Consider the following 57,671-nt stretch of genomic DNA (forward strand, 5'->3'; position numbering starts at 1 on the left):
CGCCGGCATGGATAAACCAGGCCGGCGTTCGCATATCTAATTTAATCTCTATTTAAATTATCGCGTTCTCAATATCATCATGCGCCATGGCATATGGGTCTGTTTGAGTTTTAAATTGGGTTACTACCCTATCGGTAAATGCAAGTAAGTTATCTAACTGAACAACGGCTGTATCAACTAGTGTTTCGCTAAGGCTTTGTAGAGACGATGTTAGCTTTTCGCGATTCTCTTTTCCTCTGGCAGGTGCAAATAATAGTCCTAAGGTAACTCCGGCAGCTAATCCTGTTAATAGTAAAACTGCTCCTTTTGAAGTATTGCTCATTTTGTTATAAATATAAAACGTAGAATAATTGATTAGTAAGGCCCGATAGTGTGGGCACACCGCAAATTAAAAAATATAATATAAATTATAAAATGCGACGTGTTATTTAACACTCATTTAACGCAAAACTGACACAATGGTTTGCCTATGTGTTGCTAAAAAGTAACTTTCAGCAATGCAATTACTCTTCGAGCTTTGTGGCTGCTACACCAAAGCGGTTTAAAAATTCAACACCTTCGTCAAACGGCAGGCCTTTATAAGCGGCGTATGATTTTTGGAAGAATACCTGCTTGATACCTGCCGAATAGATTAAACGGGCACATGCCAGGCATGGGGATAATGTTGTATATAAAGTTGCCCCTTCTAACCTGGCTCCATTTTTTACGGCGAACAGAATGGCGTTTTCTTCGGCATGGAGGGCCAAAGAGCAACTACCTTTAGCATCGCGGGCGCAGCCGGTTTCGGGCCACTCTTCGTCGCAATTATGGGTGCCTGACGGCGGGCCGTTATAGCCTATAGAAATGATGCGGGTATCTTTAGTTAAAACAGCCCCAACCTGGGCCTTAACGCAGTGTGAGCGTTGGGCCAGATCGAGGGCTAAATTCATAAAGATACTATTGAAGCTTGGTTTCATCTTTATACTGAGTGGTGAGCGGTTGTTTGAGTGAGCGGTTAAATTTTATAGGGAATTCTATACCTGATCAACTACTAACATAATTAACCTGTTCACCGTTAAAATTAATGTCCGCCTGAAACTTCTATATTGTCAAGATCAATACCTTGTGCTCTTAATTCGCTACTGGCTTTCCATGCAAAATAGGCCAAATAAGCAAAGCCAATAACCGGTACTATATATGAGAAATGAATACCGCTCATCCCTTTAATAATTTCGTTGCTACCATCGGCAACTTTACCCTGCAAAGGCGGGATAATAGCTCCACCCAATATCATCATAATTAAAAACGCCGAACCCTGGCTCGTGTATTTCCCCAACCCGGTTATAGCTAATGAAAATATAGAAGGCCACATAATTGAACAGCACAAGCCCCCACTAATAAACGAGAATGTAGCTACTCTACCTGTTGTAAGTAAACCTACCAGCATAAAAGTAACTCCCAATAAACTTAATACCGTTAAGGTACGGGTTGGCTTTTGTTTACCTATAAAAAATGCCACAATCAATACAGCCACACAAACTGCGTAAACATACAGGTTACTAACATTTACGCCGGTAGCCGCGTTAACTAACAGTACTACACCAAAGGCTATAAATGGTACAATGATGTATAAAATGTATTTGGTTGATTTAGACAAATCAAACGCGCCTATTGAGCCTGCAAAACGCCCTATCATTAAGCTCCCCCAATACAATGATATGTATGGCGCTATAGCAGAATCTGCAATAGAACCGAAAGCTGGTGTTTTTAATAGTGATCCCATGTTACTTTGAATGGTCACTTCGGTACCTACGTATGTGAATATGGCTATCATACCCAATATCAGCTGTGGATATTGCATAGCTCCCCATCCTTCTTTACTCTTTTTAGCAGCAAATATGGTACTGATCAATGTCCCCAAAATGATAACTAAGGAGGCATATACGAAGTACTGACTAGGAACGCCTGTTGATTTGCTGATCGGATCGGCGGCAAGTATCATAAGGAAAGCGATAAAGATAATGAACAAAGGCATATTAGCTTTTGTGCTCGACTCTATTTTTTCATCACTGGTTACTTTAGGCAAATTTGATATTTTAAAAAAGATAGCTACCGCGATAAATAAACCGGCTAATATGTAATATAAATTATTGATAGACGATATTTCTACAGTCACCTTAGCCGTTGAATTTGCTGTCCCAAACAATACTAAACCTACAACAACCGGGCCCAGCAATCCGCCAATATTATTAACACTACCAGCAAAGCTTAAACGGTTTGAGCCTGTTTCTGGCGGACCTAAGGCTATAACAAAGGGGTTTGCAGCTGTTTGCTGCAGCGAAAAGCCAATAGCTATAACAAAAAACGAGGTAAGAATAAGTGCGAAAGAACCAGAGTTTACCGCCGGTATCATACCCAACGCTCCAACTGCCGAGATAACGAGGCCACTGATGATACCATTTTTATACCCCAGTTTGTTCAGGATATCTACTTTAGTAGCTTGCGATGCAAAATATAAGATTAATGAACCAATAAAATATCCTCCATAAAACGTAAAATCTATCAATTGCGATTCAAACTGCGTAAGGTTAAAGTGCCCTTTACAGAACGGAATAAATACACCATTTGATGCTGCCAAAAATCCCCAGAAGAAAAATACTGTAATAAGGGTATACAGCGCCGAGCCGTAGTTTTTAGTGTTTTTTTGTTCCATGAAAGTGAATAAGTATTGGTTAGTGTACTTTTTACGCTATAAACATAAATTTAATTTTCAATATTAACTAAATTTAAATTTTAAATCCTTTACCTCAAATTTTCGTTGTATTTGATATAAAGTTGCATATTCGCATTCCGTGATTTACGAAAAGGCTATAAATTAATGATAGAAGCCATTATTGCAGGCATTGGGGCGGGTTTAGTGTTAGCACTATTAACCGGACCCGTATTTTTTGCATTGATTAAAACCAGTATTGAAAAGGGTTTCCATGCGGGGGTTGCTATGGCCCTGGGGGTGGTAGCCAGCGATGTGGTTTTTGTAGGTGCTATACTATTCGGTTCAGAATTTTTTGATTTTACTGTAGATACCCGAATACTGGGTATGGTTGGCAGCGGTATACTACTTGTTATTGGCCTGTATTACATGTTTAAAAAGGCCGATATCACTTATAAAAACAACACTCAAAAAATTAACCGCTCAGGTTTCTTTTTAAAAGGGTTTTTGATGTGCATTTTCAACCCATCGCTCCTTTTTCATTGGATCACGGTGATTGGCGCGGCAAGTACTTTATTCCACCGCGGCGTACCGGGCAGCACGACAAAGACGGCTATTATGTTTTTAACCATACTAATAGTGCAGTTTGGACTGGATACCACCAAGGCCTATTATGCCAATAAACTCCGCGATAAGATCTCCGAAAAAATGGTTCACCGGTTGAACCAGGTGGCTGGTTTGGCGCTCATTATAGCAGCCTTTGTAATTTTTGACAGGCTGATCACGCATTTTATATTTCCGCCGCAGTAAAGAAGGTGAATTGCGAGTAGTTGATACATCAGCTACTTCAGTATCCGTAATAATAATTGAACTCTCCTCTTAACAAATGAAAAAATTAACCGTCGTAGCTTTATTTATTACCCTCACTTTGCAATCTTGCTATGATTATAGCTTTAAAGAAACACACGTTGTAAAAAACATCTATTTAACTCATAGCGAAGGCCAATCAAAAGATGATTACTATTCTTTAGATAGAAAAGAAAGCGAGACTGGATATTCTGGTATCATTTCCGACAATGTCGTTGATATCTATTGCGATTCGCTGAACATCTTCGCTAAGGCAATTAACTTTAAAAATGATACGGATTTTTATACGTTGAACGTTGAAAAACTACATAACCTATCAACTTCGAATGTTGCGAGTACTTCAAAAGAGAAATTCTACAAAAAATTAAAAGCCTGCACTGCATGCAAAAAAATCAAGATAGAATATTGATATCTCAATAAACCACTCACTGCTATCCATTCAACCACTCACCAAAAGAATCTTACATATAAGCTCTCTGGTTCTTGCCTTCCATCCAGTTTACGTAAGCTCTGTTTACTACTTTGTTACCACCTGGGGTTGGGTAATCGCCGCTAAAGTACCAATCGCCTAAGTGATCGGGGCAGGCTATGTGCAGGTTATCCAGGGTTTGGTATATAACGTGTATTTCGGCTTTGATATCTTTCGGGGTAATTATTTTAGCTATCCTGTCGGATATTTCCTGATCTGTAAATGGCGCGTAGATGGCTTTTACGTAATTTTCTACTTCCTCTTTAGGTAGCTTTGAGCTTTCCTTACATTTTTGATAAACGTCGGCTATTACCTGGTACTGGCCACTGTCTTTCAATAAGCTAACTGCAGCTTCGAATGCCACAAATTCACCCATGCGGCTCATATCTATACCATAACAATCCGGATAACGGATTTGCGGCGCAGATGATACAACGATGATCTTTTTAGGTTTAAGCCTGTCGAGGATTTTCAGGATACTTTGCTTTAGCGTTGTACCACGAACTATCGAATCATCCAAAGCTACTAAAGTATCTACCCCATTTTTTACGATGCCATAAGTGGTATCATAAACATGAGCCACCATTTCGGAGCGATCGGCATCCTGGGTGATAAAAGTGCGGAGTTTTACGTCCTTTATGGCTATCTTCTCAACGCGCGGGGCCATGGCTAAAACTTCGGTTAGCTCTTCGTCACTTATTTTATCTTCGCGGTTAAGCAATATTTCGCGCTGGCATTGTTTAACGTGTTTGTGGGCGCCTTCAACCAATCCGTAAAAAGCAACTTCGGCCGTGTTGGGGATATATGAGAATACAGTATTCTTCATATCGTTATCAATGGCCTCTAATATTTGAGGGCATAATAAGCGACCCAATTGCTTACGCTCACGGTAAATAGAAGCATCACTTCCGCGTGAGAAATAGATCCGCTCGAAAGAACATGCTTTCTTTTCCTGCGGTTCGCTAAACATTTCTTCGCTTATCGTGCCATCTTTTTTAATGATCAAAGCGTGGCCGGGTTTTACTTCTCGCACTTCGCCGATCGGAATATTGAAGGCCGTTTGAATAGCAGGGCGCTCCGAAGCGGCTACTACAACCTCATCATTATAGTAATAAAATGCCGGACGAATACCAGCCGGATCGCGCATAACAAACGCATCACCATGGCCAAATATGCCTGATATGGTATAACCACCATCCCAGTTTTTGGCCGATTTTCTTAATATTTTAGCTACGTCCAGGTCTTTAGCTATCAGTTTGGTGATCTCTACGTTATCATCCAAACCTTCGCGTTTGTACTGATCGAATAAGCCTTGTACTTCGCTATCTAAAAAATGACCTATTTTTTCTAATACAGTTACCGTATCGGCTTTCTCTTTAGGGTGCTGGCCAAGCTCGTACAATTGTTGTAAAAGCTCGTCAACATTAGTCATGTTAAAGTTACCTGCAATAACCAGATTACGCGTCATCCAGTTATTTTGGCGTAAAAACGGGTGGCAGTTTTCTACGCTGTTTTTACCGTGTGTGCCATAACGCAAATGGCCCAAAAGAACTTCGCCGGTAAAGCTTACGTTACTTTTGAGCCATTCGGTATCAGCCATTTTTTCGGGCTGTTCCTTTTGTATGTCTGCAAATTTTTTCTGGATGTATTCAAATATATCCGCAACAGCGTTGGTTGCTAAAGACCGGTGGCGGCTAATGTAGCGCTGCCCGGGAGCTATATCCAACTTAATGGTGGCTACCCCTGCCCCGTCTTGCCCGCGGTTGTGCTGCTTCTCCATCAGGAGGTAGAGCTTATTTAAACCATATAGTGCTGTGCCGTACTTTTTGTGGTAAAATGATAACGGCTTTAAAAGACGAATAAATGCTATTCCGCATTCATGTTTTATCGATTCGCTCATGGTATCTAATAAGCGCGCAAAGATACAGTTTTATGTGATAAACGAAAAGGTTTTAGCGGATTTTGAGGGAATTGTGGAGAGATGACAGTGTGGTGGAAAAGTTGGGGTTACTTTGATATAATGCTATATTTTGTATTATCAGAATAATAATCTGTAGTATTTGATATAGGGCAAACTTCTTTGATCACATCATGAAATAAATTAGATATCAAAATGTTCCAGATTCTTATGTCCGCAAGTCGATATTAACAAATTACAACAACAAAAGTCAACTGTTCACTATTGTTTGGGGCGTTGCCTTCGGCCCAGGCTATACGCTCATACTACACAGGCCTTAGCCACGGGCCGGTATCCGCTCCTATCCTTAACGCGGAATTGGGAATTGGGGATGCATTAGAATTGCCAACTTTTAAAAGTTGGCAATTCTAATGCATATTAAAGCTTTTCGCCGTGCTGACTGATATCTAAACCAATCGCTTCATCTTCAGGTGATACACGTAATGGGGTTATCATATCGGTTATTTTGAGTAGCAGTAGCGAGCCAAAAAAGGCGAAGATAGACACACCTACCAAAGCTTCAAGCTGAATTAAAAACAGATGGGTTTCGCCAAAGAATAAGCCGTTGCCTGTAGTGTTACCCGGGTTGATATTTTTATGCGCAAATACACCGGTTAAAACCATACCTACCATACCACCTACACCATGGCAAGGGAAAACATCAAGAGTATCGTCAATTTTGGTACGGGTGCGCCATTCAACAACTACGTTACTTATAATGGATGAGATAATACCGATAGCCAGCGAGTGCGGAATAGATACATAACCTGCCGCGGGGGTTATAGCTACCAAACCTACCACAGCGCCAATACAGGCCCCCATTGCGCTTGGTTTTTTACCACGTAACAGATCAACGTTGATCCAGCAAACGGCTGCGGCGGCTGATGCGGTGGTACTTGTGGCCAGGGCCGTAACCGCCAATGAATTTGCACCCATAGCCGAGCCAGCGTTGAAACCAAACCAACCGAACCACAATAAGCCGGTACCTATCATTACATAAGTAATACGGGCAGGTGCATGGTTAGGTTCGTTACGACGTTTTAAATATAAGGCTGATGCCAGCGCTGCCCAACCTGCCGACATGTGTACAACGGTACCACCGGCAAAATCAAGCACACCAAGTTTAAACAATACACCATCCGGGTGCCAGGTGCAATGTGCAAGCGGGGCATAGATGAACACAAAGAACAGGCAAATGAATGCTACGTATGAGTTAAAACGGATCCGTTCGGCAAAGGCGCCTGTAATTAGCGCCGGTGTTATAATGGCGAATTTTAACTGGTACATGGCAAATAACAATAAAGGTATTGTAGGTGCAAGTTTCCAGGTTTGGTTGCCCAGCATTCCGCGCATCATAAAGAATGTACGGGGATCGCCGATGAGGCCGTGTATTGAATCGCCAAAGGCTAAACTGAAGCCAAAAACTATCCAGATAACCGTGATAACCGCCATACAAATAAAGCTCTGAAACATTGTAGATATCACATTTTTTTTATTCACCATTCCGCCGTAAAAAAAGGCGAGTCCGGGTGTCATGATGAGTACCAGTCCGGTGGCGCTCAGCATCCAGGCGGTATCGGCAGCGCTGATGGTGGTGCTATTATTTACAACATCAATAGATGGAAAGATAAAAGAGAACAATAAAATAACGAAGAGGAAACCGAAAGGGATGAATCTTTTCACTTATTTGGAATTTTAGAATATTTCGAGCCCCGAAAATATAAAATTCTGTTTGAAAATCCCTGTCTTAATTAAATTTTGTTAATAAAGTCTATCTAATTAATAGGAATATTAAAAAATTGTGGAAATATTCCGGCAATCAGAACAAATAAACTGATCAAACAAATAGAGATCAATAAATACTGATGTGTTAATAATTGGTCTTCAGCATGGTGTTCGTTCCTTTTGAGGAAGAGATAGAGCGGTATTTTAATGTAATAAAATAACGAAATAACGGTTGTTGCAGCACCGGTTATCATCAAAGCCAAAAGCCAGATATTATGATTTATATCATATATTTGATACACAGACGAAAACACCATCACTTTGGCGTTAAAGCCCGCGCTAATCGGTAATCCCGCCAAGGAAATTAAGATGATGACAAAGCAAACCGATGGTAAAGGATAACGCAGGCCAACGCCTTTGTAGCTATCCAGATCATGAGCGCCTATCTTATTTACAAAGTATGATGTTAGCATAAGCGCACCAACATTAGCAACGGCATAAACCAATAAGTAGAACAGTATTGCAGACACGCCTTGCTGTGAAAATGTAGCCAAAGCCATTAACGCGAAACCCGTATGCCCTATGCTTGAATAAGCAAGTAAGCGTTTGATATTGGTTTGCCAGATGGCAGCCAGGTTACCTACGATCATGGTGATGATACCGATCACCGAAAGGAACAAGCGGAAATCAAAAGCAGACCAGGTTCCGTAGGATATAAACGGGGTTAAAAAATTAATAAACAAACCAAAGGCGGCAATTTTAGGCAAAGTAGAGAGGTAGGCGGTTATTGGTGTAGCAGCTCCCTGGTAAACATCGGGCACCCAAAAATGCATGGGTACAAAGGATAGTTTAAAGCCTATACCTACCATTACCAGCACAATAGCCAACGAAACACTTACCGGGTTAGCTATGCTTAAGTTATGAATAAAAGTAGCGTCATTAATATCTAACGAACCGCTAAAGCCATAAAGCAGCGATATACCATAAAGCATTATGGCTGATGATACCGCGCCGAAGAGTACATACTTCATACCAGCTTCGGTAGTTACCGGGGTATCTGAGCGGTAGGCTACCATGAGGTAGGACGCGATAGACACCATTTCGATAGAAACATAGATACTGAGCAGGTTTACCGCCATAACCATGATATGCAAGCCAAGTACGGATGCGATGATGATGGAATAAAGATCGGCTAAGCCTTTGAAATGCGCACGCAGCGCTTTATCCCAGGGAACGTAAAGCAGGATGATGATGGCTAAAACATCGATGATGAGTTTAAAAAAAACTTCGGTGCGGCGCAGCTGGAGCATTTCGCCAAAAAGATAAGCGGCGCCGCCTTTTGAATTGCTGAGCAACACCAATTGCCATAGCACTTTGTATATTACAACCAACAACCCTCCGATACTGATGCTACGGCAGATCCGCCCGGATGTTTTGCCGAAGATGAGGTCGGTTACAAAGACGAGAATAAATAACACACTCAGGATCAACTCGGGCATAAAGTAGCCTAAGCTATCCATGATACTTTTTAACTGAGCGGGTATTGATGGTAATAATTCGTGCATTTATTTGACCTGAATAAATTGAATTAATGCCAGTACAGAATCGTTTATCTTATCAAAAACTAATGATGGCATTATACCTAAAGCAAGAGTTAGCAAGGCTAAAGGCACAAGGGCCAATATTTCGCGTTTACCCAGATCGGTCAGGGCAAGTTTCCAGGCATCCCCACCTTTTAAGCGGGTATCGCCGAAGAACATGCGCTGTAGTGTCCATAAAAAATAGGTGGCACTGAGCAGGATACCTACCGAACCACAAACAGCCATCCATACAGGAATAGTTTTGGAGTTGAACGCGCCTATCAAGCTAAAAGCCTCGGCTATGAATGCTGAAAAACCAGGTAAGCCTAATGATGCGAAAAAGGCGATCATGATGAAGACCGTGTATTTAGGGAGCATTGTACCCAATCCGCGGAAGCTATAGATATCCCTATCATGAACCCGAATGTAGATCACGCCCACCAAATAAAATAACATGGACGACAGGAAGCCGTGACTTACCATCTGCATCATGGCGCCGCTCATCCCTTCGGCAGTGTTTGAGGCTATACCTAATAACACAAAACCCATGTGTGATACGGATGAGAAGGCGATAAGGCGTTTCAGATCGCGTTGAGCGAGGGCGTTTAGGGCGCCATATAAAATAGATACTACACCCAACAAGCCTATCCAAAAGGCTCCGTTTAAAGCTACTTCGGGGAAGATGCCGAGGCAGATGCGGATGATACCATACCCTCCTACTTTCAATAATACACCAGCTAATATGATAGATACAGGGGTTGGCGCTTCAACGTGGGCATCTGGCAGCCAGGTATGGAAAGGCACTACGGGTACTTTAATGGCAAAGGCGATGAATAGCACAATAAAACCAACTGTACGTGCCGGAATTCCAAATAACAGGCGATGACTTAGAATACCAAATATGGAACCACTATCGTAATTGGCAGGGTTCATCATTTGAACCATATTAAATGTATGATTCCCCGTTGCCGGATCTTTAACCGAAAAGTATAAACCAACCATCACCAGCAGCATAAATACTGAGCCAAATAAGGTATACAAGAAGAATTTAATAGCCGCGTATTCGCGGCGGACACCGCCCCATATCCCGATAAGGAAGTATAGTGGCAGGAGCATTAATTCGTAAAAGATATAGAACAGGAAGAAGTCTAATGAACAAAATACGCCCGTTATGGCAACATCCAGCAATAGGAATAAGGCAAAATAACCTTTGTGATTCTTATTGATCTCCCATGATGATAAGGCGGCTATCACCATTACTACAGATGACATAAGTAAAAGTATGATAGATATACCATCAACACCTACAAAATAATCTATCTGCATGCGACCCATCCCGCCAAGGTTAAGGCCTATCCAATGGAGTTTTTCTACAAACTGATATTGCCCCTCGTTGGCAACTCCCGCGTAAGCGGCGCCTGTTTTAAAGTTTAGATATAGCCATATGCTGATACCCAACTGCAGCAAAGTAGCAAACAGCGTGAGGTATCTGAATATGTTGCGATACCCTGCAGGCAGCATCAAAATGATGAGCCCAAACAGTATCGGCGAAAAAATGAGCAGCGTTAATATATTCATTATTTAAATAAACGTCTTTAAAACATATACAACCAAAATGATGAACAGCATGGTGAACAGATAATTTTGCACCTTTCCGGTTTGAAACCCACGGATAAAGTTACCCGCTTGTTTAACTATATCGGTAATTAAATGCAACAGCCCATCTATAATGTATCGATCAAACCATGCCGATATTTTACTTAGCGCTATGCCAACTTTACCTAATGTATTTACAAAGCCATCTAATATATGTTGATCAAACCAATACAATGCCTTGCCAATAATTAATACCAGCTTAACTATTACGCCGTTGTAAAAATTATCGATATACCATTGGTTGAACGAGATATTGAACAACAAGCCTTTTTGTTTAAACCAATGTACACTTTGTTTGGCGTAAACGGCGTATGCCAGGTAAATTACCAATAAGCCCACGCCATTAATAATAACAGGAACCCAAAGGTGAAAGGAGAATGGTGAATGGTGAATGGTATCAATTAAACTTGTTGTTGTGAAACCCTTTACAAGCCACACATTATTAAACTCGAACGGATTGAATGAGAATAGCGGGAACAAACTGCAAAGGGCTAATAATACCATTGGCAGGGATAAGCGCCAATCGCCCTCGTGGGCCTCAGGTTCTATACTGGCATCAATGTGCTTTAAGCGCGATTGGCCGAGGAATACTTTGAATATTAAACGGGCTATATAAAAGGTAGTTAGTAAACTAGTAAGCATTGCTCCTATCGGGATGATGCTGTAGGCCCAGCCCTTGCCGTGTGCCCAGTCGAAGGATTGTATCAGGATGCCATCTTTAGATAAATAACCGGATGTTAATGGGAAACCGATCAGGGCTAAAGCAGCCACACAGCAGGTAATAAAAGTTACCGGCATCAGCTTACGCAAACCGCCCATATACAAAATGCTTTGCGGATCGATATTAAGATGGTGTTTATGTTTGAGATGGCTCATCTGGTGAATGATAACACCAGCAGACAGGAACAATAAGCATTTAAAAAACGCGTGCGTAGCCAAATGAAACAACGATGATGAATAAGCGCCAACTCCCATACCCATTACCATAAAACCTAATTGCGATATGGTAGAATAGGCTAAAATACGCTTCAGGTCGTTTTGCGTGAGCGCAATGGTGGCGGCCATAAATGCCGTAAAGCAGCCAGTGATGGCAATGATGGTTAACACTTCGGTATTAAAGAGCGGATAAACCCGACCCAGTAAAAATATACCCGCGGCAACCATTGTAGCGGCATGTATCAATGCCGAAACCGATGTTGGCCCTTGCATAGCATCGGGCAGCCAGGTGTGGAGAGGAAATTGTGCTGATTTAGCGATGGCCCCACATAAAAAACAGATCCCTGTAATAGTGAGGAGTATTGTATTTGGTGCTATACCTCTGCTACCGCCAAATAATTTTTCAATATCGAAAGAATGGAATTGCGAATAAACCAACAGAATACCAATAAGCAAACCTACATCACCAATACGGTTCATTATAAAGGCTTTTTTGTTTGCTTGTACAGCTCGCTCACGTGTAAACCAAAAACCGATGAGGAGATAAGAAGCAAATCCAACAAGTTCCCAAAAGGCATAAAGCAAAAGCAAGTTATCTATTATAACCAAACCCAACATAGCGAAACAAAAGAAACTGAGATAAGCAAAATACCGGGTATAACGTTCATCACCCTTCATGTAGGCCATAGAGTAGATGTGTACTGGTAAAGCAATAGCTGATACCAATAATAACATCAATACCGAGAGGTTATTTAGCAATATACCTATTGGGATATTGAGATAGCCAATTGTAAACCAAATGGTTTGGATATGTGTTGATAATTGATTCCATTGCTGACTAAATATCCAGCCCGACAGGACAAAAGATACCAATATAGTAATAGTAGAAACCCAAGCTGATAGTTTACTTTGTTTTGGAAGGAATAACGCATTAACGATGCCCGCAAATAAAGGCGATGCAACCGCTATAATGGCGAGCAGTGCAAGAGTGTCTTTATGTTGCAGAGTTAGTTCCAATTATTTTTTAGTTGTGATAAATATCTTATAGTGTTTTGTAGGGGCATATGAACCCTCAAAGTCTGAATCCATAATAAGACTGGCTATGCTTTCTTTCTTTAAACTATATAAAATTGTAGCTATGTTTTTTTGACTGCCTTTTAGTTCTTTTCCATCAATATAATAAATTGATGAAACTGAGAAGGGGTTATCTTTCTCTTTATCCCGTTCAAGGTATAGCTTATATAGATTGGAAATCTCACTCAGCTTTTTTTGATAAGATTCAATTGCATACTTTTTTGTAATAATTATAACCACACCGTAACGCGCATCATTTCCATATTTTTTGTAAGCGGCATCTCCCGTTTTATAAGTAGATAATTCTACCATATCACTTGTATCAGGAATTTGCTTTACCCCTCTTTGTTTAACGCCATCTATCACGTATAAAAGGCTATCCTCATAACTATGGTGCTCAATATTAATTTGAGCCGAAACCCGACCTACAAGTAACAATAAAAAAAACAATAGCAGCAATCTCGTCATCATCCTTTCAGTTTTTCTACTTTAGTTGGGTCAATAGTTTTGTATTGGCGGTATACGTTCAATATAATAGCCAATGCCACGGCAACTGCTGCCGCTGCCAGTACGATACCGAATAGGGCGAATGCCTGGCCCGCGTTGTTTACTTTATCGTATTTACCAAAAGCTACTAAATTCAATATTGCCGAGTTGATGATGAGTTCGATCCCGATCAATACCTGGATGGCATTACGTTTGGATAATATGATGTAGATGCCAATGCAGAATAAGCCTGCACCTATGAGCAAAAAATTTGATAGGGTTATCATAGCTTATGCTCCTCCCTCCGGGCTAAATGGGCGGCTCCTATTAAAGTCATCATTAAGAGTACGGATATGATCTCGAACGGCAGCAGGTAACGCGTCATCAGGTTGATGCCGATGTTGTTGATGGTGTTATCGGTCGGTTTAATTACGTTGTTGCTTTGCGCGGATGCTTTGACCCATTGCAACGCATCGGGCTCGGCTTTGAGGATGGCATTTACCAATACTATCGCGAAAAGCACAGCTACCAATATGGCAGGTAGTTTACCTACCGAAATAAATTTGCTATTGCTTTGCTGAAGGTTATTTAAAACTTCTTTATTAGAGAGCATAAAAGCGAACAGCATCAGCACCAATACCCCCCCTACATAAATTACAACCTGGGTTACGGCTACAAAATCCGCTAGGGCGAAAACATATAATCCCGCCAAGGCAAATAGGGTGACAAAGAACATAAAGAGTGAGCGCACCAGGTTGTTACTGATAGCCACCAGCAATGCCGATGCTAAAGCAACAAACCCCATTACGCAAAATAAAACCTGATCTATGTTCATTCGCCCTCTTCCTTCTTTTTCATGGCAGCTAATTTGGCCGCTTCTTTTTCTGCCTGTTGGGCCGCGAGGGCCTTTCGTTTTTCTTCGGCAAACTCGGCACTCATGTCCGAGAATTGGTAGTTTAGCAGATCAATACTTGGTACGCTCACGTCGTACTCATTGGTCATTACGATGCATTCGGTTGGGCATACTATGGTGCACAGCCCGCAGTACATGCACTTAGCCATATCAATATCAAATGTAGCGGCGTGAATGCGCTTCGGGCTCCCATCGGATGTTAAACCGATTAGTTCGGTAGCCTTGATCGAATCGATAGTTATACAATCAACCGGACAAATTTTGGCGCAAAGATCACATACGATGCAATCGTCAATTTCTACATCTAATTGATAGCGCCCAACTTCGGGTACGGGTAATTGCTGGCTTGGGTATTGGATGGTATTGGTACCGTGACCGTTTTGTTGCTCAAAGTAGTTATCGGATTTAACAGACTCCACCACCCTTTGCTTATTTGAAGCAAAAAAATGTTTGATGGTAAGGGCTAATCCCTTAGCCGCCGTTGTAAGTCCGTTTAATACTCCGCCTAACATTATAATACTACATTAACAATAAGCGCCATACGCCCGATATCAGCATACAAGCAAAAGCCAAAGGTGTTAAAACCTTCCAGCATAAATTCATTAGTTGATCGATGCGGAAACGTGGTAATGTCCACCTGATCCACATTTGGGCAAAAACCAGTAACAATGTTTTTGAGGTTACCCATACAATTCCCCAGGCTAAACCGGTTGTATAGTTAGCTAACGCAAAGGAACCAAAGTTAGGGAATGGTGTATTCCATGCGCCTAAAAATAGCATTACGGCTACCATTGATACCAAAAACATCATGGCATACTCTGCCAAAAACACAAAGGCGAAACCCATGCCTGTATACTCGGTATGGAAACCTGCTACCAGTTCTGATTCCGCTTCCGGGATATCAAATGGAGCACGGTTGGCTTCGGCTAATGACGCGATAAAATAGATAACAAAAGCGATGATCAAATGCGGGGCACGGAAGATATTCCATGATAGTATGCCGCCGATGTGGCTTACATCCCAATAGCCTAAAAATTTGGTTGTAACCGTTGACAGGATGCCTTGCTGAGCGGCTATTTGCTGTAAATCTAAAGTCTGCGTTATCATTACTACGGCTATGATAGCGAAGCCGGCAGGTATTTCGTAAGATATGATCTGTGATACGGAACGCATCGCGCCAAGCAAAGAGTATTTATTGTTTGAACCCCAACCGGCCATTAAAATGCCCAGGGTTTCGATAGAGATTATAGCGAATACATAGAACAAACCAATGTTTAAACTTACCGGAACTAAACCTGGCCCCCATGGCATAGCAGCAAAGCCCAAATAAACGGCTACAAATATGATGCAGGGCGCCATAATAAATAAAACTTTATCGGCAGCGGCAGGGGTAATAAATTCTTTTTGGATAAGCTTGAGCATATCGGCCAAAGTTTGCAGGGAGCCAAATTTACCCACCTCGGTAGGGCCAAGCCTATCCTGCATAAAGGCAGATACCTTACGCTCGGCATACACCCCAAATAAGGTAAATGCTCCTGCGAAAGCGAAAAGCACTAAAGCGATGATGATATATGTGATAATGAAGCTCAATTGCAATTTGCCTTTGGGCTGCAAACTTACTTAATTACAAATAAAATATAGCTTTTTAGTATACATTATTGAATTGCGATAAGGCTTATTTCATTTGCACATAAGTTGACTTTACAGGCTCCGAATAAAAGATGGATGCATGATGGTCAAAATCAGCAGTATCATCAGTAGTAGTAAAGAATTGCTGGTTGCCGTTTTTGGTTAAACGTTGCTCCATTTCTGGATGGCGTTGCAGGTAATTAACCAAGCTTTGGGCTACAATATCTCCCTGGGATACCACTTGTATATTTTGCGGCAAATAGGCTTTGATCTTTTGCTGAAGTACCGGATAATGGGTGCAGGCTAACAATAGCGTATCGATATCGGGCGATTGCGCCAGTATCTGATCGAGGTATTGTTTTACAAAATAATCGGCTCCGGGTTTATCATATTCCCCGTTCTCTATCAATGGCACCCATAAAGGGCAGGCTTGCTGGTAAACTTTTACATCAGGAAAGAATTTTCCGATCTCGAGCAAATATGATCCGGATTGGATTGTTCCTTTTGTGCCCAGTACACCTATTTGTTTGGTTTGCGAATAATTACCAATTACTTCGGCCGTTGGGCGGATGACGCCTAATACACGTTTGGTTGGGTCTGCGGTTTTCAGGTCTTTTTGCTGAATGGTTCGTAACGCTTTGGCGGATGCCGTGTTGCAAGCCAATATAACTAAGGGGCAGCCCAGACCGAACATTTGCTGTACACATTCCCAGGTATACTCGTGAATGGTTTTGAATGAACGGTTACCGTAGGGTGCCCTTGAGTTATCGCCTAAATACACATAATCGTATTGTGGTAACAGTTTAGATATCGATTTAAAAACGGTTAAACCGCCGTAGCCGGAATCAAAAACACCAATAGGTTGGTTGAGTAACATAGATGCTAAAATAAGAAAATAAAAAAGCCCAAAAACAAAAAAGGGAAAACCTAAGCTTTCCCTTTTTTATTCTGATAACTTAATATCTTACTTGATACCTAATTTCAACTTTACAGCCGGAGTTAAATCGTCCGCAGCCGGAGAAACAACTAATATTTGTGAAGTTGCATCTAATACATATCCGTAACCTTTTTCTTTAGCTACTGCTGCAACAGCGGCTTTAACCTGGTCAAACAATGGTTTTGCTAAATCTTGTTGTTTCTGCTCCATTTTTTGTTGCGCATCGGTTGAGAATTTTTGGATGCGGTTTTGAATGTCTGATAATTCACCTTCTTTTACCTGGCGTACAGCATCTGTCATGGTAGCACGGCCTTTTTCGTATTCGGCACCTTTTGTTTGATACTCTGTTTGCATCAACTGGTATTGATCGGCAAAGGTTTTTTGATAATCCTGCAATGTTTTTGCAAGAACGGCTTTTTGAGGCATTACATCAACTATAGCGCTAAAATAAACGAAACCTTGTTTGCTTTGAGCTTTGGCAACAAAACTTGCTGTTAAGGTAATACATGCTGCAAACAGGGCAACTTTAATTAATTTTTTCATTCTGGTTTTTTTGATTTTTATTATGATACTTTGATATTACAATTTTAAGCGGTTTACCGCTATTTTACAACAAAAAGGAAAGATGTTAAGTCCTTCCCATCTGGTTTGTATGATTTGATGTTATTTTAAGCCCAATTTCAATTTTACGGCCGCCAACAGGTCATCAGTAGTTGGAGATACCAACAACTCATTTTGTGAAGAATCTATAACATATGCGTAACCTTTCTCTTTAGCTACTAAAGATATAGCGGCTCTAACTTTATCAAAAAGAGGTTTAACTAATTCTTCCTTTTTTTGGTCAACTTTTTGCGCGGCACTTGCCTGATAGTCTTGAGCGCGTTTTTGCAGATCCTGTAATTCACCTTCTTTCAACTGCCGAACAGCATCAGTCATGGTTGCTTTTTTAGAATCATAATCCGCAGCTTTTGCCTGCAAATCGTTTTGCATAATGGTCAACTGATCCATAAAAGTTTTTTGGTAAGCCTGAAGCGTTGCAGAAACTGTTTTAGTATCGGGCATAATATCAATAACCGCATTAAAATTGATATGACCGATCTTAGATTGTGCATTAGCTACAAAGCTCCCCGCAAACATCATACATCCCGCAACTAATACAACTCTTAATAATTTTTTCATTAACGTTTTCAATTTTCTATTATGGTGCTATTTTAAACAAATATTTTCATTCGGGCCCTTTATTTTTCAATTCGGGGCAAAGTTTAATGTGCCTTTAATTATTTAGCAAAAACACCGGGTTTAAGTCCTAAACGTGTGATTATATCGGCACTCCTGTCATAGCGTGGGTTTGCGTAAAGCATAATTACCTCGCTGTTTTTATCAAATACCATATCCAGGTTCTCGCTTTCGGCTAAGGCCTGTACGGCTTTGGCAATTCTATCCTGTATAGGTTTAACCAAAGCATTGCTACGCTGGGTTAGCTCACCATCCGGACCAAATTTTCCGCGTTGAAAATCCTTAGCTGCTTTTTCCTTTTCAACTATCTCGTTCTCGCGGCGCTTTTTCATATCAGCGGTCATCAGTACCTGATCTGCCTGGTAGGCTTTGTACATCCGGTCGATCTCTAAAAAGCGGGCATCAACTTCTTTTTGCCATTGGGTAGAAAGCGAGTTTAGCTCCTTTTGTGAAGATACATAATCGGGTATATGTTTCAATATATAATCAGAGTCGATATATGCCAGCCTTTGAGCAAATGCGCAAGCGCTCATCAATAAAGCAAAACTCAAGGTTAAAAACAGCTTTTTCATTTTTGGTTTTATATTAAATGTATTGACGTTAAAATACGCAATATATTGCTTTTCTTAAATATTTACTATTTAATTTCAACATACATTAATTAAACCCACCAGTTAAACTTTGTGATATAGAGAAGTGGAACTGGCCTTTGTTTGCATCGGGAGCACCCGGTATAGCATCAAACCCATAACCATAATCCAGACCCAATAAACCAAATATAGGTAAGAAGATACGTGCACCCACACCCACCGAACGCCTTACGTTAAACGGAGCATAGTCGCTAAACGAATTCCAAACGTTTCCACCTTCGGCGAAAGCCAGTAAGAAAATAGTAGCGCTTTGGCTGGCAATAACAGGGTGACGAAGCTCCAACATATATTTGTTAAACACAGGGCTACCCGGGTTATTATCGGCATTGTAGTTTGAACCAACCGGAACGATAGAGAAGTTTTTGTAACCCCTTAAACCGATGATCTCGCTACCTTGCAAAAACTGATAACTCTGCATACCATCACCACCTAATTTAAAGCGCTCAAATGGTGCCTGGCCTACATCTTTATTGTAGTATCCCATAAAGCCAAACTGTGCCTGACCTTTCAATACCAGTTTACCATATATTTTTTGGAACCACTGACCTTCAAATTTCCATTTGTGGTACTCAACAAATTGGTAACGCTCTTGCGGTGTAGCAATTTTATAGTTGGTGCTGTTAAATGCCGAGTATGGCGGCGTTACCTGTACAGTGAACTTTAAGTTTGAACCCGATGTTGGATAAATAGGCGCATCTAAAGAGTTACGGCTTAATTCCTGGGTTAATTTAATGTTCCATGAGGTACCATTTTTGAACAGGTAGCCCGGATAGTTTTGTAAAGAGTAATGATCTACATTGAATGAGTAATTCAATTGGAAGGCATCATCTGGCCATTTTAAACGCTGACCCAAAGTAATACCTGCACCATTAATTTTCAAGTGATAATAATTGGGATCGTCGCTTGCGTAAACAGACGCGTTTGAACTTAACTGTGTGTAAGCTGTTAATGCGAAGTAAATAGGTTTTTTACCCCCTAACCAAGGCTCAGAAAATGTGAATGAATAATTTTGATAGTTCTCGCCGTTAGACTGACCTCTTAAGCTCAGTTTCTGACCATCACCTTTAGGCAGCGGGCGGTATGCCTTACCATTAAACAGGTTACGTAGCGAGAAGTTGTTGAACGTTAAACCTAAGGTACCAACCAGTTGGCCACCACCAAAACCACCCGAAAGTTCGATCTGATCTGAAGGTTTTTCAACTACGTTATATACAATATCAACGGTACCATCTTGCGGGTTAATGTTGGTTGGGCGTGGATCTGTTTTTTGCTCATCAAAGTTACCCAGTTGTGTAATATCACGTGTACTGCGAACAATGGCTTCTTTTGAGAATTTCTGACCTGGCTTAGTGTGCAGATCACGTAGAATTACTTTATCGTTTGTTACATCGTTACCTTTTATCAATACACGGTTAATGGTGTATTGAGGGCCTTCGTACATACGAATATCCACATCAATAGTATCGTTGTAAATACGGGTTTGAACAGGGTCTGACTGATAGGTTAAATAACCGTCGTTAAGATATAGCGACGAAATATCATCACTATTGGCTGTTGGACCGCTTAAGCGTTTGGTTAGGTTTTCTTCGCTAAACACTTCGCCTTTTTTAATACGAAGCAAAGTATTTAAGTAGTTTGTAGGATATTTGGCATTGCCCGAGAAGGTGATATTACCAAAGTAATATTTAGGCCCTTCGTACATTTTGATCTTGATATCAACCGTATTATCATCATGGCGATAAACTGAATCCTGTATAATTTCGGCATCGCGGTAACCTTTGGCTTGCAGTTTTTCTACAAAACCCTGTTTATCCTCTTCATACTTATCACGCATAAATTTTTTAGAACCGAAAAGGTTATACCATTTACGCTCTTTGGTTTTACCCATATAACTCTTTAATTTTTTAGGATTAAAGGCCACATTACCTTCAAAGGTTATGCTGTTGATCTTAACTTTCTTTTTCTTATCAATGGCAACATCCAAAATAACACTGTTGGCATCAGCCGGGTCTTTGCGTTGTTTGATGTTTACGGTAGTATTTAAATAACCCTTTTCGTTAAAATGCTTTTTAATGATGATGGTAGTTGTATTCAGTAAATTTTCGTTTACAATTTTACCCGATTTATCATTCAGCTTTTTCTGGATATCTTCTATCTCACCTTTGCGGATGCCTGTTAAATGTATGCGTGATAAACGCGGACGCTCAAGGATCTGGATATCGAAATAAACAGAATCAGCAGTAAGCCTGGTGATGTTTAATTGCACATCATCAAACAAGCCTTGCTCCCATAACGCTTTAATTACGTTTGACGATGCTTCGCCGGGAATAGTAATTTTATCGCCTTTGTTTAATTTTGAGATCTGGATCAATACATCTTTATCAAGATGCTGAATACCACTAACTGTTATACCACCAATAATATAATCTTTCGGATTTAGATAACTTAAAGTGTCGGAAGAACCCGGCCTGGTCAATTGTTGCCTGGGCTGGTTTGACACCTGTGCCCAAACACCAGAACAGAACATAGAAAAAAGAATAGCAAAAAGGAATTTATTCATTCGAATATTTTGGTGGCTAAAATAATTTATACAGTTGTTAAAAAGTGTTAAACATAAAAATATTAGTTAACCTGCTCGCTTGTAAGGCCAAAACGGCGTTCGCGCTTCTGAAAGTCCAATATGGCTTCGTACAGATCTTCGCGCCTAAAATCGGGCCATAGTTTATCGGTAAAATACAATTCGGCATAGGCAATTTGCCATAGCAGATAATTGCTTATGCGGTATTCGCCGCTGGTACGGATTAACAATTCCGGATCGGGCAGGTTAGATGTATGTAAATGTTGCGAAAAAACCGCTTCGGTAATATCGGTAGCCTTTAACTCGCCGCTTTCAACCTTTTTGGCTATGGCTTGTGTGGCTTGTAAAATTTCGCGGCGTGAGCTGTAGCTTAGCGCCAGGGTAAGTGTTAAACCAGTGTTGTTAGCCGTTTTGTTAATAGCGCTGGTTAACTCATCGCTGCACTTTTTGGGCAGCATATCCATATCGCCTATGGTATTGAGGCGAACATTGTTTTCCATTAATTTTTTGATCTCTTTATTGATGGTTGATATCAACAACTCCATAATGGCGGTAACCTCAAATTTAGGGCGGTTCCAGTTTTCGGACGAGAAGGTATAGAGTGTTAAATATTTGATGCCTAATTCGCCGGCCCCTTCAACAACATCACGAACAGAAAGTACACCATTATGATGGCCAAACACGCGTAGTTTGCCTTTTTCTTTGGCCCAACGGCCATTACCATCCATAATTACAGCTATATGCTGTGGTAACCTCGCCGTATCTATTTGCTCTTTAAATCCCATTATTAAATCAATGCCATTAAGCTGCAAATACCGAATTATAAAAACCTGAAAGCGGGTAACGCATTGCTATGTTATATTATTGTTTTATAATCCGCTGTTAACGGTTGTTTTATTAATTAATCAAATATTGTTTCCAAGCCCAAATAAGCACATTATATGCCATTAAACCTGAATACATTAAAAAATTTCAGGGGACAAAGGTAAAACTTAGTTTGTATATTTTTATTATATGGTGGAAAAGAAAAAGCGACTTAACTTTATTTAACAAATATCACCCACCATCACAATTAAAATCCGCTTAAGCTGCCTGTGTTACAACCTTGTTTTATATAATTGTTTAATATTTGCAATTGGTAGTTTATTGTAAATTGTAGATATTTATATTCCATAATCCCATACCAATGGTATCATCATTAAGTATATTTTTCATTGTTGCATTCTACTTCTATTTTAAGCAGCATTATGAAAAACTCATAGCGGCTAAAATAGATGACATTGCCGAGCGTGAGAGCTATTTGAAAAAGCTAAAAATGAAACTCATGATATTCCCGGCGGGGGCTGTAGCTATTGTTGTGCTTTACGCGATATCGTACACGCTGATGCGCTTATACCCTGATTCTGATGTTGATGTAAAATCCTTACGAAGGATTGTTGACGCGGCTGCCGTAATTATGTTCGCGGCTGTTTTTATGATAGATAAGCGCGAACTTGACCATAGATTGCGGATGAAAAAGAAAATAGAGCCGCTAATAGATAAAAACGAACCGGGTATTGATATACCCGAACCCGTGGATGTTATTTAAACTGATACATTAAAAACACATTAACAGGTTAAGTAAATCAGTTTTGTTATTTAACATTAACGGAAGCTATAACACTTATCACTTAAAAAGGTGAATGATACCGTAAGGTTTAAAAACATATAGGTATCGTTACGAAAGTTGCCGCGCTGTGAACCCGTTGAGCCAATGTAGCCTGTAGCCCGCTCTCCCGAACGATCGGATAGTATTTTGGCAATATCTGTACTTAGGGTACTTTTGTCGGTATAAGAGCCATAAACATCGTCTAAATAACCTGTATTGGTGGTACGGTAGCCCAAATCCAGAATTAAGGTAAATTGGCCTCCTACGTTGTACTTGATGCCGGCGCCATAGGGTATGGCTATGGCCGATTCTTTGTAGGGTTTTGATTGGCCCTCGGTGGTTAAGGCCCGCAATTCGTAGTCTGCACCGTTGTAGGTTGCCATAGGGTTATAGGCGGTTATTGCAATGCCCGCAAATACAAATGGGGTAATTACATTTTTACCGATCTGTGGGATGTAGGGTAGAAAGTTTATCTCGCCAATCAAACTAAGTTCGTCCAGGTTGGTGAAGAAACTAAGGTTGCGGTTCTGCATTTGCAGGTTTGACGATTGGCTATCGCTCCCCGAAATGGTGGCATGCGTATAACCGAGCTTCAGGGAGAACACATCAGTAAGGTTGCGTTTTATAAATGCGCCAAATACCGGGTCGGTAAATTTGAGTGGATTGTTTGGATTAAAATCGCCAATGTAACCTGAGCCACCTACCGATGCTCCTATTTCCCAGGTTTGGGCATTCGCGGTGCAGGCGAGTACGATGAAACCCATAAAAAATGGAAGTAAAAATTTGGGCATATTCAAACGCGGGTACATTTTAATAATTACGGGCATCAATACCCCACAACAACTTGTTTCTTAACGTTGTTAAATAGGTTTCATTATTAAGGCGCACCAAATTTAACTCGAATGCCGCTTTGCGGATGCTGAATTTAATAGAGCTATCGATAACAACAGTGCGCGAATCGCAAGAGATCAAATAGTTGGCGCTGCGGCATTCCACTTCGAAGGTGAGTACGCTATCGTCGCCCAATACAATGGGGCGTACATTTAAATTATGGGGTGCTACCGGGGTAATTACAATATTGCCCGACTGTGGTAAAACTATGGGTCCACCACAACTTAAGGCATAGGCCGTTGAGCCTGTTGGTGTTGATACAATAATACCATCGGCCCAGTAAGAGTTTAATAACTCGCCGTTAAGGTAGGCGTGTATCGTGATCATGGCCGAATCATCGCGTTTGTGGAAGGTAACATCGTTTAGCGCGAAGTTATCGTCGCCAAATACTTTACTTTCCGATTCCACGCTTAACAAAACGCGGCTATCTAAAGTAAACTCATTGTTTACAACAGCGTGTATGGCCGCGGCTATATCATCCTTATTAATACTGGCTAAAAAACCCAAACGGCCAAAATTGATACCAATTACCGGGATACCCGAATTACGAATGAAAGAAACGGTATCGAGTAGTGTACCATCCCCGCCAAGGGTAAGCAATACATCAATAAGGCCTTGCAATGGCTGGCCTTTAGTGAAGGTTTTACAAGTACCCGTGATTGTTGTTTTACCAGACAGGAACTGGTACAAATCGTGGTAAACATATATTTCTACCTTGTGCTGTGCCAGCGCGCTAAAAACCTGCTGCACATAGGGTAAAACGGTATCGTTAAATTGCCTGCTGTAAATACCTATCTTCATGCGGTTGCATTACAGGTTGAGATAATTCATCAACGAATCGTAGCGGTTCATTGAATCATCGTCAACCGGGGTAAAATTGAAAGTGGCTTGTACGGTGTAGTTGTAGCGCAAAAAGGCGGCTACTATGCCCGATATATCCTGCTTGTTTACTTTAAGGGTTATTTCTAAACGGGTAGAATCTGGAAAAGAACGGAGGTATGAACTCAATACCTGCGCGTTATCCGACTCTACTATTTGCGCCATGTGCGCCAGTGAGTTGTTGCGGTTTGTAATTTCTAAAACGATGATACCACCCGGCTCGGCAACTGATGTGAGTTTGGCAAAGTATTCGTTCATGCTGTTGATAGATATCGCGCCTAAATAATTTTTGCGGATATCTAAAACCGGAACTATGCTTAGATCCTGCTCGTAAAACAGGCGCATTACATCGTAAATATGCTGGCTTTCTACAACATAGGGGTTAACTAAGGTTAGGAATAGATCGCCTATGGGTTTGTTGTAATCGGTTTGTTCAATAAGTTCGTCTTCGGATACCAATCCTAAAAAAACATCATCGTTAACTATAGGGAAATGGCTCAGCTTAAACTCTGCCATACGGTCAATAACCTTTTGGATCGTATCGGATGATCGAGCAGGAGGCATTGCGTTTGACAGTAGTTCTGATGCTAACATATTATCCTTTAAGCTTTTGCAGGAAACCTTTCAATAACCTGTTAAATTCCAACGGCTGCTCCATCATTGGGGCGTGGCCGCATTGATCAATCCAGTGCAACTCGGAGTTTGGTATCAGTTTATTAAACTCCTCGGCTACATCAGGCGGTGTAATTTTATCGTTCTTGCCCCATATTAACGCTGTGGGCATGTAAATCTTATGTACATCTTTAGCCATGTTGTGCCTGATGGCCGACTTTGCCATAGCTAATATACGAATAACCTTATGGCGATCATTCACCATAGCGTAAACTTCGTCAACCAGTTCTTTGGTAGCGGTTTTAGGATCGTAAAAAGTATACTCAACTTTTTCCTGCACAAAAGCCATGCTTTCCCTGCGGGGGAACGAGCCTCCAAAAGCGTTTTCGTATAGGCCAGAGCTTCCGGTTAATACCAATGCTTTTACTAAAGCGGGATGTGCCAATGTATAGATCAAAGCTACGTGGCCGCCTAAGGAGTTACCTATTAAAACAAAATCGCTAAGGCCTTTAAACTTAACAAAACGGTGTACATATTTTGACAGGGTTTTAACGCCTGTAGTTAACAAGGGCAAATCGTAAATTGGCAGCATCGGTATTATTACCTTATACTCTTTACTAAACTCGTTAATAACGTCTTCCCAATTGCTTAATGCGCCCATTAAGCCGTGTAGCAACAACAGAACTTCGCCCTCGCCTTTTTCGATATAACTAAAACCGTTTTCCTCTTTAAGCACGAAATCCATATATTCTGTAAGTGTTTTTTTTGTATTAAGATTTTTATGCTTTAATACGGGTAAAGTATAAAATTTTATACCCGGCATAAAAATAGTTTATTGAAATGGAGTTACAACAATTTAAGCAATAATTTAACTTAATAATTGTTTTACCACTTCGGATATTGTTTTACCATCGGCTTTACCAGCCAGTTCTTTATTGGCGGCACCTATTACTTTGCCCATCTCTTTTACAGAGGTTACGCCTAACTTTTCAATCAAACATTTGATAACTGCTTCAATATCGGCGCGGTCCATTTGTTTGGGTAAATACTTTTCAATTACCTGTAATTCTTCTATTTCTATCTGGTATAGATCGTCGCGGTTTTGGGTTTTGTAAATATCGGCAGACTCTTTACGTTGCTTGGCCAATTTTTGCAAAACTTTGATCTCTGCTTCTTCGCTGATCACATCGCTCGCGCCTTTTTCGGTACGGGCAACCAATAAGGCTGCTTTAATTGCTCTTAAAGCACGCAAGTCATCGGCTTGTTTAGCCAACATGGCTTTTTTTATATCCTGATCTATGTTTTCTATTAAAGTCATGGTTGATTGGTTGAATTGTTTATTGGGTTATTAATTCCTTTTATCATTTGCGCATCTGCATATTCGCACATCTGCACATTAAAATTATGTTCGGAAAAAGGTGGTGGCGTTGGCTTGCGCTGTGGGTACCATCACTATTTCGTTAATGTTGACGTGTGCCGGGCGCGAAGCGGCAAACCAGATGGTTTCGGCTACATCTTCGGCTACCAGGGGTTGCAGGCCATCGTATACTTTTTTGGCGCGTTCCTTATCTCCGTGAAAACGAACTTCAGAAAATTCGGTTTCTACTGCTCCCGGGTGTATGGCTGTTACCCTGATCCCGTAAGGTAACAGATCAACCCGCATGCCTTTGTTTAAAAAATCTACAGCGGCCTTACTGGCACAATATACGTTGCCGTTGGCATAAATTTCTTTCCCGGCGATAGAACCCATGTTGATGATATGGCCGGAGCCGTTGGCTATCATCCAGTTGGATACTATTTTGGTTACGTATAATAAGCCTTTTACGTTAGTGTCTATCATGGTTTCCCAATCGCTTATCAGTCCGTATTGTATCGGGTTTAAACCCTGGCTTAGGCCCGCGTTGTTAATGAGTACGTCTACTTTTTTCAAGTCGGCTGGTAAACTTTCTAAATTGGCTGCTACAGCGTCTTTATCCTGAATATCAAAAGCACAGGTGGCTATGCCGATGTTGTAACGCTCATTCAGCTGTTTGGCTAAAGCCTCGAGCCTATCCTGGCGGCGGCCTGTTAGTATCAGATTGTATCCTTCGCGGGCGAATGTATAAGCGCAGGCTTCACCAATTCCGGCAGTGGCACCTGTAATTAAGGCAATTTTAGACATAGACGTATTAATAATCAGCACGAAGTTATGCTTTTTTAACTAACCCGCTATTACTCGAAATAGATAGAAAACACCAGTGTATGTAAAAATAGCTGGTCTATTGGTTTCGAATAGGGGTTATCGGCGTTGGTGAGGATGTTTTTAAACGAGTTTGAAATCTTGATCTCGGGCGAAAACTTGAAATAGCTAAAGTAGATATCGCAACCAATACCAGCTTCGTATGATAGATAATTACGGTTATTATTCACCAGTTTTTCGAGCGGAGACATGTTGGCATCTTCTTTTTTGGGGCCGGTTATGCTGTACGAATATTTTGCACCACCAATAAGGTATACCCTAAAATCGCCTATCCTGTCGGATTTTAATTTGAATTGCAGGGGTATTTCGGCCAGGGCGGCGCTGATGGTTTTATCTACATTTTGCGCCGGGGTTTTATATTGGTAAGATATTTTACGATCGGTAAAAGAGAGGCCGGGAGTTATACGCACCTCCAGGTTATCGGTTATGCGCAAACGGGCCAAAAAACCTACGCCAAAACCGGCTGATGTGCTTGATGTAATGCTGGTTAATGAATCGGTAATGTACTTACCTGCGTCGGTATAAAAATAAGGGTTACGCCAGTCATCCTTTTTCAGGATGCGGAAATCACTCCCGATATATGAAAAGTGAAAACCGAAGCCATAATCTTCATAATCGGCTCCCCCACCCCATGCCGGTACCTGAGCGTACAACTTTGTACCGCATATGAACAGGAAACAAACAATGAGGTAAAGTTTTTTGATCATTTAACGCCGGTGTATATGGAACAAATACCAAACGCCAATGGTTTATGTTTGGTATCTTTAAAACCTACTTTATCCATTAGTTTGGTAAAAGTTTCACCATCCGGAAAGGCGGCTACAGATTCGGGCAGGTATGAATAGGCCCTTGAATCTTTAGAAAATATTTTGCCGATGCCGGGAGTGATATAGTTAAAGTAGAAGTTGTACAACTGTTTTATTGGGAAAGCTTTGGGTTTGGAAAACTCTAACACAACCGCTTTGCCTCCCGGTTTTAAAACACGGTAAATGTCGGCTAAACCAGCTTCGAGGTTTTCGAAATTGCGGACACCGTATGCTACTGTAACCGCATCGAAAGTATCGGCATCGAATAATAAACGTTCGGAATCGCCTAAGCGGACCTCGAATTTATCACTCAAACCACGTTTAGCAATTTTTTGATCGGCAACATCAAGCATCCCCCTCGAAATATCTACACCTATTATTTTTTCGGGCTTTAATATTTTCAAAGCTTCGAAAGCGAAATCACCTGTACCCGTGGCTACATCCAAAATTAACTTAGGCTGATCTTTTTTTAGCTGATTGATGGCTTTTTTACGCCAGATGATATCGATGCCCAACGACATAAAGTGGTTGAGAAAATCGTAGGTTTTGGATATATTGTTGAACATATCGGCCACCTGCTCTTTTTTGGTAACCTGTTCGTTTTGGTAGGGAGTAACTGTTTTGCTCATTAGTGAGGCAAAGGTAGATATTTTGATGGAAGATGTAAGATGTAAAATGGAAGATGTAGGTGTTATGGAAAATGTGAGATGGAAAATGTAAATCATTTTAACATCTTCCATCTTACCTATTACATTTTACATCATTTATACATCTTACATTAAGCTTTCAATTCTCCCAACAAACCCTCAACATCCAAATATTCGGTGAACATGGTGAGGTTGCCGTTATCGTCTTTTGGCCAGAGTTCTTTAGGTCTATCCCAATATAATTCTACTCCGTTTTGATCCGGGTCGTTCAGATAGATCGCTTCGGATACTCCATGATCCGACATTCCCGTTAAGGGGTATTTCAGGTCTATCAATCGTTGCAGAATAGCGGCAAGATCTTTCCTTTCGGGGAATAAAATAGCAGTGTGATATAAGCCTGCCGCTCTAACCGGTGCCGGGCCCATGCCTTTGCTATGCCAGGTATTTAAACCAATATGGTGGTGATAACCCCCTGCCGATATAAAGGCGGCCTGATCGCCATACATTGTCACTAACTCGAAGCCCAATACGCCGCAATAAAAATCTAAAGCGCGTTGCAAGTCTGTCACTTTTAAATGTACGTGGCCAATGCGCGTTTGGGCAGGGATTGTATAAGTCTCCATTATTATATGTTTAAACATCTAAATTACGGATGATAATTTAGAATGATGTTAGGGTATTGTCAATTTATTCTTTAAAACTACTCGCATGGAAATGAATTTGAAATTAGCTTATCATCTTTAAAATAGAAATCAGCATAACACCGGTCAGATTCTTTGATTATCTTATTATTTGAACATACAGTGCCCCAATAGTAAACCAATACTTCACTTCCATCTGATTCTTTTATCGTATCAGGTTCTCCAAATACATTTAGAAATGCAACTTTAGTGTTATTCATTAATTGATAATCTTTTAAAAGTTTATCGGCAAGCTTAGTATCTCTAATCCGCGAGCAACCGCAGGTATCCTTACTCCAACGGTTATCAAGAGATCCGATTTTATTTGAGCTACAACCCACAAATAATAATAGAGCAACCATTGCGACGATTCCAATCTGAGTGTTCTTCATTTCATAACTCGTAAAACGATAAGTTATTTGGTTAAGCAATGTTAAAAATACTTAATAAATGTTAACGCGAGTTACTTAATAAAACTAAATAATTAGTTTAGGAGAGTATTCAACCTATTACAATTATATCACTATGTATAAAATATTACTGACTACTTTTTTTGTTTCTATTATTTTATTTGGCCAGGCTCAAAACCGGGCTGTTATTAAGGGTAAAGTTATTGACTCGCTCAGTAATGAACCCATGGAGTTTACCACCGTAGCGGCTTTAAATTTGCGCGACACCACGAACTCGCTCATAGCTTATACCGTGACAGATAAAAAAGGTGCCTTTACCTTGCATAACATGCCCGCCGGTGTACCCATAAAACTTTTAATAACTTTTGTTGCTTATCAACCTTATCGCAAATTTTTAACGCTGATAAAAGCTCAGGAAGTTGACCTGGGCATAGTTCACATGGTGCAAAAACAATTGGCTCAAGTAGATATTGTTGGCGAGCGCCCGCCTATTGTGATACGCAAAGATACTATTGAGTTTAATGCAGAGGCCTTTAAAACCCGCCCCAACGCTATGGTTGAAGATCTGCTTAAAAAACTACCCGGTGTGGAGGTTGACCACCAAGGCAATGTAAGTGTTAACGGCAAGGCCATAAGCAAAGTTACAGTTGATGGGCACGACTTTTTCACCAATGACCCTACCATCGCTACCAAAAACCTTGACGCCGACCTGATAGACAAAGTACAGATATATGACGACCGCGAGAACGACCCCGACCACTTAATACCTGCGAGCGATGTTAAAAAAATAATAAACCTTAAGTTTAAAAAGCCTTTTCGTAAAGCCATATTTGGTAAAGTATATGGTGGCGCAGGCACCGAGCAGCGCTACAATACCGGCGGGCTCATCAACATGTTCCGCGATACTTTGCAGGTAAGTGTTATAGGCCAATCCAACAACCTTAACAATACTGGTTTTTCGTATAACGACCTGCACGAATTAGGCGGCATTAACCGTGGTGGCGGCAGCGGCTTTGGCAACCCCAGTTTTGGCGCTGCACAGATAAATGGTATACAAAAAACCACATCCACGGGCGTAAATATCAATACCGACTATGGTAAAAAGTTAAAAATAAACTTATCGTACTACTATAACCACAACATTAACAACTTTAGCAGCCTTACCAACAAACAGCAATTTTTACACGATACCGATCTGGTTAATAACAGCATAACTACACGTGTTAACACTACTGATAGGCATAACCTAAGCGCTACCTTGCGCTGGCACCCTAACGATGCTACCGAATTTACTTATGCACCAGGCTTTAGCTACACTACAAATAATTCGGGCAATAATACAACCGGTAACAGTTTCAGTAATTATGTGTCGCGGCTTAATCAAACCTTTACTAACGATAGTACCAATAATCATAATCTGCAGTTTGCTCAGGCTATATCGTACAACCGCCAGCTTAAAAAGTCGGGCGAGTCTATCAGTATCAGCAACGAGTTGCGTGTTGAGCCAAGTGGCGGCATATCTTATAACGAGAACGGGTTAACTTCTTATGTATCAACCTTCCCATCATATTTACTAAGCAGGCGCGGCAATACCGATAACCGCGCTACAGGCACCGGCCTTAGCATTGCTTATCGTTATCCGGTGAGCAAAAAAATAACGTTAAGCATCTCGGAAGCGGAAAGTTACAATCACCAGGTAAACAATACTGCCACTTTTGACCGCGACCCTGCCACGGGCAATTATGATACCTTTTTACAAATTTTGAGCACTGCTCTTACCCGCAACTTATGGACCAACAATACCAACGCGGGTATAGCCTATAATATCAGTGAGAAGCTATCGTTCCAGGGTGGCTTCAACGCACAGTATATGAACGTAAACAACCAGTTTGATAGGGGCTATGCCGATATTAACCGATCGTATTTTGCGCTGCTCCCTAACGCGCAGTTACGTTATAAACAAACTACCTTTAGCTATAGCAGAAGCTTTAACACACCTAACATTGGTGATTTAGTGCCTTATTCGGTGGTTTTTAGTCCGTTATATTCCGTTACCGGGAACCCTAACTTACGGCCAACCCGATCAGATAATTACAATGTAGTTTATTTTGGATATAACCCGCAAAGGCAAACGAGTTTGAGCCTTACAGCGCATCTGGGGATAGACCACGACGGCATATTCAGGGAGCGCACGCTTGATGCGTTTGGTGTCGAGACAAGTACCCCCCTCAACATGGACGGACGTTATAATATTACGGGGCAAGTCTATTTTAACAAACGTTTTAAAAAGCAGCACGGCATTATTTTTAGTACCGGCACTAATTTTTCGCTAAGCAAAAACCATAATTTTTTTGAATTGAACCATGTGGACGGTTATCAAAATTCATATTATATAAGTTACAGTCAAAACTTCGGAATCAACTGGAATGACATAATTGAGATTGAACCGCGATATTCGCTGCGTTATTCACGATCGGAGTATACCGGTATAGCACTTAACCCGGTAAACAATGCAACTCACACGGCAGATACTCATTTCAACGTATACTGGCCGGTACATATCAATTGGGAGGGCAATTATACCTATAATTACAATCCGCAGGTTTCACCAGGTTTTCAAAAAAGCTCGAATCTGTTGAGCATCAGTGTAGCACACTCATTCCTGAAAAAAGATCATGGCGAGCTTAAATTATCGTGCTACGATATTTTGAATCAGGCCATTGGCACAAACCGGATTATATTTGAGAACAACATAACCGACACGCAATCGCAGATCATAAAAAGATACTTTTTGTTAACCTTCCAGTACAGGTTTATGAAATCGACCTCAAAAGCCGACGAGAAGCCAAAGCCTTCGTTTAATATGGGGCCGATGATGAGGCTAATGTAATTTTTGGTTAAAAACAGTTAATAATTGTTAAATCATACTTAGATAGCTTGTATTGCAGATACTTGATGAATATTATAAGCATATTTACGGATATCAAACCAACCTTATCTAATTTTAATGTATAAATATTTATTGCTGCTGTTTTTACTAAGCGGCACGTTCATTGGCAAAGCTCAAAACCGATCGAACCTGACGGGTAAGGTTGTTGACTCGTTGAGCGCGGCACCGGTTGAGTTGGCCACGGTAGCGGTTTTGAATCCTAAAGACACTTTAAGCTCATTGATATCGTACACATTAAGTGATAAGAACGGGGTGTTTACACTTCATAATTTACCATCGGGCATATCATTAAAGGTTTTGATCACTTTTGTTGGTTATATGCCCTATCGTAAAACACTTACGCTTGTGAAGGGGGTAAATGTAGATCTGGGTAAGATAGTTTTAAATCCGAGGCAATTAAAAGAAATAGCGATAACGGGGGAACGGGTACCTATCGTGATCAGAAAAGACACCATCGAGTTTAACGCCGAAGCATTTAAAACACGGCCCAATGCCGTGGTTGAAGAGTTACTGAAGAAATTACCCGGCGTTGAGGTTGATAATAAAGGTACGATCACGGTTAACGGAAAAAGCGTAAGCAAGATTATGATAGATGGCAAGGAGTTTTTTGCCAACGATCCTAAAATAGCCACAAAAAATTTGGATGCATCGTTAATTGATAAGGTGCAGGTTTATGATGACCGGGAGAATGACCCGGACCATTTGATTGAGGATTCTAAAGTAGACAAGATCATTAACCTAAAATTTAAAAAGGCGCTCAAAAAAAGCATATTTGGCAAAGTATATGCGGGGGCCGGTACCCAAGGGCGATTTGAAGCGGGTGGTTTGTACAACATATTTAGAGATACTTTGCAGATCAGTTTGATTGGGGTTGGCAATAATCTAAATAAAACCGGCTTCTCGCGCGAGGACCTGTACGAGGCTGGGGGATTTAATCGATCTGGCGATAACGTATTGAACCAGGGTACAACGTTTGGCGGCAGTAGCTACGGCGGTATACAAAGTGTAGCTACAGGAGGCTTCAACATTAATAACGATTACGGAAAAAAGTTAAAGCTAAACCTGGTTTACTTTTACAGCCGTACACAAACCATCAATAATAACCAAAGCAATAATCAACAGTTTTTTCCGAAAGATACTTTAACTACCCAATCTGTTTATAGCAGTAAGGCTACAGATAATAAGCATAACCTGAGCTTTAGTTTAAAATGGCAGGCCGATACCGCGACTCAAATTAAGTATAACCCGCTGTTAAGCATCAGCAACAGCCAAACAACGGGTAACTCCATTGCCGACCGGAATAGCTACTTGATACCACGTATTAGCCACAATACCAATGTATCTGATTATGAAAGCAACAGTGTACAGTTTCAGCATTCGTTTAGTTATTACCGCAGGTTAAAGAAGAAATTTGAATCGATAACGATAACACATAACCTGAATATTAACCCGGGTGTTACCAATAATCACTATGGTAATGATCTTATATCGTTTACACCAACGCAGCCATCCGACTCGTTAACCCGATATGCGCAGCGGAACTCTAAAAACACAACAGCGAGTTTAAATGTAAGCTACAGGTATCCTTTCACCAAAAAACTGATTGCGGATATAGGAGTTAGTGGTAATTATAGTCAGCAGGGTGGTAATCTTTTTACCTATGATTTTAACCCGGCAAGCAACCAATACTCAATCTATATTGATAGTTTAAGTACCGATGCTACCCGTTATCAAAAAACAGAAGGGATACGGCCCGGCTTCACTTATAATATCACTAAAAAAACTTCGCTTATTGTAGGGTTAACGGCGCAATGGCAGCAAATTAAAAATCAGTTCAATAAAAACATCAGCGATCTGGATCAAAACTATCTGTTCTTTTTACCGAGTGTGCAATTACGAACTGGAGATATTTCGTTAGGTTATGATGTGAGCGTTTCGCAGCCAAGTATCAGTGATCTGCAACCTATTAAATTAGTATCCAGTTCGTTATACACCTTTACCGGAAACCCTGATCTGAAACCAACCCGGCGTAATAACTTTAATGCCAATTATTATAAATATAACCCCGAGAGCCGGGTAAATTTAAGATTCAACATCAGCGGAACTATAGAGCAAAACAGCATTTACAGGCAAAGAACAATAAGTACACTGGGTGCGCAAACCAGCAGACCGATTAACCGCGACGGGCAATATAATATGTATGCAGGCGCTGGTTATGGTAAAAGTTTCAAAAAAAACCATGAACTTACTTTTAGTACATCAGGAGGTTTTTATGGCAACATGAATCACCGGTTTTTTCAGCTTAATGCAGATGAAGGTTATCAAACAAATTATTATTTAGGCCTATACCAAAATTTTTCGCTTAACTGGAACGATAAGTTAGAATTAGAGCCGAGTTATAGTATTTCTCGTAATATTACCCAATATACCCGCGTAAATTACTCGGGTTTAAGCTATACCACGCATAGTATTGACTCGCGGTTAACTGCGCACTTGCCGCAAAAAATAGATTTGGAAGGCAGTTATAACTACACTTATAACCCTTTGGTGAGCGATGGTTTTCAGCGGAGCATAAACCTGGTGAGCATGACCGTGGCCAGGCAGTTGTTGAAAAAAGACCGGGGCGAAATCAAGTTATCATGCTATGATATTTTCAATCAGAATGTGAACGCATACCGCTATGCTAACGAAAATTCCATTACCGATTCGCAATCGCAAATATTGAAAAGGTACTTTCTGTTAACACTACAATTCAAGTTTAACAAAACCATAACCAAATAAGCGTTAACTTTGTGGCATGATTGTAAAAACTGCCGATTTTATTTGCAGCAATACCCAGGTATCAAAACTACCACCACCGGTATTACCCGAATATGCATTTATAGGCCGATCAAACGTTGGTAAATCATCGCTGATCAATATGCTGGTGAACAAACATGGCTTGGCCAAAACATCGCAAACGCCGGGTAAAACCCAACTAATTAATCACTTTTTAATTAACGAAAAATGGTATATTGTTGATTTACCGGGCTATGGTTACGCGCGGATATCTAAAAGTAAAAAGGAAGACTGGAATAAATTTATCCGCACTTATTTAGATAAGCGTGAAAGCTTGCAGTGTGTTTTTGTTTTAATAGACAGCAGGTTAGAGCCACAGAAAATAGACCTTGAGTTTTGTAACTGGCTGGGTGAAAAGAGTATCCCGTTCTCGCTGATATTTACGAAGGCTGATAAGCAATCAAACACAAAAACGGACCAGAATGTAAGCAAATTTAAGAAGGCTTTACTGGCTACTTTTGACGAAGTACCTACTTTATTTATTACATCGGCAGAGTTACAGAGCGGCCGGGAAGAAGTTTTGAACTTTGTGGGATCTGTTAATCAGCAATTTGATTATAAAGCTGTTTCGGCGGCTTATGAGGCTTATAAGAAGACATTGTAACGTATAATGTATGGCGGAAGGACACACCCCTCCGCCCCTCTCGAGAGAGGGGGAATCCCACATGGCCCACTTTTGGTAATTTGAGATTTTGAATTGTTATTAGAAATGAAAAAGTATTTATCCTTAGTTACGTTTTCGCATACCATATTTGCTATGCCGTTTGCCTTTATTGGCTTTTTTTTGGCGGTAACCACTACTACGCACACCTTTGAATGGCAAAAACTGCTTTTTATGGTAATGTGTATGGTGTTCGCGCGTAACTCGGCTATGGCCTTTAACCGTTATTTAGACCGTGATATTGATGCGAAGAACCCACGTACCAAGGTGCGTGATATCCCGGCAGGGAGATTAACGGCTAACGCGGCTTTGACCTTCACTTTAATCAATTGCGCTTTGTTTGTAAGTACAACCTGGTTTATCAATAGTTTGTGCTTTTACCTTTCGCCGGTGGCTTTGCTGGTTGTTTTGGGGTATAGCGCTACCAAACGTTTTACGGCGCTTTGCCATTTGGTTTTGGGTTTGGGTTTGTCCCTTGCCCCTATTGGCGCTTATTTGGTTGTTACGGGTGAGTTTGCTTTGCTGCCGGTATTTTTTTCGCTATCGGTTTTGTGCTGGGTGAGCGGTTTTGATATTATTTACGCTTTGCAGGATGAGGACTTTGACCGTGCCGAAAAGCTACATTCGATACCTGCTTATTTAGGTAAAGTGAATGCGCTAAGGTTATCTACTTTCCTGCATGTGTTATCGGCTATATTTATTGTGATGCCGGTATTTTTCACTTTGGTGGGATGGCCCTATTATATCGGGATCATTTTCTTTTGCTGCATGCTTACCTATCAGCACATGCTGGTTAAACCTAACGACCTAAGCCGGGTTAACTTCGCTTTTATGACTACCAACGGGATTGCGAGTGTGGTGTTCGCGGTATTCTTTTTGATTGATAGGTTGTGGGTACGCTGATAGATAATAAATTTGGGCTTTACCGCCAGCAGCTGGAAGCCTTTGTAGTTTTCACAGATGAAGAATGGCAAATATTCCAATCATATCTCCGTTTTAAAAATCTCCGAAAAAAAGAACATTTTTTCCCTGCAGGTAAAGTTTGTAATGATATTGGCTTTATGGTATCGGGCCTGGTACGGTATTTTGTGGTGAAGGATGGTAACGAGATAACCAATTACTTTGGTTTTGCTAACGACATGGTCAGTTCGTACAAAAGTTTTTTAACGCGCCAGCCGGGCATTGTTACCTTGGAGGCTTTGGAAGAAACCGAATTGATCACCCTAAGTTATGCTGCTATGCAGGATTTGTATAAGCACCCCAAACTTGGCTATAAAATGGAACGCTTTGGCCGATTAATGGGCGAATACCTGGCCTGTTGCTATGAAGATCGTGTACTATCGTTTGTAACCCAATCGCCCGAAGAGCGTTACCTGCAATTACTGCAATACGGCAAAAATATTATTCAGAACATCCCCCAGCATTATATAGCTAATTTTTTAGGTATAACTCCCGTTTCCTTATCCCGGATAAGGAAACGCATCATGGAACCTGTTGTTAAGTAACACTATTCTTACTTTAAGCCTAAACCTTTCCACCTGTTTTCTTATCTTTTGTTAACGTTTTGTGTAGATAGCTAACTGTACCTTAGCATCATACAAAAATAGAAAAATCATGCACACGATATTAGGAGCAGGCGGCCCGGTGAGTAACTCATTGGCACGCGAATTAGAGAACAATAACGAAATAGTAAGACTGGTTAGCAGAAAGCCTATACAAACAACTGGTAAAACTACCTGGGTTAAAGGCGACCTGACCAACTATAGTCAGATACTGGAAGCCGCAAAAGGATCAGCAGTGATATACCTTTGCGCGGGTTTAGTTTATGATAAAAAGGTTTGGCAAGAACAATGGCCCAAAATTATGCAAAACGTAATTAATGTTGCCAAACAAACCGGCGCCCGATTGATATTTTTTGACAACGTTTATATGTACGGCCTGGTAAATGGAGCCATGACAGAAAACACACCCTATAACCCTTGCAGTGCAAAAGGCGAAGTTAGAGCACATATTGCTAACACTTTGATGGATGAAACCAAAGCCGGAAACCTGAATGCGAGCATTGCCCGGGGAGCAGATTTTTATGGTGCCGAATCGCTCAATAGCTTTTATGATATGATGGTACTTAGCAAATATGCCAATGGCGAAAAGGCTCAATGGCTAGGTAAGGTCAGCTGCAAACATAGCTTTACTTATATACCTGATGCTGGCAAAGGCATGTACCTGTTAGGCCAAAATCCGGATAGTGATAACCAGATATGGCATATGCCAACTGCACCAGCCTTAACCGGTAATGAATTTATCAACCTGGCTGCACAGGCTTTTAATGTACAACCCAAATACAGCACAGTTAATAAATTGATGATGCAATTGGCAGGCATATTCAGCAAACCTATACGAGGTTCGGTTGAGATGTATTATCAGTATGATCATGATTACATTTTTGACTCGGCCAAGTTTGAAAAGGCGTTCAACTTTAAACCAACCAGCTATAAAAACGGGGTGGAATATTTATCGGAAACGATGTTCAAAAAATAAATTGTGGAATTAGTTTGGATAGTATCGGTTTTGTGGAATTGAATCTATGTCCGCAAGTTAAGCCATTGTAATGGCATGGTAGTTGGATAGAATATTTATCGGATTATGCTTTGATAATGTTCCGCACATCTGCACATTTGCACATCAATACATTTGTACTTTATAAGCTATGATCCACAAAAGAGAAAGAAAATATATACCTGCCGAACTTGAAATTAAATGGGAAGTTTTACAACCTGTTTATGATGAATTACTGATCCGTGAGATCAACTCGGTTGAAGAGTTAGAGAAATGGCTGCAAGACCGCAGCGAGATTGAGGCGGCTTTGGAAGAAGATTTTGCCTGGCGGTATATCCGCATGACATGCGATACCAGTAGCGAAGATTTATTGCAAAATTTTCAATTTTTTGCTACTGAGATTGAACCGCAAATTGCGCCATACAATAACAAACTGAACGAAAAATTTGTTGCCAACCCTTATGCCGAAAAGCTGGATGGTGAGAAATTTTATATTTACCTGCGCGGCGTACGGAACGCTTTGGAATTGTTTAGGGAGGAGAATATCCCGATACAAACCGAGATACAGGTGGAGCAGCAGAAGTACCAATCGATAACAGGTTCCATGTCGGTAATGATTGGCGATAAGGAATATACTTTGGAGCAGGCTTCGGTGTTTTTGAAAGACCTTGACCGCAATAAACGCCAGGAAGTTTGGCAAAAGATAACCGATAGGCGGTTACAGGATCGCGAAAAGCTGAACGAGTTGTTTAACCACCTGCGTGGCCTACGCCATCAACTGGCCTTAAACGCCGGGTTTGAGAACTTCCGCGATTATATGTTTAAGGCATTGGGCCGCTTTGATTATACGCCACAGGATTGTTATAATTTCCATGAAGCGATAGAAAAAGAAATTGTTCCTATCCTGCATGAGCAGGCCGAAAAACGTAAGAGAGCATTGGATCTGCGCTTGTTACGCCCCTGGGATACCGAGGTTGATACATCGGGCAAAACCGCTTTAAAACCTTTTACTAATGGGACTGACCTGATCGAAAAATCGATCCAATGTTTTAGTAACATCAGCAGGTACCTGGGTGAGCGTTTGGAAATAATGAAAGATAACGGTTTGTTTGATGTGGAGAGCCGCAAAGGTAAAGCTCCGGGTGGATATAACTATCCCTTATCAGAAACAGGCGCGCCATTTATTTTTATGAATTCGGCGGGTACGTTTAGGGATCTGACCACAATGGTTCATGAGGGCGGACACGCGGTACATACTTTTTTAACCGCCGATTTGGAATTGAATGATTTTAAACATTGCCCAAGCGAAGTTGCTGAGTTGGCATCAATGTCGATGGAGTTGATATCGATGGATAACTGGGATGTTTACTTTAAGGATGAGGAAGAGTTGAAACGAGCTAAAAAAGATCAGCTTTTTGATGTGCTGAAAACCTTACCCTGGGTAGCCGTTGTTGATCAGTTTCAGCATTGGATATATACCAACCCAGACCATACCGACGCGCAGCGTACCGAAGCCTGGACGCAGATATACGACCGCTTTGGGGCAGGGTTTGTTGATTGGGAAGGTAACGAAAACGCCAAACAAAACCTGTGGCAAAAGCAGTTGCACATTTTTGAAGTGCCTTTTTACTACATTGAATATGGTATGGCCCAATTAGGCGCCATTGCTGTTTGGAAGAACTATAAAGAGAACCCTGAAAAAGGGTTAGCACAATACCTTGAAGCCCTAAAGCTTGGCTACACCAAAACCATTACCGAGATATATGCTACAGCTGGAATCAGGTTTGATTTTAGCGCTGCTTATGTTAAGGAGTTGGCGGCCTTTGTAAAGGGTGAGATGGAGAAGATTGGGTAAATAGAGTATGTAAACTTGTCATTGCGAGGTACGAAGCAATCGCACGGAGGCAAAGCAGCAATGCATTCGCCCTGTATAGTTCGCGATTGCTTCGTACCTCGCAATGACACAGTTTTTTACTGCGCCGGTACTGGCGGGGCAACAGGGGTAGTTTCCTGCATTTTAACTTTTCTCCTATCAAGTGCCTTTTCTTTAACCTTAGCTTCCATATCAGCGTATTGCTTTTGCTGGTCGGGTGTTAATACGGCATTTATCTTTTTATCGGCATCAGCCATAGCTTTCATTTTAACTAAACGGCCGCCTTTAACGCCTTTCATTTTTGGCTCATCCATTTGAATGGCGCGTTCAGCAAGTATCGCGCTTATTTTTGTGGTTTGATCGGCAGTTAGGTTAAGTTTTTTCTGCATCAGTTTGGTCATTTGCGCGGCGCGTTCTTCGGGTGTTTTTTTTACCCTTGTGGTATCTTGTGCCTTGGCAAAGGCTGTTATCCCTGTGATCAGGAATAATGCTAACATGAGTTTTTTCATCGCTTTCATAATTTTTATAAGTAAGAGTTGAAAAAATGGCATAGGTTTAATACGCTGATAATTAATCAATTTTAACGCCGCAATTAAGCACAATAAATTTGTTATTTTTGCCATTATAATCCTTCGTCATACATGATCAGATCATTAACACTTTGTTTGGCTTTATTGCTTATCGCGACCTATACTTTTGCCGAAACAGAGCAACCAGCAGATAAAATTACCATTGCCAAATTAATACGGTACTATAATAATAATCAGTCGGATAGCTTGTATAAGATATTTGACCCCATTATGCAGTCGGCTTTGCCGGCAGATAAAGTTGGAGTATTGTTTAGCCAGATGAAAGGCCAGTTAGGGCCATTAAAGCAAACCACCTTCGCGCAATATGTGGGTGGAGCGGCCAATTACAAAGGCGAATTTCAGAATGACGCTTTGACTATAGTTTTAGCCGTGAACAGTCAGAAACAGATCAGCGGTTTATATTTCAAGCCTTATCAGGCACCGGCCGCTGTTACCGAGAAACCTGCAATTGCAGATGCTAAACCTGTAGTTACTGCTGCTGTTGATGCATCAATAACAGAAACCGAGCTTAGTTTAAAAACCCTGGCCGGAACTTTATCCGGTACGCTGAGTATGCCTAAGGAGGTATCGGGCAAAATACCTGTGGTTTTAATTATAGCAGCGTCGGGTCCGGTGGATAGAAATGGCAATAGTACCCAGGGCTTAAACGGCAATACATATAAATACATAGCCGAAGGCTTAGGTAAAGCGGGCATAGCTTGTTTACGTTATGATAAGCGCGGCAGCGGTAAAAGCGTTACATCGCAAAAAGAAACTGATACTAAATTTACAGATTATGTTGATGATGCATCGGCAATGATGCTGACGCTAAAGGATGATAAACGGTTTTCGAAATTTATAATACTTGGCCATAGTGAAGGCTCATTGGTAGGAATGATAACCGCTTATGGCGAGCCTATAAACGGGTTGATATCTGTAGCGGGTGCAGGCAGACCGGCTGATCAGATATTAATAGAGCAAATGGGCAAAACCCAACCCCCTGCCGTAGTTGATGAATTTAAAAACATTATAGACAGTTTGAAAAAAGGCAAAACCACACCGCGGGTTGATCCGTCGTTATACTTTATCGCGCGGCCATCATTACAAAACTATTTGATGACCTGGATACCTTATGACCCTGCCCGTGTGATCAAAAAAATAAAGACCAGCTTTTTAATAGTACAAGGCACTACCGACCTTCAAGTTAGTGTAGGCGATGCCGAGAAATTAAAAAAGGCAAAATCAGAAGCGGTGCTAAAGATAATAGATGGCATGAACCATATTTTAAAAGCGGCCCCGGCTGATAAAGAGAAAAATATGGCTACCTATGGCGATCCTACCCTGCCTTTAAAGCCTGAGTTTATGACGGCTGTTGTTGATTTTATTAAGGGGCTGAAGTAGGTAATTGTCATTTCGACGATAGGAGAAATCTTTTTCGCGCGACAAGTCTGCTGAACTCCTATCACATGCAAAGAATGATGCAGAAGATTTCTCTCTCGTACCTCGTTCGAAATGACATTTGTTATATTACGCCTTCTTCCAAGCTCCTAATAACCGTCTGATCACAATGATCTCCGCCGTGTGGTAAGCGTTATGATCTCCTATCAAAATGGCTTCGCGCAATAGTGTTTGGCCATCACCTTTAGGTAGTGGTTCGTAGAGGTTACTATTGGGATCATTTAAAATATCCAGAAACTCAGCTGTATCTTTTTTAATCTGGGCTATGGTTTTATCCCATTCTTCGCTGCTTTTGGGTTCGGCTTGTTTGGGCCAGTATTCATCGGGCCATTTTGGCGATTTATGGGTTTGATCTTTGGTAAACTCCAGGATATCCCATATCACTATCCGGATATGCTCTGCCAGTTGCCAAATACTGTAGGGCAAGCCAACAGGCACTGCACCGCGCAAGCTTGGGGGTAAATTTTTAAGGGCATCATTTAAAGTGGCATGGGCGTTGCCGCCGGTTATAAAATCAACTAAATGCTTGCGGGTTGCTTTATCGGTGCTTTCCATAATTATTATTTCTTGTTGGGGATGATAGCTCAAGTTTACAACAGAATTACGGCTATTTAGTTACGGCGATTTTAATTTTAAATACAAAAGTCATCGTTTTAATAAATCACAATTAATAGTTAAGTTAGCTTACATAATAACTCATAAAAGATGAAGAATTACTTGTTCGGCCTGTTATTGATTTTAAGTTTTACCGGCTGCAAAAAGGATGGAGCGACAGCGGAAGAAGGCGATACGCCTTTCGATAAATTTAAACAACAATATATTGATGCCTTATGGAAACACAATCCGGATTGGGCAAGTAGTGTTGGCTACCATAAATATGATAGTGTATTGGTTATCCCTAATGATGCCAACCGTGCCGAACAGGATGCCTTTATTAAAAACATGAAAGGCCAATTAGCATCTTTTAACTTAATGCAATTACCGCCATTAAACCAGATAGATTATCACCTGATAGAGAATCAGTTAAAATCATCATTATGGCAAATTGACACGCTTAAAGCTTACCAGTGGGACCCATCATCGTACAATGTAATAGGCAATTTCGCTTTTATTTTGAATGAGCATTACGCGCCTTTGGATAAACGTTTAAAGAGCTTTTACCAAAAGATGGAAAACATTCCGGCTTATTATGAGGAAGCTAAAAAGCAGATAAAAAACCCCGTGGTTGAATTAACTACTTTAGCCATAGACCAGCATTTGGGTGGTGTATCTGTAATTGAAAAAGACTTTGCCGACTCGTTAAAGAAAACCAAGATCCCGGCAACGGAACAAAAGCAGATGCTGGCGCGGGCTAAAACTTCGGTTGCAGCTATTAATGGCTTTGCACAATGGCTAAAAGATTTAAAGAACCCTACCCCGCGTAGTTTCCGTTTGGGTAAGGACTTGTATGCGCAAAAATTTAAGTACGATATCCAATCGGCTTACACGGCTAACCAGATCTATGATTCGGCCATGGTGCGTAAAAAGTACCTGCACGGCCAGATGTTTAAATTGAGCAAGCAGCTTTGGCCTAAATACTTTGGTAAAAAAGCTATGCCTTCGGATACTTTACTAGCTATCGGCAAAATGATAGATACGCTATCTGTTAAACATTCAAAACCAGAAAATTTTCAATCGGATATAGAAAAAATATTGCCGCAGTTAACCGCCTTTGTTAAGCAGAAGGACTTGCTGTACATTGATCCAAGTAAACCGCTTATTGTTCGTAAAGAGCCGGGTTATATGGCGGGTGTGGCCGGTGCATCGTGCAGTTCGCCTGGCCCTTATGATAAGGGTGGCAATACTTATTACAATGTAGGCAGCCTTGCGGGATGGCCGAAGGAGAAAGCCGAAAGTTACCTGCGCGAATACAACCAATACATGCTACAGATATTATGTATCCACGAGGCTATACCGGGGCATTATACCCAATTGGTTTATGCTAACCAATCGCCAAGTTTAATTAAATCGATACTGGGCAATGGGGCCATGATTGAGGGCTGGGCGGTTTACACCGAACAAATGATGCTGGATAATGGCTTTGCTAACGGCGAACCCGAAATGTGGATGATGTGGTACAAATGGAACCTGCGCTCGGTATGTAATACTATTTTGGATTACAGCGTACACAGCGGCAACATGAACCGTGACGAGGTTGTTAAAATGCTAACCAAACAGGCCTTTCAGCAACAGGCTGAAGCCGAGGGTAAATGGAAACGTGTGAGTGTAACCAGTGTACAATTAACCAGTTATTATACCGGATACAAAGAGATTACCGATCTGCGCGAAGCCTACAAAAAGAAAATGGGCGACAAATATAAATTGAAAGAGTTTAACGAGAAGTTTTTAAGCTATGGCAGCGCACCAGTTAAGTATATTAAGGAGTTGATGCTGGAGAAGTAAATTTTCCACATCATGGCTTTATACCTATGTCCTTGCCGAGTAATGAATACCGTGGACTTTAAGAAGGAATGACGGCTTACGCTCTTTTAATTTCTTAACCTACATCAAGTAATTCTATAATAATCCGCCTTACATTTGTATATGTCTTTGCAGGATCAACATCACCGCAAGGAAGAAAAGAGGAAAACAAATGAACAAGAAGATAGAAAAAGTATTCCAAAGGCCTGCGAGGCCGGGTATGGTTGGCGATGGTTTCAGGGTATTCAATTACTTTCCGGGTATTATTCCGCAAAAGCGGGTGAGCCCTTTCCTGATGCTCGATTTTAACGCCGAATACGATTTTGGCGCCTCCGACCATTTGCGTGGTGTGGATGTGCATCCCCATAAGGGTTTTGAAACCGTTACCATCGCTTACAAAGGCAGCGTAGCACATCATGATAGTACCGGCAACAGCGGCATTATTCACCCCGGTGATGTACAATGGATGACAGCCGGCGCAGGCATTTTGCACAAAGAATACCATGAGGAAGAGTTTTCTAAAAAAGGTGGCCCTTTCGAGATGGTACAGCTTTGGGTTAACCTTCCCGCCAAGGATAAATTAACCGCGCCTAAATACCAGCCTATAACCGCTGCCGAAATGGGTAAAGTAGAATTGCCAAACAACGGTGGATTAGTGAACATTATAGCCGGAGAGTTAAACGGCACCGCCGGACCAGCTACTACTTTTACCCCGGTAAACATGTTCGATATCCGCCTGAATAAAGATGGCGAACTAAGCACAGCAACCCCGGCAACGCATAATACCGTTGTACTGGTGGTAAGCGGCAGCGCTATAATTAATGATGAAACTGTTGGCACACATGCCTTTGTACTGTTCAAAAACGAAGGAGAAGAGATCAATATTAAAGCTACCGAAGATAGTGTATTGCTGTTATTAAGCGGTGAGCCTATTGACGAGCCTATTGCCCAATACGGCCCATTTGTAATGAACACTTCTAAAGAGCTTGAAGAAGCTTTTGAAGAGTTTAGAGCAGGTAAGTTTGGAGTGTTGGAGTAAGCTAAACAAAAACTCCGCGGCTCTCTGTGAAAAAACTCTGTACCTCTCTGTGGTAAAATTAACCACAGAGAAGTACAAAGAGTGAAAACACAGAGAGCCACAGAGTTTTTGTTTAATCTATCCTCACTTTTTTCATATCCTCACGCCCATAAAATACCGGGAAGTACATCATTTCCGCTTTTGCGGGATTAAGGTTATAGGTGCCGCTATAACGTGGCATTAGCCTGATGCTGAAATTATACTTACCCTGTTTTAGCTTGCGGCAAAATATGCTCACTTTGTTTTTAAAATACTCGCGGTGCACCTCGTTGCCCCAGTAATTTTGGTCCTTACTTTCGTAAGAGCAACCTGCCGGGATGGGTATTTCTATCATCACAAAATCGGCATCGGCCCGAGCGATAACTTCGGCTTCCAGCGTTACGCGTTCGCCGCCTTTTAGTTTGGTTATTTTATCGCCGTTTTTGGTAAACTTGGTATTCACGGTAAAATCTTTACTTACCTTTTCGGGATGCTTGTTCCAAAACTGTTGGTAGCCGGTTATGTATACGGGTAAGTCACCTTTTTTACTCACCGTTAGTTTTGCTGTCGCGTTAAGCGTTGTGGTGTACGGGAATTCAGTCACCGTTTCGCTCTTATCCCCGCTAAGGGTAATGGTTGATGGCTGTGGCGGCTTGTTGTTAGTCAGCAAGTCGGGCAAAATGGTTTCCAGTATTAGTGCCGATTCATAAGTGTTCCGCCAGCCATCGGCCTGGCGCTGCTCTAAAAAGTAGTTGCGTATTTTAGGTAGCACATCTAAGTGGTGGCCCTCGGTTTTATAAATCTGGTAAGCCATCACACTCTCTTGTATCGAGTTATCAAAAAAGTAATAACTATTATGGCCCCAGTACAGGTTACCAAACATGGTGCTGTGCTTGTATTGGGTAAGGCTATCCAGTTCGATAGGCAAACCAGCCTGTTGTTTTACCAGCATCAAACGCATTTTTTCGTAAGCGGATAATTTTACCTTTTTAGGGAGTTGCTTTTGATAATCGGATATCAGCTGCGCGTAATCAGCCTTTCCCCCTAACTTGATCAGTAAACTAATAGCATCGAGCTTGTTGGTGCTGGTATAGGCGTTAACGCGATACACCAGGTAATCTATCAGCTTTTGCTTATCCAAAACCACCGCATAACCTTCTTTTCCGGCTTCAACAAAGGCTTCAATGGCGTGCAAACTGATCCATATTTCTTCGTCGCTATCTTTCCACCAGCCCCAGGTACCCTCGGCTTTGCGGCTCTCCTGTAGTTTTTTAATGATCTGGATGATATTCTTATCCCATTTAAATGGCTCACCCAGGTATTTCCTGATGCGTTTTTCAACCAGCAAACCTTTTAGTTTAGATGCCAACTGTTCGTTACACAGGTACTCGTAATTACGTAACCGCTTAATCTCGTCAGTTAAAACGGGTAGTACCGATGCCTCTGCCCTAAAGGTTACCCTGCCTAAATCCGGATCGAACTTTAGGGTTAACGTGGTATCCTTTTCCAGATCGGCAAAGGTGCCTTTGGTTTCAAGCACACCCTGCTCAAACACCGGGATGCTGCGGCGTTCGCCATCAAAATAGCCGTTATCTTTTTTAATGGTGTATTCAAAATGCAGACTATCTACATCGGCTACACTAACATTAAAAGTATCAATCAACGAGTTTTTTACGCTAATACTACCTTGCTTAAGCACCTGCCCATTGTATTTAAAGGTGCGGTTAACGTTCACGCTTTCTGTAGTATAATTGATCACCTTGCCTATGGGGTTGATCTCGTCGCCCTTTACGGCGAACTGTGGCGATACAAAATTAGCACTCAGCGATTTGAACGATTTGATTTGCCCCTCCGTATAACCGGTTTGCCTTCCGGCGATACCGATCACTGTGGTGCGCCATTTGGTAATATCATCCGGAAAGGTAACCGTAAACCTGGCCTTACCCTGTTCATCCGTTTTTAGTTTAGGCTGCCAGAAAGCATAGTCGGAGAAGTTTTTACGTAAGGTTTGCTGTTGCCCTACGGCGCCCGGATCGGTGGAATTAGTACCGGCAGCTTTCTTTTTAGTGGTAATGACCACTACACCATTGGCTGCCCTTGCTCCATAAATAGCAGTAGCGGCCTCACTCTTCAATACACTCATATCCGCTATAAGCGATGGGTCTATCCCGGCCATGCCGCCTTCTGCTACTACACCGTCAATTACATATAAAGGAGGCATCCCTATCGGTAAAGTGTTGCTTCCGCGGATCTGAATATCAAGCCCCGCCACCTTACCCATTAAAGCGCTTGAAATGCTGGCTACAGAACCCGTCATATTTTGTTTCATCATGGAGCCATATCCTACCACAACCACCTCATTGAGCGAATGGCTTGCCTCCTTCATTACGATGTTAACATATGTACCCGACTTAATGGGTAACTCCTGCGTTTCAAAACCAATAAACGCTATCATCAATTTACCTGTATTTGGTACGGCTATTTTAAAATAGCCATGTATATCTGTGCTAACTGCACGGCTGGTACCTTTTACTTTTACAGTGACTCCAATTACGGGAGTTTTACTATTATCGGTTATCCGGCCGGTCATCTGTCCTGTAAATGTTGCCCTGTCTAAGTAAGTATCATTAAAGGCCTCCTTTAACGATAGTATATCCTTGTCGTTAGTATCGCTATTGTAAATACCATTGCGGCTGTTCACTATGGCTGCAATTTTACTGCTCACGCTATCGCGCGGAATAACTTTAAAATCAATTTTATAAAAATTAATACCATGGGCCTTAACGGTGATATGCTCTTGCACGTAATAGTTATCGCCTTTGAGTAAAAACAACAGGCGGTAATTACCAGGTTGCAGATAACCCAGATCGGTATTATTACCGGGATACACCCGCATATAATCCGGGTCATCGTATTTATAAACAATAATGTTTTTGATAAGGGGGTGCTTTTTATAGGGCCAATTTTTAACGAAATAACCATCAACACCTATCAACAGCTTGCCATTACCCCGTTCTCCAATATAATTGCGGGGGAAAAGTTGGGTGGTATTGCTCCGCTCATCAAGGTATCGCTGCCAAAGGGTATCAACCTCGTGATAAGTTAAAGGGTACTGGTTATACTGTTGCACCTGCGAATTAATAAGCAGATTGGTATTAAACGGATACCGCCCGCTGATAGATTTTTGTTTGATAAGCCCCGGCATAAACTCGAACGAATAATTAGGCTCAACCAGAAAAGTGCGTGCGGTTTCGCCGCGAACGGTAAAGTCGGCATAGTTATAAGGTAATGGCCCGGCTAAAATGCTACCCCCACGGCTGTAATTATTATTGACTGAGTTTAACAGCAACATATCGTTTAACCGGGATAGTGTGGCCATTTTGTTACCGAAATTATTAACAATGCGGGTCATGTATTTATTGAGTTGCCCGGCTTCGTATTCGCTTAGGGTATCGGGCACTTTGGTAAAGCTTACTTTTTTATTCAAGGCAGTATCGGCATTAATGCTTAATATCAGCTTTTTACCTTTGGCTACCCATACATCCCGGTACACAATCTCTTGCAACAAAGTACGCATGCGCAAGGTGTGCTGGCCGGGCTGCACTTTAAAGCTGTAACGCTGCAACTGCTCGGCCTGGTTAAAATAAACGGGGCGGCTATCAATATACAGTATATAAATGGGCAGTATATTGCCCTTGCTCATCACAAAAGGCGCTATCTGAGTTACCGAATCTGGCGCGAATTCTTCTATCCGGTAAATATCATGCGGATGTGTAAATTTAAAATAGGTAATGCTATCCAAACCCATTTGGTGGCCCCACCTATCCCAGTTCAATATAAAACTGCCGTTTTGGCCTCCATCTTCTAAACCGAAGGCTCTTTTTAGCTTCCTTCCGGGATAGAGCTTGCCAAAATACGGGATGCTTGGTGTACGGTAATTTTGAAACTTGCTTGTAGCCGAGTAGGCTGTTAAATCGGCATTAGGTATGGGTTTGCCTTGTGCATCCTTCACATTAATTTCCATTTCAACCTGCTGACCGGGGTAAACTGCCACAGGTTGCTTCACGCTAATATCCAACAGCTTATCGCGATACACAATGGCTACCTCATCGCTCTGGGGCACACCGCCCCAAACCCAATTGAGCAAAAAGAACAGGTTACCCTTACCATGAAATTCTTTTTTGTAATACAACTCGCTACCCTTGCCGCTATCCATAATTTTGTTGCCGTTAAAAACGGTATACCAAAACGGCACATGCCTTGGATTGTTTACCTTAATAAAAACAGAATCGGCGTTGCGGTAAGCTGATGATGAAATATCTGCCTTAAAATCTTCGAGCTGTACATTGGTGCTGGTACTGTCGGTTTCAATATCATACTCGGGTATGGCGGTATTAATTGCAAATTTGGCAGGCAGGTTAACCTTGATGACGGCCATATCATCCTTATCCTTATTTACAGGGGTTATCGAAGCTGTTCCGGTTGTTTCTTTTCCGTTCACACGATAGCTGATGTGCAACGTATCCTGATCAAGCTCGGTAATCAGTTTATACTTCTCGTTAACATACTTCAAGTTGGTTAACCGGGATTGCATTTCGTTATTGCTATTTAGAAAAATGCTCTCAACCCGGTATTTAATATCCGCTTTCGCGAAGATAGAATCCGGTATTTCCAGTTTGGTTTCGCCAACCGGGTCAAGGTTCAGCTTATGCTTCCAAAGGGTGTCGGGCACAAAAACATGTTCATTTTTGTAGTAGTCTACATTTTGAGTTAATAGCGTTAACTCAACACGGCCATCGGCAACGGGCAGGTCGTTTTCGTCGGTAGCTTTAAAATATAGAGCAACCGGGTTACCGGGCGAATGCTCTTCCTTATCTGCCCTAACGGAAAACTTAAGGGCTTTAAGTTCATAATCCTCGTACCTAAAATTACCTGTAACAAGCACATCATTATGACCGTCACGGTTTATCTTGGGGTCCTCAAGGCTCAGCGAGTAACTTTGATCCAGCTTAAGTTTCAGGCTATCGTTCAAAACAAACCAGCTCTCGAAAGCGCCATCGCGATAGCTGGCAAGCTTGCTGATGGTTTTTTCGCCATTACCATTATAAAACGTATTCAATTTAACCAACAGAGCTTTTTGCTTAACCGGATCTTTAGTTTTACGGCTAAATATGTAAGCCTTAAATTTAACCGTATCGCCGGGTTTATACATGGGCTTGTTAAACGCCATATAACCCGTATAAAACTGAGACCCGTTCGACCTGTACTTATTACGCCTGAACAAATTACGGATGGGCATCCAGGCATACTTAACCGGGGTATTATAAATTAGGTTTCGCCAAAAAGGCATATGGTATCTGTACTGCTTTTTCTCCGATAAAGGGAAATAATTGATTACACCGGCGTATTTAACTTTAAGCAGCGTGTTATCAGCAATATCAATGTGCCTGTATTTGTACATCTGAGCATCGGCATCAAAGTCTATCTTCTTGTTTTTGAGCCATACTTCGGCATTTTTTATTTCTTTTCCGGTGGTATCCAGCAATATAAAGCGCAGGTCTTTTTTATTATCAAGCACTTTTAATAAGGCGGTGTGGTTTTCAATCAGTTTGTATTCCAACTTATTTTCTGTAGCGTAAACCTGCAGGTAATTACCAGGTTTTAAATAAGGGGTTTTAAATTTAGTGGTGAGTACAGAATCTATTGCCCTGGATAAAATCTTATCGTCTAACAAAAACTTTTTGGCGCCGTACAGATGCTCTACATCGGCATCCTCAACGGGGAAAAAGTAGGTATAATAACCGCTGATGCGACTATTGCTCAACGGCTTTTGGCCCATACCAACACCTGCGATAAAAAGTAATAAGAGCGATAAGTAAAGGTTCTTCATGGTTATAATTTATGCAAGGATGTAGGTGTATAACATATTCCATAAATTTTTATTAAAAAATATTTGATACGGAAGTTAATCAGGATATAAACTAATTATGATAGCTTTAAACTATGGTAATAAAGCGAATCAGTATCCTGTTTTTTATATTTTGTTACCTTATAGGCTGTAAACAAAAAAGTGCGAAAGCACCCTTTGCTAAAATCATATACCATACATCGGAATGCTATGGCTGGTGCCCTGTTTATCATTTGGAAGTTGATAGCAATAAAATCCTGAAGCTTTACTCGGAAATGGCACACAGAAATGCTATTGATAACAGTGGCGATTCAACCAAAATAGGTTATTTTACCGGGAAAATAGCTGATACAACTTTTACCAAATTGCAAAATGCAGTTACAACATTAGGTATTGATACTGTAAAGTTTAGAAATATTACCTGTTGCGACGGAGCTTTAAAAACAATTATTATTTATCACGATGGTAAGCGCAAGTTTTTACGCTCAATGTTTCCGCCCAAAGCGGCTAATAACTTAATTAGCTTATTACAGGGAATATGTGAACAAAATAATTTACAAAGAGCAAGCTCAAAGTTTAATATTGAAAGTGGCGATACGGTAAAAGTTTCGGATGTACGCTACCCACCCAAGCAATAGGAAATTAACCAGGCTTAGATTTTACCCCTCAAAAAAATAAACCGGCTCATGCCTTACCGGGAAATTACACGAGTTGGCAATATAACACTGCTTGTTAGCGTCCTGATGCAGTTGCTGCAACAGTAATCTCTCGACCTCTCCATTAATCGTGATCTCGGGTTTCAATATGGCTTCGGTAAAATGGCCGCCACCATCGGGAGTATCTTGCATAGTTCCGGTGGCCTTGTCAATATACGCGGTAACCACAATTTTATTTTGCGAGCACAAGTACAAATAAACCAACATATGGCAGGCAGATAAGGCTGCAAGCAATAGCTCTTCGGGATTATACCTTACCTTGTTTCCCAGCATAGATACCTCGGACGTGCCCGGTATCGCGGGCTTACCTTCAACCTGTATGGTATGATCGCGCTCGTAGCTTCGGGGTGTTTTGGTGCCTTCACCGGTGTTTCCCGTCCAGGTGATATTGGTTAAGTAGTGGTGCTCTTTCATTGTGAGATATTTATTGCACTAATTTCAGGTTATCCCGATAGAAAGCAAAATAAAATAGCCTGTCGCGATTAACCATCGCGACAAGCATTCTTAATAAACCAATTTACTATAACGGTACATTATAGTGCGTGTAGGTGGTAAAGCCTAAAAAGGTAATATCGCTTGGTATTTCGTACGGCGCACCAATTGCCCTTAAGCTGGTTAAGTTGGCGGTTTGGTAATGCCTGCGGGCAATCTCAACACCTGGATAAACGTATTGGCCCGAGCATGGTATACATTTTTGATTATTGTAAGCCGCGCGCATATAATCGTAACCGGCGCTTAAACGGCTACCGTTGGCACCGTAAATAATATTATCGCCCTGTATGGCCGATATGGTTGCCGCGTAGCTGATACCCGTTAAGCTATATTGAAAATGGTGGCAATCGTTACGGTCGCACAATTCAACATCAGTACCATCTGATGCGATTACCGATGGGATGGTTGATGTGATGATATCTTCGCCGGCACTATAAACCGCCGGGCTATCTTCAAATACCCCAATAGCCATTTTTGCATAACCGGCAGATATATCCCAATTGTTGTGATAACCCATACCGGTAACATTATTAATGTAATTGTTCTTCAGGTTATTTAAAAAGTTGGTAAAGTTGGTGTTTTCGGTAGCAGTCCAGCCACCACCTACACCATTGGCAGGTACGTACCATTTGATAATTTCGGCAGCAGCCGCAAAGTTTGGCGCCGCCCATGATGCCTCTAAATAGGTTTGACTGAACGATGTACCGGAGTTATTGGTAATATTCGTAAAGTGTGTGCTCCAACCATCTAAAATTTGCTTAACCTGCGTGGCATAGCTGGCAGTACCGGTTTTGGCCCATCGCAAGGCTATCGCGTAAGCTAACAAACCATCACCTTTAAAGCGTTTTTCATCGGGAGTAGTGGTACCGCCCTCAACATGGATAGTGGCCGGGTACGAAGTTGGCATGGGGTGATTGTTGATATAATCGAGCACAGTATTATTGTAATCGTTATAACGTGCTGTAGATGTGTTATTGGCTTCGCCAGCTATAAAATCAAGCGTGGCTTTAGTGTTGATCACTCCCGGGTGCACAAAGGTGCTTACGGATAGCCTATTAAAACTGTTTGGGAACGTTGGCGAGTCGGTTGTTGTTTTGGCTATAGCCGGGGTTTCCTTTTTTGTACATTTTACTAGTAAAGTAGCCGTCAGAATTACGGCGGCAGCGGTAGCCAGGTAAGAAAATCTGTTTGATCTCATAAAATAGGATTTTGGGTTAATTTTGGTTAATAATTATTGCAGCACGCGCTTACGCAACAAACCTTTGCCGTTAATTAATTTCAAAAAAATGCTTTGCCTTTTACGGGGGGATAAACGGGCTTACAAAAAAATAATTGGTTTGCGAATACTGAAATACTCAGAGGCAAACCTATATAATATTTTATAAATAACTGATTGTTAATCATATATAACAAAATCAATACGCTTAAACCGCAATTAAAATTCCAGCAAAAAAGCATTGACACCTTGTAGTGAGGGATAAATTATTTAAAACTTTTTTTTTGCTATACGCCTGTTTCCCGTTTTGGATAAATGTAATATACCCGTTACGCTTTGAGCGCAACAAAACCTAATGTTACAGCCTTTACAAAGCAGAAAGCCAACCGCATTTAATACGGTTGGCTAACATTATTATGCTGAAATACAGCATAATAAATTTCAATGGGTTATTCTTTTTTGTTGATGGATATCTGTATAAGTAACTCAGAATTCCGAGTAAACGGATTATCCTTATGCTTTTGATTTAAACATACCTTTACCTTTGATCAAAACTTTTAACCGTTGTCGTTTTAACGATATATGTACGTTTACACGGTCGTTCTCATCATGATATAGATGATAAGCCTTAACAATATCTTTGTAACTCAATAACCCAATAATTTTATTATCATCCAACACGGGTAAAGCCTCAATGGCTTCTGCCGATATAATTTCGACGGCATTCCGTAAACTATCGTCACCCTTTACATATAGCGACGAGGGCTGAACTATCGTTTTTATCGAGGCTTTGATATCTGTATCATGTTTGTAAATATCAGTTAGCTTAACTATTCCATTATAATCGCCTTCTTTATCGGCCACAATAAAATACTCTTCGGTATTCTTATTGGCGGCTATCCAATTCCTAATATCTTCTATCGTGCTTTCAGGGTTCAGTATCTCACCATCCTGACTGATAACCTCACTAACGGTAAGTTTTGCCAACAGGTCAGGTTCGTACGAATCTGGGGTGGCTACACCACGACGGGCTATCTTTTCTGTCATGATGGTATTTTCCATTAAAAAGAACGATACCAGATACGATGCCGTGCAAGCGCCCAGCAAAGGCAGCAAAGCATTAAACTGACCGGTTGACTCGAGCGCGAAAATAATGCTTGTTAAATAAGCCCGCGACGCACCTGTAAACATAGACGACATACCAATCAAAGCCGCCATAGGTATACTAATGCCCGAGTTAGGGAACATATACAAAACACCTGCACCTAATAGCGCGCCACCTGCACCGCCAATAGTTAAAAGCGGGGCCAGCGTTCCGCCTGATGTACCGCTACCCAAAGCAATTGCCCATGATAAGAACTTGAAAAAGAACAACCTTAATATCAGAACAATAGCTACAGATCCGGATAGTACACTGATAATATTATCATACCCAACACCTAAAGTATGCGGTGCAAAGTAACCGATAACACCAACTGCTAAACCGCCAAGAGCTGGCCACCACATCCAATGTATGGGGAGCTTTTCAAACGCATCTTCAATATAGTAAACAATTTTAGTGATGCCTAACGATACGAAGCCCACAACTAAACCTATACCACTATAAATGGCCAGGGCACCGTTTGTAGGTATTTCCAAATTAGGCATAGGGAATACCGGCCCGGCCTCGAACAACAAATGATGCCCGGCCGCCCCGGTAATACAGGCCAGCGCAACCGGAAGTATGGCACGCGGCGAAAACTCAAAAAGCAATAATTCGATAGCTAAAAATACTGCCGCAATGGGTGTTCCAAAAATAGCCGACATACCTGCCGTAGCACCCGCTGCCAAAATTATTTTCCGTTCGTTTGATGTGATCTTAAATAGTTGCCCCAGGGTTGACCCCAACGCACCACCCGTTGCGATGATCGGTCCTTCGGCGCCAAACGGCCCACCGGTACCTATGGCTATGGCCGATGATACTGGTTTTAAAAAAGTGATAGAAGGTTTTATTTTACTTTGGTTAGTAAGTATTTGCTCCATAGCCTCGGGTATACCATGCCCGCGGATAGCCTTTGAGCCATATAAGGCCATAAAGCCAACTAAAATACCGCCTATTGCCGGTATCACCATCACCCACAAGCCTAAATGGTTATTTGCCGGGCTGTGAAAAGCAGGATCAAAGGTTCCATAAAATGCAATATTGGTTACTACATTAATGAGGGTAATTAAAAATTTAGCTATTAAACTAATAGCCACGGCCACAGCTATTGATAAACCAGATACCTGTAAAAGGCGTTTTTTAGCTATAAAGTTAGTTTTTGATTTTTCGACGGCATTCTCCATTGATGATAATAAGGGCGAAATGGGGATGCCTTTTTGAGCGTTCATTTTTTTCATGTGGGGTTGGTAAGCAACAGCCTACGATAATTTTTCTTTTTTTAATATGTGCTGCAAAAGTACTGATCATTTTGATTCAAAAAAATTAAAATCAATAAATTACATTGCACACGCAATAAAATATAACTAACATTGTTATATAATTACATAATTTTATTACTTAAGCAATGTATAAAAGATACAGCATCGTATTGGTGGTACTCGGAGTTATCGCCATTATTGTTGGAGAGTTGATGTTTAGTCATGTAAGCACAGCTAACGCGGTTGATTCTAATTCGTGGTCCATCAACCTCAATGGTATCCGATCTTTCAAATGGCCGGTGTTTTTGGGTGTTGAGATGGTT

General features: G+C 41.2%; 50 protein-coding genes (1 of these 50 running past the window's edge). 15 read left to right on the plus strand and 35 right to left on the minus strand.

All coding sequences use genetic code 11. The features are described from left to right. Positions 1 to 52: 52 nt before the first annotated feature. The 3 genes from ABIN91_RS05810 to ABIN91_RS05820 all read right to left on the minus strand — a co-directional run bounded on the left by ABIN91_RS05810 (position 53) and on the right by ABIN91_RS05820 (position 2,692). Positions 53 to 322, minus strand: a complete 270-nt coding sequence (locus ABIN91_RS05810; RefSeq protein WP_348049422.1) for a YtxH domain-containing protein — start codon at positions 320 to 322, stop codon at positions 53 to 55. A 181-nt stretch (positions 323 to 503) separates the two neighbouring features. Beyond that, positions 504 to 929, minus strand: coding sequence for a dCMP deaminase family protein (locus ABIN91_RS05815; protein WP_348049424.1), 426 nt, complete (start codon positions 927 to 929; stop codon positions 504 to 506). A gap of 131 nt (positions 930 to 1,060) precedes the next feature. Next, entirely contained in the window at positions 1,061 to 2,692 is a 1,632-nt protein-coding gene (locus tag ABIN91_RS05820) for an MFS transporter (protein WP_348049426.1), read from the minus strand. 165 nt (positions 2,693 to 2,857) lie between these two features. Here ABIN91_RS05820 and ABIN91_RS05825 point away from each other — a divergent pair, with 165 nt between their 5' ends. After that, on the plus strand, positions 2,858 to 3,499 hold the full coding sequence (locus tag ABIN91_RS05825) for a LysE family transporter (RefSeq protein WP_348049428.1): 642 nt from the start codon (positions 2,858 to 2,860) through the stop codon (positions 3,497 to 3,499). A gap of 76 nt (positions 3,500 to 3,575) precedes the next feature. Next, on the plus strand, positions 3,576 to 3,965 hold the full coding sequence (locus ABIN91_RS05830; protein ID WP_348049430.1) for a hypothetical protein: 390 nt from the start codon (positions 3,576 to 3,578) through the stop codon (positions 3,963 to 3,965). Positions 3,966 to 4,017: 52 nt separating this feature from the next. On the opposite strand, the gene ABIN91_RS05835 is transcribed toward ABIN91_RS05830, so the two are convergent. The 16 genes from ABIN91_RS05835 to ABIN91_RS05910 all read right to left on the minus strand — a co-directional run bounded on the left by ABIN91_RS05835 (position 4,018) and on the right by ABIN91_RS05910 (position 22,167). Further along, on the minus strand, positions 4,018 to 5,925 hold the full coding sequence (locus tag ABIN91_RS05835; RefSeq protein WP_348049432.1) for a class II glutamine amidotransferase: 1,908 nt from the start codon (positions 5,923 to 5,925) through the stop codon (positions 4,018 to 4,020). Between the two features lie 435 nt (positions 5,926 to 6,360). Next, positions 6,361 to 7,665, minus strand: a complete 1,305-nt coding sequence (locus ABIN91_RS05840; protein ID WP_348049434.1) for an ammonium transporter — start codon at positions 7,663 to 7,665, stop codon at positions 6,361 to 6,363. Between the two features lie 92 nt (positions 7,666 to 7,757). After that, on the minus strand, positions 7,758 to 9,272 hold the full coding sequence (locus ABIN91_RS05845; protein ID WP_348049436.1) for an NADH-quinone oxidoreductase subunit N: 1,515 nt from the start codon (positions 9,270 to 9,272) through the stop codon (positions 7,758 to 7,760). Next, on the minus strand, positions 9,273 to 10,865 hold the full coding sequence (locus ABIN91_RS05850) for an NADH-quinone oxidoreductase subunit M (RefSeq protein ID WP_348049440.1): 1,593 nt from the start codon (positions 10,863 to 10,865) through the stop codon (positions 9,273 to 9,275). 3 nt (positions 10,866 to 10,868) lie between these two features. Next, positions 10,869 to 12,896 carry an NADH-quinone oxidoreductase subunit L gene (nuoL, locus tag ABIN91_RS05855; RefSeq protein ID WP_348049443.1) on the minus strand — a complete coding sequence of 676 codons (2,028 nt, stop codon included), beginning with the start codon at positions 12,894 to 12,896 and terminating at the stop codon, positions 10,869 to 10,871. Further along, complete coding sequence (locus ABIN91_RS05860; protein WP_348049445.1) at positions 12,897 to 13,424, minus strand: hypothetical protein; 528 nt, start codon at positions 13,422 to 13,424, stop codon at positions 12,897 to 12,899. After that, positions 13,421 to 13,726 (minus strand): NADH-quinone oxidoreductase subunit NuoK, encoded by a 306-nt coding sequence (nuoK, locus tag ABIN91_RS05865; protein ID WP_348049447.1) that lies wholly within the window; start codon positions 13,724 to 13,726, stop codon positions 13,421 to 13,423. Before nuoK ends, ABIN91_RS05860 begins: the two co-directional genes overlap by 4 nt. Beyond that, complete coding sequence (locus tag ABIN91_RS05870) at positions 13,723 to 14,274, minus strand: NADH-quinone oxidoreductase subunit J (protein ID WP_348049449.1); 552 nt, start codon at positions 14,272 to 14,274, stop codon at positions 13,723 to 13,725. The genes nuoK and ABIN91_RS05870 overlap by 4 nt, the downstream gene beginning before the upstream one ends. Beyond that, positions 14,271 to 14,864: a 4Fe-4S dicluster domain-containing protein gene (locus ABIN91_RS05875; protein ID WP_348049451.1), complete on the minus strand. Its 594-nt coding sequence runs from the start codon at positions 14,862 to 14,864 to the stop codon at positions 14,271 to 14,273. The genes ABIN91_RS05870 and ABIN91_RS05875 overlap by 4 nt, the downstream gene beginning before the upstream one ends. A gap of 7 nt (positions 14,865 to 14,871) precedes the next feature. Then, positions 14,872 to 15,942, minus strand: a complete 1,071-nt coding sequence (gene nuoH, locus ABIN91_RS05880) for an NADH-quinone oxidoreductase subunit NuoH (protein ID WP_348049453.1) — start codon at positions 15,940 to 15,942, stop codon at positions 14,872 to 14,874. An 85-nt stretch (positions 15,943 to 16,027) separates the two neighbouring features. Continuing rightward, a complete protein-coding gene (gene murI / locus ABIN91_RS05885; protein ID WP_348049455.1) occupies positions 16,028 to 16,858 on the minus strand; it encodes a glutamate racemase in 831 nt (276 codons plus the stop codon). Between the two features lie 87 nt (positions 16,859 to 16,945). Next, on the minus strand, positions 16,946 to 17,461 hold the full coding sequence (locus ABIN91_RS05890; RefSeq protein ID WP_348049457.1) for an OmpH family outer membrane protein: 516 nt from the start codon (positions 17,459 to 17,461) through the stop codon (positions 16,946 to 16,948). Positions 17,462 to 17,581: 120 nt separating this feature from the next. Continuing rightward, on the minus strand, positions 17,582 to 18,097 hold the full coding sequence (locus ABIN91_RS05895) for an OmpH family outer membrane protein (protein WP_348049459.1): 516 nt from the start codon (positions 18,095 to 18,097) through the stop codon (positions 17,582 to 17,584). A 98-nt stretch (positions 18,098 to 18,195) separates the two neighbouring features. Continuing rightward, on the minus strand, positions 18,196 to 18,726 hold the full coding sequence (locus ABIN91_RS05900) for an OmpH family outer membrane protein (protein WP_348049461.1): 531 nt from the start codon (positions 18,724 to 18,726) through the stop codon (positions 18,196 to 18,198). A gap of 85 nt (positions 18,727 to 18,811) precedes the next feature. Continuing rightward, the gene (gene bamA / locus ABIN91_RS05905; RefSeq protein ID WP_348049463.1) at positions 18,812 to 21,364 is read right to left on the minus strand and encodes an outer membrane protein assembly factor BamA; all 2,553 of its coding nucleotides are present in this window, start codon (positions 21,362 to 21,364) and stop codon (positions 18,812 to 18,814) included. Positions 21,365 to 21,426: 62 nt separating this feature from the next. Continuing rightward, complete coding sequence (locus ABIN91_RS05910) at positions 21,427 to 22,167, minus strand: isoprenyl transferase (RefSeq protein WP_348049465.1); 741 nt, start codon at positions 22,165 to 22,167, stop codon at positions 21,427 to 21,429. A gap of 401 nt (positions 22,168 to 22,568) precedes the next feature. Here ABIN91_RS05910 and ABIN91_RS05915 point away from each other — a divergent pair, with 401 nt between their 5' ends. Continuing rightward, positions 22,569 to 22,970 carry a hypothetical protein gene (locus ABIN91_RS05915; protein WP_348049467.1) on the plus strand — a complete coding sequence of 134 codons (402 nt, stop codon included), beginning with the start codon at positions 22,569 to 22,571 and terminating at the stop codon, positions 22,968 to 22,970. A 56-nt stretch (positions 22,971 to 23,026) separates the two neighbouring features. Here the strand turns inward: ABIN91_RS05915 and ABIN91_RS05920 are convergent, their stop codons facing one another. The 10 genes from ABIN91_RS05920 to ABIN91_RS05965 form a co-directional block, all read right to left on the minus strand. Next, positions 23,027 to 23,821 (minus strand): DUF6089 family protein, encoded by a 795-nt coding sequence (locus tag ABIN91_RS05920; RefSeq protein WP_348049469.1) that lies wholly within the window; start codon positions 23,819 to 23,821, stop codon positions 23,027 to 23,029. Between the two features lie 19 nt (positions 23,822 to 23,840). Next, positions 23,841 to 24,722, minus strand: a complete 882-nt coding sequence (locus ABIN91_RS05925) for an NAD kinase (RefSeq protein ID WP_348049471.1) — start codon at positions 24,720 to 24,722, stop codon at positions 23,841 to 23,843. A 9-nt stretch (positions 24,723 to 24,731) separates the two neighbouring features. Then, positions 24,732 to 25,394, minus strand: a complete 663-nt coding sequence (locus tag ABIN91_RS05930) for a CBS domain-containing protein (protein WP_348049473.1) — start codon at positions 25,392 to 25,394, stop codon at positions 24,732 to 24,734. A gap of 1 nt (position 25,395) precedes the next feature. After that, the gene (locus ABIN91_RS05935; protein ID WP_348049475.1) at positions 25,396 to 26,157 is read right to left on the minus strand and encodes an alpha/beta hydrolase; all 762 of its coding nucleotides are present in this window, start codon (positions 26,155 to 26,157) and stop codon (positions 25,396 to 25,398) included. A 123-nt stretch (positions 26,158 to 26,280) separates the two neighbouring features. Further along, positions 26,281 to 26,730, minus strand: a complete 450-nt coding sequence (locus ABIN91_RS05940) for a GatB/YqeY domain-containing protein (RefSeq protein ID WP_348049477.1) — start codon at positions 26,728 to 26,730, stop codon at positions 26,281 to 26,283. Positions 26,731 to 26,814: 84 nt separating this feature from the next. Then, entirely contained in the window at positions 26,815 to 27,573 is a 759-nt protein-coding gene (locus ABIN91_RS05945) for an SDR family NAD(P)-dependent oxidoreductase (protein ID WP_348049479.1), read from the minus strand. A gap of 50 nt (positions 27,574 to 27,623) precedes the next feature. Continuing rightward, positions 27,624 to 28,358, minus strand: coding sequence for an outer membrane beta-barrel protein (locus tag ABIN91_RS05950; RefSeq protein ID WP_348049481.1), 735 nt, complete (start codon positions 28,356 to 28,358; stop codon positions 27,624 to 27,626). Further along, positions 28,355 to 29,086 (minus strand): bifunctional demethylmenaquinone methyltransferase/2-methoxy-6-polyprenyl-1,4-benzoquinol methylase UbiE, encoded by a 732-nt coding sequence (gene ubiE / locus ABIN91_RS05955; protein WP_348049483.1) that lies wholly within the window; start codon positions 29,084 to 29,086, stop codon positions 28,355 to 28,357. Before ubiE ends, ABIN91_RS05950 begins: the two co-directional genes overlap by 4 nt. Before the next feature lie 149 nt (positions 29,087 to 29,235). Continuing rightward, the gene (locus ABIN91_RS05960; RefSeq protein ID WP_348049485.1) at positions 29,236 to 29,727 is read right to left on the minus strand and encodes a VOC family protein; all 492 of its coding nucleotides are present in this window, start codon (positions 29,725 to 29,727) and stop codon (positions 29,236 to 29,238) included. Between the two features lie 77 nt (positions 29,728 to 29,804). After that, entirely contained in the window at positions 29,805 to 30,176 is a 372-nt protein-coding gene (locus tag ABIN91_RS05965; protein WP_348049487.1) for a hypothetical protein, read from the minus strand. A gap of 133 nt (positions 30,177 to 30,309) precedes the next feature. Between ABIN91_RS05965 and ABIN91_RS05970 the strand changes: the two genes are divergently transcribed. The 7 genes from ABIN91_RS05970 to ABIN91_RS06000 all read left to right on the plus strand — a co-directional run bounded on the left by ABIN91_RS05970 (position 30,310) and on the right by ABIN91_RS06000 (position 41,054). Further along, positions 30,310 to 33,084, plus strand: a complete 2,775-nt coding sequence (locus tag ABIN91_RS05970) for a TonB-dependent receptor (protein ID WP_348049489.1) — start codon at positions 30,310 to 30,312, stop codon at positions 33,082 to 33,084. Between the two features lie 117 nt (positions 33,085 to 33,201). Beyond that, positions 33,202 to 35,925, plus strand: coding sequence for a TonB-dependent receptor (locus tag ABIN91_RS05975; RefSeq protein WP_348049491.1), 2,724 nt, complete (start codon positions 33,202 to 33,204; stop codon positions 35,923 to 35,925). A 16-nt stretch (positions 35,926 to 35,941) separates the two neighbouring features. Next, entirely contained in the window at positions 35,942 to 36,586 is a 645-nt protein-coding gene (gene yihA / locus ABIN91_RS05980; RefSeq protein ID WP_348049493.1) for a ribosome biogenesis GTP-binding protein YihA/YsxC, read from the plus strand. A gap of 105 nt (positions 36,587 to 36,691) precedes the next feature. Next, positions 36,692 to 37,546, plus strand: coding sequence for a UbiA-like polyprenyltransferase (locus ABIN91_RS05985; RefSeq protein WP_348049495.1), 855 nt, complete (start codon positions 36,692 to 36,694; stop codon positions 37,544 to 37,546). After that, positions 37,534 to 38,148 (plus strand): Crp/Fnr family transcriptional regulator, encoded by a 615-nt coding sequence (locus tag ABIN91_RS05990; protein WP_348049497.1) that lies wholly within the window; start codon positions 37,534 to 37,536, stop codon positions 38,146 to 38,148. Before ABIN91_RS05985 ends, ABIN91_RS05990 begins: the two co-directional genes overlap by 13 nt. Before the next feature lie 109 nt (positions 38,149 to 38,257). Beyond that, positions 38,258 to 39,181, plus strand: a complete 924-nt coding sequence (locus ABIN91_RS05995) for an NAD-dependent epimerase/dehydratase family protein (RefSeq protein ID WP_348049499.1) — start codon at positions 38,258 to 38,260, stop codon at positions 39,179 to 39,181. 169 nt (positions 39,182 to 39,350) lie between these two features. Further along, complete coding sequence (locus ABIN91_RS06000) at positions 39,351 to 41,054, plus strand: M3 family oligoendopeptidase (protein WP_348049501.1); 1,704 nt, start codon at positions 39,351 to 39,353, stop codon at positions 41,052 to 41,054. Positions 41,055 to 41,170: 116 nt separating this feature from the next. Here ABIN91_RS06000 and ABIN91_RS06005 read toward each other — a convergent pair whose 3' ends face one another. Further along, entirely contained in the window at positions 41,171 to 41,581 is a 411-nt protein-coding gene (locus ABIN91_RS06005; RefSeq protein WP_348049503.1) for a hypothetical protein, read from the minus strand. A 132-nt stretch (positions 41,582 to 41,713) separates the two neighbouring features. Between ABIN91_RS06005 and ABIN91_RS06010 the strand changes: the two genes are divergently transcribed. Then, positions 41,714 to 43,042 carry an alpha/beta fold hydrolase gene (locus ABIN91_RS06010; RefSeq protein WP_348049505.1) on the plus strand — a complete coding sequence of 443 codons (1,329 nt, stop codon included), beginning with the start codon at positions 41,714 to 41,716 and terminating at the stop codon, positions 43,040 to 43,042. A 126-nt stretch (positions 43,043 to 43,168) separates the two neighbouring features. On the opposite strand, the gene ABIN91_RS06015 is transcribed toward ABIN91_RS06010, so the two are convergent. Next, the gene (locus tag ABIN91_RS06015) at positions 43,169 to 43,654 is read right to left on the minus strand and encodes a DinB family protein (RefSeq protein ID WP_348049507.1); all 486 of its coding nucleotides are present in this window, start codon (positions 43,652 to 43,654) and stop codon (positions 43,169 to 43,171) included. A 150-nt stretch (positions 43,655 to 43,804) separates the two neighbouring features. Between ABIN91_RS06015 and ABIN91_RS06020 the strand changes: the two genes are divergently transcribed. Then, positions 43,805 to 45,541, plus strand: coding sequence for a DUF885 domain-containing protein (locus ABIN91_RS06020; RefSeq protein WP_348049509.1), 1,737 nt, complete (start codon positions 43,805 to 43,807; stop codon positions 45,539 to 45,541). Between the two features lie 190 nt (positions 45,542 to 45,731). Then, on the plus strand, positions 45,732 to 46,598 hold the full coding sequence (locus ABIN91_RS06025; RefSeq protein ID WP_348049511.1) for a pirin family protein: 867 nt from the start codon (positions 45,732 to 45,734) through the stop codon (positions 46,596 to 46,598). Between the two features lie 112 nt (positions 46,599 to 46,710). Here the strand turns inward: ABIN91_RS06025 and ABIN91_RS06030 are convergent, their stop codons facing one another. Further along, positions 46,711 to 52,506, minus strand: coding sequence for a carboxypeptidase-like regulatory domain-containing protein (locus tag ABIN91_RS06030; protein ID WP_348049513.1), 5,796 nt, complete (start codon positions 52,504 to 52,506; stop codon positions 46,711 to 46,713). 113 nt (positions 52,507 to 52,619) lie between these two features. On the opposite strand from ABIN91_RS06030, the gene ABIN91_RS06035 reads away from it, so the two are divergent. Continuing rightward, positions 52,620 to 53,162, plus strand: coding sequence for a DUF6438 domain-containing protein (locus ABIN91_RS06035; protein ID WP_348049515.1), 543 nt, complete (start codon positions 52,620 to 52,622; stop codon positions 53,160 to 53,162). A 21-nt stretch (positions 53,163 to 53,183) separates the two neighbouring features. On the opposite strand, the gene ABIN91_RS06040 is transcribed toward ABIN91_RS06035, so the two are convergent. The 3 genes from ABIN91_RS06040 to ABIN91_RS06050 form a co-directional block, all read right to left on the minus strand. Beyond that, a complete protein-coding gene (locus tag ABIN91_RS06040; RefSeq protein WP_348049517.1) occupies positions 53,184 to 53,654 on the minus strand; it encodes an OsmC family protein in 471 nt (156 codons plus the stop codon). A 106-nt stretch (positions 53,655 to 53,760) separates the two neighbouring features. After that, positions 53,761 to 54,930, minus strand: a complete 1,170-nt coding sequence (locus tag ABIN91_RS06045; RefSeq protein WP_348049519.1) for an alginate lyase family protein — start codon at positions 54,928 to 54,930, stop codon at positions 53,761 to 53,763. 531 nt (positions 54,931 to 55,461) lie between these two features. Continuing rightward, positions 55,462 to 57,327, minus strand: a complete 1,866-nt coding sequence (locus tag ABIN91_RS06050; protein WP_348049521.1) for a chloride channel protein — start codon at positions 57,325 to 57,327, stop codon at positions 55,462 to 55,464. Positions 57,328 to 57,494: 167 nt separating this feature from the next. On the opposite strand from ABIN91_RS06050, the gene ABIN91_RS06055 reads away from it, so the two are divergent. Further along, positions 57,495 to 57,671: the 5' portion of a hypothetical protein gene (locus ABIN91_RS06055; protein WP_348049523.1), read on the plus strand. It continues 60 nt past the right edge of the window; 177 of the gene's 237 nt are visible here — the first part of the coding sequence; the start codon lies at positions 57,495 to 57,497; its stop codon lies off the right edge, out of view.

This window comes from Mucilaginibacter sp. (assembly GCF_039921305.1).
Lineage (GTDB): Bacteria > Bacteroidota > Bacteroidia > Sphingobacteriales > Sphingobacteriaceae > Mucilaginibacter.

What these genes read in the sequence shown, in the direction of transcription:
- ABIN91_RS05810 (WP_348049422.1), bottom strand. Translation starts at nt 322, where the DNA reads ATGAGCAATACTTCAAAAGGAGCAGTTTTACTATTAACAGGATTAGCT.
- ABIN91_RS05815 (WP_348049424.1), bottom strand. Translation starts at nt 929, where the DNA reads ATGAATTTAGCCCTCGATCTGGCCCAACGCTCACACTGCGTTAAGGCC.
- ABIN91_RS05820 (WP_348049426.1), bottom strand. Translation starts at nt 2,692, where the DNA reads ATGGAACAAAAAAACACTAAAAACTACGGCTCGGCGCTGTATACCCTT.
- ABIN91_RS05825 (WP_348049428.1), top strand. Translation starts at nt 2,858, where the DNA reads ATGATAGAAGCCATTATTGCAGGCATTGGGGCGGGTTTAGTGTTAGCA.
- ABIN91_RS05830 (WP_348049430.1), top strand. Translation starts at nt 3,576, where the DNA reads ATGAAAAAATTAACCGTCGTAGCTTTATTTATTACCCTCACTTTGCAA.
- ABIN91_RS05835 (WP_348049432.1), bottom strand. Translation starts at nt 5,925, where the DNA reads ATGAGCGAATCGATAAAACATGAATGCGGAATAGCATTTATTCGTCTT.
- ABIN91_RS05845 (WP_348049436.1), bottom strand. Translation starts at nt 9,272, where the DNA reads ATGCACGAATTATTACCATCAATACCCGCTCAGTTAAAAAGTATCATG.
- ABIN91_RS05850 (WP_348049440.1), bottom strand. Translation starts at nt 10,865, where the DNA reads ATGAATATATTAACGCTGCTCATTTTTTCGCCGATACTGTTTGGGCTC.
- ABIN91_RS05860 (WP_348049445.1), bottom strand. Translation starts at nt 13,424, where the DNA reads ATGATGACGAGATTGCTGCTATTGTTTTTTTTATTGTTACTTGTAGGT.
- nuoK (WP_348049447.1), bottom strand. Translation starts at nt 13,726, where the DNA reads ATGATAACCCTATCAAATTTTTTGCTCATAGGTGCAGGCTTATTCTGC.
- ABIN91_RS05870 (WP_348049449.1), bottom strand. Translation starts at nt 14,274, where the DNA reads ATGAACATAGATCAGGTTTTATTTTGCGTAATGGGGTTTGTTGCTTTA.
- ABIN91_RS05875 (WP_348049451.1), bottom strand. Translation starts at nt 14,864, where the DNA reads ATGTTAGGCGGAGTATTAAACGGACTTACAACGGCGGCTAAGGGATTA.
- murI (WP_348049455.1), bottom strand. Translation starts at nt 16,858, where the DNA reads ATGTTACTCAACCAACCTATTGGTGTTTTTGATTCCGGCTACGGCGGT.
- ABIN91_RS05890 (WP_348049457.1), bottom strand. Translation starts at nt 17,461, where the DNA reads ATGAAAAAATTAATTAAAGTTGCCCTGTTTGCAGCATGTATTACCTTA.
- ABIN91_RS05895 (WP_348049459.1), bottom strand. Translation starts at nt 18,097, where the DNA reads ATGAAAAAATTATTAAGAGTTGTATTAGTTGCGGGATGTATGATGTTT.
- ABIN91_RS05900 (WP_348049461.1), bottom strand. Translation starts at nt 18,726, where the DNA reads ATGAAAAAGCTGTTTTTAACCTTGAGTTTTGCTTTATTGATGAGCGCT.
- bamA (WP_348049463.1), bottom strand. Translation starts at nt 21,364, where the DNA reads ATGAATAAATTCCTTTTTGCTATTCTTTTTTCTATGTTCTGTTCTGGT.
- ABIN91_RS05910 (WP_348049465.1), bottom strand. Translation starts at nt 22,167, where the DNA reads ATGGGATTTAAAGAGCAAATAGATACGGCGAGGTTACCACAGCATATA.
- ABIN91_RS05915 (WP_348049467.1), top strand. Translation starts at nt 22,569, where the DNA reads ATGGTATCATCATTAAGTATATTTTTCATTGTTGCATTCTACTTCTAT.
- ABIN91_RS05920 (WP_348049469.1), bottom strand. Translation starts at nt 23,821, where the DNA reads ATGCCCAAATTTTTACTTCCATTTTTTATGGGTTTCATCGTACTCGCC.
- ABIN91_RS05925 (WP_348049471.1), bottom strand. Translation starts at nt 24,722, where the DNA reads ATGAAGATAGGTATTTACAGCAGGCAATTTAACGATACCGTTTTACCC.
- ABIN91_RS05930 (WP_348049473.1), bottom strand. Translation starts at nt 25,394, where the DNA reads ATGTTAGCATCAGAACTACTGTCAAACGCAATGCCTCCTGCTCGATCA.
- ABIN91_RS05935 (WP_348049475.1), bottom strand. Translation starts at nt 26,157, where the DNA reads ATGGATTTCGTGCTTAAAGAGGAAAACGGTTTTAGTTATATCGAAAAA.
- ABIN91_RS05940 (WP_348049477.1), bottom strand. Translation starts at nt 26,730, where the DNA reads ATGACTTTAATAGAAAACATAGATCAGGATATAAAAAAAGCCATGTTG.
- ABIN91_RS05945 (WP_348049479.1), bottom strand. Translation starts at nt 27,573, where the DNA reads ATGTCTAAAATTGCCTTAATTACAGGTGCCACTGCCGGAATTGGTGAA.
- ABIN91_RS05950 (WP_348049481.1), bottom strand. Translation starts at nt 28,358, where the DNA reads ATGATCAAAAAACTTTACCTCATTGTTTGTTTCCTGTTCATATGCGGT.
- ubiE (WP_348049483.1), bottom strand. Translation starts at nt 29,086, where the DNA reads ATGAGCAAAACAGTTACTCCCTACCAAAACGAACAGGTTACCAAAAAA.
- ABIN91_RS05960 (WP_348049485.1), bottom strand. Translation starts at nt 29,727, where the DNA reads ATGGAGACTTATACAATCCCTGCCCAAACGCGCATTGGCCACGTACAT.
- ABIN91_RS05965 (WP_348049487.1), bottom strand. Translation starts at nt 30,176, where the DNA reads ATGAAGAACACTCAGATTGGAATCGTCGCAATGGTTGCTCTATTATTA.
- ABIN91_RS05970 (WP_348049489.1), top strand. Translation starts at nt 30,310, where the DNA reads ATGTATAAAATATTACTGACTACTTTTTTTGTTTCTATTATTTTATTT.
- ABIN91_RS05975 (WP_348049491.1), top strand. Translation starts at nt 33,202, where the DNA reads ATGTATAAATATTTATTGCTGCTGTTTTTACTAAGCGGCACGTTCATT.
- yihA (WP_348049493.1), top strand. Translation starts at nt 35,942, where the DNA reads ATGATTGTAAAAACTGCCGATTTTATTTGCAGCAATACCCAGGTATCA.
- ABIN91_RS05985 (WP_348049495.1), top strand. Translation starts at nt 36,692, where the DNA reads ATGAAAAAGTATTTATCCTTAGTTACGTTTTCGCATACCATATTTGCT.
- ABIN91_RS05995 (WP_348049499.1), top strand. Translation starts at nt 38,258, where the DNA reads ATGCACACGATATTAGGAGCAGGCGGCCCGGTGAGTAACTCATTGGCA.
- ABIN91_RS06000 (WP_348049501.1), top strand. Translation starts at nt 39,351, where the DNA reads ATGATCCACAAAAGAGAAAGAAAATATATACCTGCCGAACTTGAAATT.
- ABIN91_RS06005 (WP_348049503.1), bottom strand. Translation starts at nt 41,581, where the DNA reads ATGAAAAAACTCATGTTAGCATTATTCCTGATCACAGGGATAACAGCC.
- ABIN91_RS06010 (WP_348049505.1), top strand. Translation starts at nt 41,714, where the DNA reads ATGATCAGATCATTAACACTTTGTTTGGCTTTATTGCTTATCGCGACC.
- ABIN91_RS06015 (WP_348049507.1), bottom strand. Translation starts at nt 43,654, where the DNA reads ATGGAAAGCACCGATAAAGCAACCCGCAAGCATTTAGTTGATTTTATA.
- ABIN91_RS06020 (WP_348049509.1), top strand. Translation starts at nt 43,805, where the DNA reads ATGAAGAATTACTTGTTCGGCCTGTTATTGATTTTAAGTTTTACCGGC.
- ABIN91_RS06025 (WP_348049511.1), top strand. Translation starts at nt 45,732, where the DNA reads ATGAACAAGAAGATAGAAAAAGTATTCCAAAGGCCTGCGAGGCCGGGT.
- ABIN91_RS06030 (WP_348049513.1), bottom strand. Translation starts at nt 52,506, where the DNA reads ATGAAGAACCTTTACTTATCGCTCTTATTACTTTTTATCGCAGGTGTT.
- ABIN91_RS06035 (WP_348049515.1), top strand. Translation starts at nt 52,620, where the DNA reads ATGGTAATAAAGCGAATCAGTATCCTGTTTTTTATATTTTGTTACCTT.
- ABIN91_RS06040 (WP_348049517.1), bottom strand. Translation starts at nt 53,654, where the DNA reads ATGAAAGAGCACCACTACTTAACCAATATCACCTGGACGGGAAACACC.
- ABIN91_RS06045 (WP_348049519.1), bottom strand. Translation starts at nt 54,930, where the DNA reads ATGAGATCAAACAGATTTTCTTACCTGGCTACCGCTGCCGCCGTAATT.
- ABIN91_RS06050 (WP_348049521.1), bottom strand. Translation starts at nt 57,327, where the DNA reads ATGAAAAAAATGAACGCTCAAAAAGGCATCCCCATTTCGCCCTTATTA.